This window comes from Pelagicoccus sp. SDUM812005, assembly GCF_031127875.1.
Lineage (GTDB): Bacteria > Verrucomicrobiota > Verrucomicrobiia > Opitutales > Opitutaceae > Pelagicoccus.
In genome coordinates this window covers 1-57,671 of the sequence record NZ_JARXIA010000028.1, presented here as the reverse complement: position 1 = coordinate 57,671, position 57,671 = coordinate 1, and the positions used below count along the sequence as shown (strand labels likewise).

Below are 57,671 nucleotides of genomic sequence, written 5' to 3'. Positions count from 1 at the left end.
GCGTCCAGAAGCCGGACTCCAAGTCTTGGCTGTTGCCCACGAGGCTGTGGTCCAATCCGGTTTCGCGCAGTATTGGTACGCCACTTACACTTCCCTCCCCAATGCGAACCTGGCTGGTCGGCTCGGAAACGGTTACGCCTCCGTTGCCTTCCGTCACGATGACGCTTGGCTTTTCGTCGTCCGCAATTTGGAAGTCGATCGGGTCGACGATGTAGGCTTCGCCATTGTCGCCCACGGTGTACTTCAAGGTAACCGGTTCGCGAGCGGGGTTCGCAGAATCGATGACAACGTTCCAAAGTTCGCCCGGAACCACATCGCCGCTGAGGGTCAAGGTGCGGGTTTGGTAGAGCGATACGGTTGCAGCGTCCGTATCCGCCGCGCCACCACTTGGGGTGCGCGTCACTGCAGCGCTGAAGGCAGTCGTCTCGTCGGTGATGCGGAGGGAGGCGCCGAGGTTCTGTACGGTGTAGCGAGCGACCAATTCGATCTTGTCCGCCAAAGCTGAGAGCACGTCGGCCACCGTTTCGTTAGCGCCCGTTACGGTGTATTCAAAAATGTCAGTACCTGCTAGGGTCACCTTCCAAGTATCGCCCTGTACGATCGAATCGGTGAAGAGGAGTTCGACGATGGTCGATTCGCTTGCCGAGCCCACGAAGGCGGAAGTGATCGTACCGGAGTCTGGGTTGGCGATGTCGAAGTCGAAGGCAGGGCCAATTACGGTGACCACTGCGCCGGAGTGGCTAGCGGTATAGCCAGCGTTGGCTCCTGCTATTTGCTGGGCAAGGTCGCGAGCGATGGCTTCGAGGTCGAGGTTGTAATAGCTGGCGGCAGAGGTGGTGATGGTGTGGCTCAAGCGACCGTAGTGCAGCGACTCGGCGTCGGAGTCGTCCACGGCCCGAACCTGCACGATCTGCACGGAGCTCCAGGGGCTCGAACCGGAATCGTTGGTAAAGGTAAGCGTGCCGGTCGCGCCGAAGGAAGTGCCGCCATCGGTCGATACGACGAGGTCTCCGTCTTCGCTGCTGACCGTGATATTCACATTTGCCAGCGGCTCGCGAGTGAGCACCACCGCGTATCGATCAGTCTGATACAGATCCGAATCTTCGGAAACGATGGAGCGGAAGTCCGCCTTGCCGGCGGCATCGACAGGGACGATCACCACGTCGGCCGCATCGTCGTCGTAAACTTCCACCGCGACGCTTGCCATGTCGAAGCCGTCGTAGGCATCGCCATCGCCCGACTCGGCGCCCTGCACCACGGCGTGGTTGATGATGAGGTTGCGGCGACCGGTGGCCACATCGTCGTTCGGGATCAGGGCGGTAACGGTCTGCGGGATAAACCAGTTCTCGGCGGTGAAGAAGAGGACCGTTCCGTTTTCGCTGAAGAGGCTGAGGTCGGTTTCCTCGTCCGCGCCGGAAGCGAGGCTGAGGCTCTTGACGCCGGAATTGCGCTGACGCTCGCTGAGCTGTTGTGGCTTTACGAATACGCGAACCGTTTCGTCCGGAGCCCGGGTGAGCACCACCGAGTAGGTCGCCACCGCGAGGTCGGTGAAGCTGAGGTTTTCGAAGAGGCGGAGCGGCCCCTTGGCTTGGGTGATGACGATGCCGGCTTCGTCGTTGTCGGAAACCTTGGCCGAAAGGTCGCGCAGGAAGATGTCGGCGAAGAGAGCTGGGCCAGCCGCGATGAACTGCTCGATGATGCCGCTATGGCCGCCGAGGCTGTTGCTGACCACCGTGATGGTTTCGCCATCGGTGCCGCCCACGTTGAAGGTATCGCTGCCGAGTCCGCCCACGATTTCGACTTCCACGTTTTCGCTGGTGCCGCCCACGTAGAAGCGGTCGTTGCCTTCGAGGGCGTTGACCACCAGCTTCTCGATGCCGCCGTAGGTAATATAGAGGCCGCCGCCGTAGACGCCGAACTGGTTGACCACGAAGTCGTCGCCGAACTCGGTACCGACTACGGTGAGCGTATCGAATCCGTCGCCGCCTTCGATGCGGACCGGAGCGTTGACGGTGAAGGCGATGAAGTCGGCGCCTTGGCCACCGTTGACGTTGACGAACGGAGCCTTCGGGTCGTTCGGATTGACGCGGACGAAGGAGCGAACGAGGAAGTTGTCGTCGCCTTCGTCACCGTACATGAAGACTTCCGCCTTGCTGCGGTAGACGGTGAAGGAGTCGTTGCCCTCGCCACCGTTGAGGATGGCGACCTCGCTGAGACCGTTGCTGAGGAAGCCGCGGGTGGTTTGGGTGGTTTCGAAATAGTCGATCGGATCGAGCCCACTGGTTGGGTTGAGGTCGTCGCGCGAGGACTCGAAGACTTGGCCGAGCTGGAAGGAGTCGTTGCCTTCCGAGCCGTTGACCGTGATGGAGGACAGGGTGTCGTCGAAGACGAATGTGTCGTCGCCCTCGCGCCCTTCGACCACCAGGTCGCTGATGTCGGCGTCGTAGTAAACGCGCTCGAAGAAGCCGCCTGGAACCGGGACGCCGGCCGCGTCGATTTCGTAGGAAGCGACGATGGCTCGCTTCTGGGCGTGGTTGGCGCGGAAAAGGAAGAGGTCCGCTTCCTTGGTTCCGTAGATACGGAGCAGGTCGATGCCTGCGTCGTCGCTGGGCGACTTGTCGAAAATGTTGATGTAGGAAGTGCCGCTTCCTGCCAGACCGACTTCGTAGCGATCGCTGCCGCCGCGACCGTGCAAGTTCAGCTCGCCGCCGATGCCGGAGTTGAAGGTCTGTTCGCCGAGGGCATCGTAGTTGACGCGGATGACGTCATTGCCGCCCTGGGCGTCGATCGTGGTCGGTCCACGCGTTGTATTGATATTTATGATATCGTTCAGGCTGTCGCCGAGCACGGTTTCGTCACCGGTGTAAACGTAGGTCGCGCCGAGGTGGGTGGAAGCGATGTAGAGCTCGTTGTTGCCGGAACCGAGGTTCAGGTCGAGGCGTTCGAAGGCGCTGTAAGCGATACCCTTGGTCATGCCGAAGCCGAGCAACTGATTCTCGTAGAGGATGCCGTTTTCGTTGTCGGTATCGCCGGAGTCGTAGATGAAGAGACCGTCGGTGCCGCCGTTGGCGAAGAGCGCGAGCTGGCCGCCGAGGATAGCGTCGAGCAGACCGTTGGTGTACTGGTCGGCCGCTTCGCCAGAGGTCGATCCGACGCGCATGGTGTCGTTGCCGGAAGGAACCGCGATCACGTTGCTGCCCACGCTGAGGGACTCGCTGACTGCGTCGCCGTAGATGAAGGTGTTTCCGCCGATGCCTTCGATATTGAAGACGTCGTCGCCGCTGCGGCCTTCGATCGTCGTAGCGGTGGAGCTGCTAGTGCCTTCGATCAACATCGTGTCCACTCCGGAACCGAGGGTGATGTTGAGCACTTCCGTAGTCAAATAGTCGATACTGCCACCCATTTGCAGACCGCTGAGGCGGGTGCTGGTCAGGGTGCCGCTTTGGTTGTCGGTCTCGCCGGACTCGTCGACCATTACGCGGTCGTAACCGGCGCCGCCCTGCATGGTAACCACGCCGGAGATGGCATCGAGGTTGCCGAGAACATTGATGAAGCTCGCATCGGCTGGGTTTGGATCAAGCTGCGGCTTGCTGCCAGCGGCGAAGTCGATGTCCCAGAATCCAGCCTGCGAACCGACCATCAAGGTATCGTCGCCCTGCCCTGCGTCTACGGTGATGTTGCCCTGGGTCGCGCGAACCGCGATGTTGTCGTTGCCCTTGCCCGTGCTGAGCAAGAGGTTGCTGACCGGTGTGGTGTGAACGGTGAAGTAGTCGTCGCCGTCGCCGGTGCGGATCTCGAGGATGTCGCTGGCGTCGGAAACGGGGTTGCCGGAAGCGTCTGGGAACAGTCCGTTGGCGAAGAGCAGCTGGCCGGGGATTCCAAGACCGGTTACGCGGTAGGTTTCCTTGGCGACCACCACTGGGTCGGTGGCGTTGTTGTAGACTTGCTCGCCGCCGAAGTAGATCTTCGGCTCGTTTCCGACGAAGCGACGTGGCGTCAAGGCCGCGGCTTCGGCTGCGTCAATCGTATCCAGAATCCACTCACCGTCGCCGTTGAGGACGTAGACCGGCTCGCCGCGATCGTGCAGCTTCACGCTGCCGTTGGAATTCCTGTAGTAGACCTTGCTGTCGTCGGAGGCAGCGAGCGAGGCATTGTCGGTGTAGGTAACCGCTACGCCATCGCCCGTGGTGAGAACGATTCCACCTTCCACGACTGGCTGGCCGACCTGGATCTGCTCGTCGCCGAAGTAGGTCAAGGCGTCGCCGGCGCGGTAGAAGGCTTGCAGGGCGAAGTTCACCTCGATGCTCACCGTTCCGGAAATCTTGGAGGAATCGATGGCGTCGAGGGTAAGCAGGCCAGTACTGGTGTTGAAGCTGTATTCGTCGGAGGTCAGGGCGAAGATGCCGCGTTCGCTGGAGACCACGATGGATACGAGTCGATCCGGGGCGAGCTGGATGGCGGCGCCGCCCATCGGATCGGCTACGCTACCGCTGCGGTTAAAGTCGAGGGACCAACCGGCGATGCCCTCGTTGCCGTTGAGGCGCAGCTGGCTTTCGTCGCTCAGGTCGATGGTCAGATCCGACGGATCGTAGCTGAACTGCATGTAGTCCGGAGCGAAGACCAGATCGCGACGGTCGTGGATGATGGCTTGGCCAGCGAGGCGACGGAAGATGGAGCCGTCGCCATTGACCACGAGGTTTCCGTTTTCGTCGAAGGCGAACTCGTTGCCGAGGTAGCGTTGGATCTCGCCGCGGCTGTGCAGCACGGGGTTGTTCTTGAAGTACTCGACCGGGTCGCCGTCCTTGCGGGCGAGGATGGCGCCAAACGGATCGAGCAAGATCGCGCCATCGTAGAGGTCGTAAGCGGTTTCGCCACCGGCATAGACGCGACCCTCTTGGCGGAACTTGCCCGCTGGGTCGTAGACCGCGGAGATGAGGTCGGCGCCGGTGAGGCTTTGGCTGCCGGGATTGATCAATTGGTAAACGCGCTCGCCGCCGAAGTAGACCTTGGCCTCGGACGTATTCACGAAATTGATATAGTAAGTGGTGCTGGCCGCAATGGCGTTGGTCAGGGTGATGATGCCCACGGCTCCGTTGTCCGATACAGTGTAGTCGGTGCCTTCCTTGAGCAACTTCGCGGAGCCGGAGCCAGACTCGCTGGCCACGTAGATGGAAGACCCTGCGGCTGGCATGCCGGAGAGCGTGAAGACCTGGCTGCCGCCGGAGCTGCGGGTGAAGGTGTCGGTGATAGCTCCCGGATGAAGCGCCACGGAGCCGCGACCGCTGAGGGCGGTTTCGATTTCCTCGGAACCGATTTCGAAGCGATCCAAGGCTCCCACCAAGTTTCCTTCCTGGCCGCTGCCGTCGACGATCAAGCGGTCCACCGCATTGGCAGCGTCGGATACGCGAACGTCGCGGGTGCGGGTGTAGGTGCTGACCTCGCTGCGGTCGACCTGCATCACGGAAACCGTGCCGCCGCCCGAAGCGCCGAAGGTGACGTAAGTGGAAGAATTGAGGTTAGCGTAGAGACCGTCGCCCGGAATCACCACGGCTGGACGCTGGCTGTTGGAGAGGTTCGTAAGCCCTCCTACGATGGTCGACGGATAACGAGTATCCAATTTGTTGTGATTCGGACCGCCGTGCCCCTTGAGAATTTCCAGACCTTCGAAACGGAAGTTGGTGCCGGAGGCGCCAATGACGCGGATGTAGCGGTAGTAGCCGCCATTGTTGAGGCCGATGTCGTAGTTGGCGGACAGGCTGGAGGCGCTGCTGGTACGGGTCGCTTCCCTCCAAGTGCTGCCGTCGTTGCTCACCAGCAGGCGAACGCTGCTGAAGTCGACGCCGGAGTTGAAGTGGCGGGTCAGCTTGATGTCCGAACCAGCCAGGTCGTGCACGAGGTAGCTGGTATCGATGCCGGTCTTCACGCCGTAGTTGTCGAGGAAGAGCGGTACCGCGGATCCGTTGAGGAAGTCGGTGGTGTAGAGCTCGCGGTTCGGGTAACCGTCGCTATCGGTGGCGACTGCAGTTTCGCGGCCCTTGTTGTCGATGAAGAGCGGTACGGAACCGGACGTGGATTGGTCGACGACCTTGTAGACGATCTGATGGGCAGCGCCGCTGGAGTCGGTCGCGTCGGTGGTCTGCTGGCCGTTCGCGTTGTAGTAAAGGAACTGACCGTCGTCGTTGGTGGCATGCACGCCGTAAGCGCGCACGCCGTAGTCGCGCACGAAGTCGGACTCGATGGTGCCGTCGCCGCGGACCGCTACGGTGCGAATCTTGGCTTCGCCCGTATCTGGATCGATGTAGAGGATCGGCTGCAGATCGACGCCGTAGTAAGTGATGGTATTGCCGCCTGCGTCCTGGAAGGTGCCTTCCGGCGTGTTGCCGGGTCCTGTTTTCGTGAATACAACGGGGTAAGGGCCGGCAGGGATGCTGGTGACCACTTCGGTGACTTCGTCGATGTGAGCGTCGCCGTCGAAGATGAGTCCGCCGCCGATCTGAGCGAGCGATCCGTTTTCGCCCACGGTGACCGTGTCCTCGCCTGCTCCGCCGTAGACGGTGGTTTCGCCGGTGGTCTGGAGAAGGAAGACTTGGTCGTCGCCGGCGCCGAGTACGATCTGGATATTGAGCGACTGGCGATCGTCGTCGCTGACGGTGCCGATCTCGCTCGGGTTGCGGGCATCGGCGCTGCGCAGATCCGTGAGGGCCACGGTGACATGGTCGTTGCGGTTAGCGGTTGGGATGCCAGCCGGGGCTTCGTCGGCGAGGCGCAGATCGAGGTTTTCGATATCGCCCAGCATGACGCCGTAGGTCTTGACGCCGTCCACGCCCACGAAGCCGTTGGTCGGGATGTCCATGCCGAAGCCTTCGATGCTGAGGTAGACGTCGGTGATGGGTCCGTTCTCGTCGGTGGCCCGCTCGAAGATCATGTTGCCGTTGCTGTCGCGGCCGTTCGACTCGAAGCGCGGCAGTTCGCGGTTGGTGATCAAGCCCGGAATGTTGGCTCCCGCAGAATTGTGAACGATCACGGTGTCGCCCCGATCTTCGAACTGCGTTCCGCCCTCGAGGATGACGCGGCCTCGGATGTCGCCCACGTCGAACTTGGCGTCCTGCTTGAAGGCTTGCGGCAGCGGATCGTAGGTGACCGTCGGCGGCTGGACCGTGGTCGTGTTCTGCACGAGGCGACCGCGCTCGTAGCTGGCTTCTAGGCCGGTGAGCGAAACGATGACCTTGCGCGTGGTGACGGAGAAGATCCACCAGCCGCGGGTCGTTTCTTCGATGCGGGCGCTGATGCTGTCGTAGCTGATCTGCTCGTTGCGCATGTTCGGCACGTTGGCGCGCCAGCTTTCGAACCAAGCCTGAACGGTGTTTTCTACGGCGCGGATGGCGCTCTCGACCAAGCTGTCGCGCACGGCGCTGGAGAATTGCGAGAGGAAGCTGAACCACCAGCCGAAGTCGAAGGTGAAGGTGTAGTTGCCGTAGTTGTGGGTGACCGTGTCGTAGACGAGCTCGGAACCGAGGTCGACCTGGATGGCTGGCGGGGTGTAGGAAACTTCGGGCGGATCAAAGACCAGTGGCGGGTGGTCTCCGCCGAGGTGGATGGTATCGTCGCCGGAGCCGCCCACCACGGTGGTGGTGAAGGACTCGTTGGTGCTGAGGATGTAGATTTCGTCCGCGCCGCCGGCTCCATCGACCTCGAGGGCTTCGATGTTGCGGAAGTTAACGAAGCGCCCGGCGCCCGCTACGATGGATTCGGTGATAACGAATGTATCCGCAATTGGGGTACCGACGATGACGAGGGTATCGACACCCGGACCACCGTTGATGGAAACGGCACCGTTTTGCAGGTACTCGTAGCGATTGGATCCGGTGCCGCCGAAGACGTTGGCGAGGTTCGTGACGTCTTCGTTGTTCTCTGGGTTTTCGCGGAGAACGATGAAGGTCTTGAGCAAGAAACGGTCGTCGCCGGCGCCACCATGCAAGTAGAGGCGAGCGCGGTTGAAGTTGACCTCGAAGCGATCGTTTTGGTCGCCGCCAAAGATGAAGAGCGGATTGGAGGCGCCGTTGGTCATGCTGGAGGTGTCCGCTACGGGAACGCCTTCAGGGAACTCAAGGGTACGATTGCCTGGATCCGGGATAAGCGGTACGGTTCCGATGGTGATCGAGTCGTCGCCGGAGCCGGTAGAGATGAAGGTGGTGGCCGCTGTATCATCGGAAAGGATACTGTCGTCGCCGCCGCGGGTGTCGATGGATACAAGCTCGATGCCGCGGAAGTAAACCACGTCCGGGTTCTCGCTGTCGGCAGCGGTGAAGGTCATGACGCCGGTGCGGCCGGAGCCGAAGCCGTAGGCGTTGCTGGTGATGTTGTCCGCCTTTTCGCCGCCAAGGATGACGAGCTCGTCGCGGCCGGAGCCGATGCCGGTGTCGTTGATGTCGACGCGGCCGCCGTTTTCGCCGGCCATGGAGAGCACGTAGAGCTCGGCCAGGTGGGTAGCGTCGCCGGTGGTGAGATTCTTGTTATCGAGAGTGGCGGAACCGGTCCAGATCCCGGCGTTGTAGGTGGTGGAGCCAACCGAGATGACGCCGTCCGCGGCGCCGACCATGAGAATGTTGCGATCGGTGGAACCGCTGATTTCCGCGGACTCGAAGATGCCGCCCAGGTTTTCGACCGTGGCGCCCGTATTGAAGCGGGTGAAGCTGTCCGGGATGCCCACGCTCGGGTTGTTGGCCTTGGAGGTTTCGACCAACTCGGACTCGGACGGGAGACCGCTGATGTAGCCGCCGCCAACCAGGTTGCTGCTGTCGGCAGTGAGCATGAGCACGTTCAGGCCGCGTACGGTGGAGGACTTCAGGAAGGTGACCTTCCAAGTGTAGGGAAGCAGGACGCCTTCGGTATTGCTGAAGAGCTCGACGGAAACGCTACCGATGGCCACGCGGTCGTTGAGGGCTTCGAGGGCGGCGTCTACTTCCGCGGCGGTCGCGTCCCAATCGATAGCGGTGGTGGTAGCAGTGTTAACGCCATCGCTGAAGGTTAGCGTGAACGTACCGCCTGCCCCGCTGTGGGTGACGCGTTGAACTTCTACGACTTCGGTGTCCTCGATCACCTCGCGCGTGATGGTGACGCTGGAGGAGTTGTCGGTGAGCAAGGCCTCGCCCGGCTTCGGAGCGCCGGTCGGTCCGAAGAAAGTGACATCCCAAATGTACGGGCCGCCGGTGCTCTTGGCGGTGACGCGAAGGCTTGTGACGGTGGAGAGAGCGAGCAGCGCTTGCTCGATGGCGTCCGGATCCGCGTTGTATGCGAGTGCGGTGGTGGTCTGGCCACGGTAGGTGAGCGTGAAGGTTCCACTGGTGAGGGTACTGTTGATGCGCTGGACCTCGTTCTTGTCGTAGCCGTCGGTGATGGTAACGATCTGCACCTCGCCGTCGCCGCGCATCTGGCCGTTGATGAAGAAGTCGTCGGTGAGGAAGGAGTCGCCGGTGAGCGATTCGATCAGCGTATCGTGTCCACCTGCGTCGGTGAAGGTATCCATTCCGTAACCACCGGTGACACGGTCGTCGCCGAGGCCGCTGTCGAGGAAGTCGTTGAACGGAGTTCCGATGAGGCGATCGTTTCCTTCTCCGCCCACCAGCTTGACGATGACTTGGTCGGTCGGGGAGATGGTGATGACTTGGGAATCGGTCTGGATGGTATCGCTGCGGCCCACGGCGCTGGCGTCGATCCGGTCGTCCCCACCCTTCGCGTCGACCGTTAAGGCGTCGGACTCGGAGCGGACCGCATTGATGAGGGCCATGCTGTAGACGCCCACGCGGCTGATGGTGATCTCGGTGTAAGAGCGGGAGTCCATATTGGCTCCGGAAGCGGAGAGCATGAACGTATCCACTCCGTCATCACCGAAGATCGTGAGGCTATCCGTAGCGAAGTCCTGAGCGATGCTGACCTTGGCGACTTGCTGGGTAATGGACTCGTCCTCGCCGTCCTCGTTCTCGAAGGTTTCGGTGACGTTCTCAAAGCCGCTGGAAGTGATGCGGCGGCCGAAATCGATTACGAACTGCTGCAAGCCGACCGCGTTCAGATCGTTGACCGTGATGGAATCGGATCCGGCGCCCGCGTCGATGTAGAGGGACTCTACGCTCTGGGTTGTGATGACCACGCCACTGACGTCGATATCCAATTGGTAACTACCGTTGGCCGCCTCGCTGACGGTAATGACGTCGCTGTCGGGACTACCGAAGATGTTCAAGCTGTCCGTGCCACTGCCGGCGATGACGGTGACGTTGCCGCCTTGGCTGTTGGCATCGACATTGATGATGTCGTCGCCCGCGCCCGCGTCGATGGACTTGGCAGGTCCGGTGATCTCGTCGTTGCCGGTGCTGCCGTTGATGACGTCGTTCACGCTGCCGCCGAGCAAGCGGTCGTTGCCGGAGCCGCCATTGATGGTAACGGCGCCCACGCCGCTGTGCTCCATGTAGTCGTTGCCGTCGTTGCCATTCATGGTACCGGTGCCCGAACCGGTCCAGCCGATGTAATCGTCGCCGGTGCCGCCGCTCAGGGTCGCGGTGGAGGAACCGGCGTAGATGATGGCGTCGTTGCCAGAGCCCATGTCAATGGTGACAGGAATGCTTGGCTCGTTGCTGACGGTGCCAGTCGTGTCGTCGTAGCGGCCAAAGGCCACCATGTCGGTGCCGCTGCCGAAGTTCGCATGGATGCTGGTGACGTTCTGGAAGGTATTGCTGCGACCGAAGGCGGTTACCTTGACGGTGCGGCCGACTCCATCGTCGCTCGGACCGAGGTCTTCCACGAGGTAGCTCTCGTCTTCGTCTGCGGTGGCGAGGTTGCGCACGCTCGCCCGGCTGCCGACGTTCAGGTAGAGGGCTCCGCCGGACCAGACGCGACCGTTGCCCGCGTCGCCGCCATGGTAGACCGGCTCGGGCAACTGCAGGGTACCGATCTTGAAGTGGGCGGTCTTGGTGACGCGGACGAAGAGGATCTTGATACGGGCGCGGACCGTGAGAGTGATCGGCGTCTTGCCCTGCCCTTCTGCGGCGAAGGAGAAGTTGAGTCCGAGTCCGGCCAGGGTGATGCCGAAGACCTTGGCCTTGGCGCTGGCGCTGCCGCTCAGTTCGAAGCGGTAGATATTGTTGCCGATGCTGTCCTGGCCGACGACCTTGGAAAGGGCTCGGAAGTGGAAGCTGCCGAAGAGGCCGAAGCCGCCGCCGCCCAGAGTGAGGCGACCGTCGAGCTTGATGTCGAACTGACCTTCAGAGTTCAGCCAGATGCTGGCGCTCAGGCTGGCCAAGCCGAAGAAGTTCATACTGGTGCTGGCGGAGAGCTCCCACTCGCCGTTGGCGACCTTGATCTCGAAGTTGGCATCGAGCTTGAGCACGGCGAGGATTTCCAAGCGGCCTTGCAAAGCCAGGCGGAAGGAGTTCTTGGCCAAGGTGGCGCCGTTGAGAACGCGGGAGGCATTCGACGTATTGATTTCTAGGATACCGGAGGCATCGATATTGAAGACGATGAAGCTGGCGGAGGCGCGGACGTTCAAGCGCAGGGCCATGCCCGGATTCGCGTCGGTGTAGACGGCCGCCCCGCCCGAGGCGCTCAAGGTGAGCGGACCGATATTGAAGGTGACATCGAATTCGAGCGAGAAGCCGTTGGCGCCGACGTAGACGGCCACAGATCCGGAGGCCTTGGCGAAGCCGAGGAATTCCACGCTGCCCTGCAGCTTGAGGCGGATGCCCGGATCGATGCTGGAGGTGCCCAGCACCTGCGTCTCGCGGGAAGTGTTGAGCTCCATGAGGGCGGCGACGTTGAACTTGAGGCCGATGTTTTGACCGAAGGCCGCATCCAGCTCGATGTCGATGCGAGCCACCAAGCCCTTGCTGTCGACGCGGAATCCGCTGTTGCGCAGGGTCAAGGTGCCGAGCCCTTCTAGAGCGAGCGAACCATTGATGATGAGCTCGATGGCAGGATTCGCTCCGGCGAACTCGAGGCGGAACTCGACCACCCCGACGATCTCGAACTTGTCGGCGACCTTCAGGGTACCGGCGAGGTAGAGCTTGAAGCCACCCACCGTGTCGAGGGTGACGGACTCGGTGACGAGGTTATCGTTGGAGTCGCGTTCGAATCCGCCGAAGAACTGCAGTCCGTTGACGGTTTGCGTAGTGGTCTTGAAGGTTTCGACCGTTTGCTGCGTTCCGAACGTGTTGAGCTCGAGGAGCAGGATGCCGCCCAGCTCGACGTCTGGGATGCTGGTGCTAGTCAAGGAGAGCATGACGCGGCCGACGATGCCGGTGTTCTCTCCGATGTAGACGTTGAGGTTGAGGGTGCCGACCAGGGTTCCGAGGAATTCGATTTCGGCGGAAACGGCGCCGGTTACCGATAAGCGAGCCCCGGCTCCACCGCCCGCTGAGGAGGTTCCAGCTGCCACATCGATCTTGATGTAGCCGGTCAAGGTCAGGGCCCCGCCAATGGTCAACTCCGCTTCCACGATGGCGGAAACGTAAACCTCGCCATCCGCCGGCTCGCTGGAGCTACGGCTGCCGTCGATGCCGGGAGCGCCCTTGTAGATAGTAATAGTGGTGGCCTCGCCTTCCTGCATGAGCGGCAGGAACGCATCCGGCACGTTGAAGACCACGTCCTGCCTGGTCGTGTTGAACATGACGGTGACCTTACCGGTCGCGCTGAAGAGCGTGCCCACGTTTGGCAGGCCAACTCCCGCGGAACGGGTCACCTTGAGGTAACCGGCGATACCCAGATTCTCGCCCGCTTCGAGTCCGGTTTGGATAACCACCAAACCGGTGGCCTGAGCGTAGGTGAGCTGAGCGTCGCCTACTCCGAAGGAGAGTTCGGCGGTGGCGAACATCTCGAAGCCGGTTGGGTTGATGTTGAGATAGAACCCGCCTTCCAGACGAACGAGGTCGGTGCCCGTGCCCGGCGGCTGCAAGCGGGCCTGCCCGACCACTTCGAGGCCGAAGGTATGAGGAGCGAGCTCGAAGGTGCGGGTCACGTCCTGGCCGTTGTTGAGGCCCTTGAGGGTAAGGGTTTCCGTCTTGGTGTGCTCGGTGAGGTTGAGCTGCAGGGTACCCTTGGCAAAGAGGAAGACGCCGTACTGCTCGAGGAAGGAGAAGTTGGTCTCCATGGTGGCGACACCCCAAATCTGCGGCGAGTCGCTGAGCGTATTGCTGTTGTCGAGGACGAAGCGTCCGGCGGTGGCGCCGACCGAGCCGAGCTTGTAGAGCTTGAGCTGGCCGTCGAAGTCGAGCTGGAAGACGGAGCGAACCGTGTCGATCTCGAGAGTAACGGCGGCTGCGAGCTCGAGGATTGGCTCGTCGAGGAATCCGCCTGCGTTGAGGATGAGGCCCCCGTCGATATCGATGAAGAAGGAGGAGGCTTGCGTGACCAAACGGACGGAGGAGCTGCCGCCGGTTCCGGCATTGCCAGCGGTGTCGGACCAGCTGCCTGCCTGGAAGATCATTTCCAAGAGTCCAGTGTCGAGCTGGCCTTGGTAGAGGTAACGGAACGTGAGCTCGCCGCGGTCGTTGTCATTGGCGAGCGCATACACGTCTTTGAAGAGAAGGTTTTGAGCCTGAGCTCCGCTGAGCTTAAACTCGTCGCCATCGATGGTGGAGGCATCGACCTGGGCTCCGCCAACGGGGCTGAAGGTGATGTCGAAGTACGGGCCAGCGCGGGTCGGATTGGACGGGTCGGTGAAGGTCGCGGCGACCTTGGCGTCGGCCCGGTCGATCTGGGCTTGGGTGACTACGTTGCCGCTGGTGTCCTGCCATGCGCCTTCGAAGAAGGTGATGGTAACCGAGCTGGCGTCGGCGCCCTTGGAGATGAAGTAACGGAAGACTCCGTTGCCGAGGTTCACCGGCGTCGCTTCGAGCACGAGCGCAGTGCCGTCTCCGTCGAGCAGCTCGAATTCCGGTGCGGCGTCGAGGATGGAATCGATATCGATTTCCACGCTGCTCTCTATTCCACCGACGACCGTGATAATATCGTTGAAAGTGATATCGACGTAACCGCGGCTGTTGAGCTCTTCGCGGTTCTGCACGCTGCCGGACGGTGGGTTGGTCAGCTCGGCGCTCGGCGCTTCCACGCGGAAGCTGGTGGCCTTGGCCAAGTTGCTCATGCCCTCGGAATCTTCCACGCTGCCCGCTACGAACTCGAGCGTGTAAGAGCCTTCGCCCAAGACGGACTCGATGGTGTAGATGTAGGTATCCGTTCCGCTGATACGCATTGGAGCGCCCAGTTCGATCACCGTGCCGTCGGCGGCCTTGAGGATGAACTCGTCTCCGTCGATGGTGCTGTGGTCGATCGCATTGCCATCGCTACCGCGGAAGATGACTTCGAACTGGTTGTCCGCATTGGCCAATTCCTCGTGGCCGATGCCCATGCCGTCGAGGGCGAGGTCTTGACCGTCGCGTTCCCAAGTGGGCTGGGCGGTGGGACCTTCGACCATGAAGTTCAACGTGAAGGCACGGTTGCTGATGCCCGCTTCGTCGGTCCAGCCGTTGGCGGCGAAGCTTACGTCGACCTTGCCGGTGCTGAACTCGCCGTTGAGGAAGAAGCGGAAGACGTTGTTGCCAAGGGCGAGCGGCGCATCGCTGGTGACGGTGACTCCGCTGGCGCCAAGGCCGCCTAGAGTAAAGAGGTTGCTCGCGGCGAGGATATCCGCGGGATCCAGCGAGCTGCCGGAGCTGGCCGCGAATTCGATATCGATGAAACCGCGATCGTTGCCGATCAGGATTTCGCCCGGAGCGGGCGAGCTGAGTACCGCGTTGACCGTATCCCCTGCAGCGGTGCCGCCGGTAGCCGCGCCGTTGTAAGCGAACTTCGAGGAATCGAGCTTGGCCTTCACCTGGAAGGTGTCGGTCGAGAAGGTGACGCCTGCATCGACCTCGATCATCACCGGAACGCGGAAGATATTGGTATCGGTTTCGTTGAAAAGATCGTTGGTGGTGTCGAGCGTGACGGTGACGCCACTGATGACCGAGCCGCCTTGGTAGGCTTGTAGTTGGATTCCGTCTACAGAGGTATCGAGGTCGATGAACTCGACGCCGGAATCGAGCACCGAATCGATATCGAGCGAGAAGCCGTCTGGAATGGTCAATCCATCGAAGGCGATTTCCAAGATTGCAGGTGAGGTACCGCCGGGAGCGGGGCTGGCCGTATCGACCTCGACCTCAACGTTGTTGCCGGCGCTGGCGAAGCTGTAAGCCCACGCGTTGTCGAGATAGGTCAAGGTGACCTCCCCTTCGTCCGCCCACTCGCCTACGAGGAAGTAGCGAACGGTAACCTCCGTGGTATCGTCGCTAAGGATCAGCGGAGCTTGGCCGCCGTCCAAGGTGATGGAGCCCAGTCCGGCGCCGGTGAGGCGGAATTCCGGATCGTAGTCAGTGATGGAGTCGAGATCGATGCTCGCTCCGCTCGGATCGGTCGGCTGGCTGAAGACCACATCCATGTAGTTGCGACCATTGAGCAGGTTGACGTCCACATGAGCGTCGGTGCCGGGATTGAGCAAGACGGCTGTGGCGCCCTCCACGGAGAATGTCTGGGTGAAGGCTTCGTTGCTGCCGCCCGTGATGGCTACGCCGCTTTCGAGGGTGCCGTCCTGGTGCTTGAAGCTGCCTTCGATGAACTCGACGCTGTATCCACCTAGCGTATACTTGAAGGAAGCGTCGGTAACGAGGTAACGGAAGCGGCGGGTCCCGGTCTTGCGGATGGCCGCCACGAGGGCGAAAGCGGAAAGCTCGGCGTTGTCGGTGGGCGCATCGGTGAGATCCGATACGAGCAAGACGTCCTCTTCGGTTCCGTCGGAGAGCACGCGCACCACCTTGGTCGGGGTGTCGCCCGTCTTCTTGACGACGAGGGCTGCGTCTTCCGCGCCCCGTTCGGTGACCACGGTGTCGATGGGAATGGGAGCGCCGTTGAGCTCGATGGAACCGCCGTTGAGCATGAGATTGAACTCGGCCCCATCATCCAAGATCGAGTCGTAGTCGAGCGTGGCATTGCGAGCGGGCTCGTAATTGACGTCGATGTAGCGGTAGTCCGTACCGTCGAGGGTAAAGAGGTTCGACGAGTCGTTGGCCACGCCTACGTCGATCATGCTGCCATCGGGCACGGGAGCCAACATGGCCGCGCCCGGAGCGGTGCCCGCTGCATTGGCGGAACGTGGATCGAATACGTCGAAGGCAATCTCTTCGCCATCCGCGTTGCGGAAGCCCATCTTGATGCGGCCGTGCAGCGTCAAGAGCTCGAGCTGCTCGGGGATGTCGGCGAGGAAGAGGATGGTGACGTCCCCTGCTGCGACGTTGGAAAGGTCGGCGTAGAGCTTGCCGCCGATGCTGAGGTTGTCGGCGAGGAAGTTGAGCTTGCCGCCGATCAGGAACTTACCGTCGGTGCTGATCTTGACGTAGACCTGGCCGTTGAAGAGCTGCTCGGAGGTGTAGGTGGAGTAGATCTTGGCGCTGCCGGTAATGGTCATCGGCGATGAGAAGGCTGCCGAGAATCCGTTCATGCTCGGGTTCTCCGCGATCAGCTTGGCCTGCAGCGCCACTTGGCCGCGTACCGAGTCGAGCCAACTGGCCGCGTCGACCGAAGCCGGAGGTCCGAACTCGTTCGAGCGGAGGGCGAAAGGATCGTCGATGGACGGCAAGGTCTTGAAGAACTCGACGCCAGCGGAGAAGTCGGAAAGCGTGAGGCCGGAATTCGGCTCGATGAGGACCGGGATGTCCGCGGTGATGAGCACTCCCAGCGGCCCGAGTTCGCTGAGGGCGAAGCGGATGCCGAAGCCGGCCATGCCTGCGAGGGAGAAGGTTCCTTCCACGCCCACGAAGAAGACGCGCTGGTGAACGGGCGTTACCGTATCCAGCGGACTGATGATGGCGAAGTTCGAATCCAGTTTTAGGATACCGCCGATCAAGCCAGCCCCGACTTCGCCGCCGAACATTTCGCCCTTTACCGATACGCCGATGGACTCGATGTCGATGATGGGGAACTTGCCCTCGAGCAGGAGCTTCGGAGAAATCTTGATGCCACGGATGGCGCCGGAGAACTCGACCGCGTCCAGACCTTGGATTTCGGTAACTTCGGCCGAAAGGATGAGCACGAAGTCGCCGGGATCGTTTTCAATATCCGCCCACTGGATACCAATTTCCGTGATGCGGATCGGCATGAAGGCGGGCCACTTGAAGGAAGAACCGGTAGCGGATCCAACCGCGATGAAAACGCCGAATCCGGGTTTCGCGTCGAAGCTGCCGTCGCCGAGGAAAGCGAAGTTGCGAGCCTCGCCGGTGAGCTCGAGGGCGCCGATCTTGACGGTGGCGCCGATGGAGATGAAGGAAACGAGCTCTTCCGTATCCGATGCTCCGGTATCGAGCTCGAAGCCAACTGCGCGGAAGGTAACGAAGCTGCTGAACTTGAGCTCAAGCGTGTCGACGGAGAACTTGAAGGCTTCCACGCGGCCATTGTCGTCGAACTCCAGGGTAGCCCGCATCGCTTCGTCGTCCTGGGTGCCGTCGGGGCGGACATCGGTGGCGTCGTTGCGATCGCGGATGGTGCCATTGATGGCCTTGCCCGGGAGGAAGCGGGCTCCGCCGGTGGCGATGTAGATTTCGCCGGTCAGCTTGATGCCAGTGTCAAAGTTAACCGTGAAGTCGCTGAGGCCGATGCGCAGGTCGTCGAACTCGACGATGTTGCCGATCTTGATGGCGGGCTGGTTGGTGGAAGTGGCGCCCGGAGCGGTGGAGGTAGTGTTGGAGGCAATACCGCCGTAGCGCAGTTCCGCGGTGCCGAGAGTAAAGCCGTTGGTGCGGATGACGAGGCCGGGAATGGTGTCGCCGTTTTCGCGGATGAAGGGCTCGATCTTGCCTTGGATATCGATCTTTGGAAACTGCACGATCGCAGTTTCGACCACCAGAAGTTCCTGGACGGGGTTGTCCGGATTGTTGGTCGCGTAGTCGGGATCGTAGTTGAGGGCGATGCCCGAAGCGGTGACCTTGACCACGTCCGGAACCTCGACCTCGAGGGCTCCGATGCGCAGGCCGAACTTGCCGGGAACTTCCACGCGGACGTTTCCACTGAGCAAGCCGAAGGCGTCCACGCCAATATCGAAAGTGCCGAGCACGCCGAGCAATTCCGCCGTCACGCCGCTGCTCTGCTGTTGGGCGCTTTGGCCTGTAGTGTTTCCACCACTACCGCCGAAGGCCATGGTGGCGCGGTTGACGCCGATGCCGACGGTGAGCATGAGCAAGCCGTCCTTGAAGCCGATGTCCTCGATACCGACGGTGGGACCTTCCAGCTGCAGCGGACCGAGGTTGATTACGATCGCGTCCGGAGCCTTGGTGGCGCCGGGAGCAGCTGGGTCGATGGTGAAGCTCTGCTTGAGGCCAGAGATGTTTTGGGCGGCGAGGATGGCAGCTGTGGTATCGGTCGCGGCCGCGCCCTTGGTGCTGAAGGAATTGTCGAGGAAGACCACTTCCACGGTGCCCGCCTTGAAGAGCTTGTTGGTCTGCACCGCGGTTGTAGTGCTGGTGCCAGTACCGGTGGTCGGCGTGGTAGGCGTTGCCGGTTGCGGCTTTTCCTTGAGGAAGTAGCGGTAGGTAACGCTGGTCGCACTATCCTCGAAACCTGCGGTCAGGAGCGGCGAGCCGGAGATAACCGGCGCTCCCGTAGTCGCATCGATGAGGAGCTGGTCGATGCCGGTGCCGACCAACTTGAACTCGGGCGCCGCGTCGGTGATGGAAGCCTTGTTGATAGCCGTGCCGTCCTGGCTGACGTAGGTGATGTCGATGTAACGCTTGGCGTTGATGGAAAGCACGTCCACGGCGCCGCCATTGTTCGGGCCGCTGAGCTGGGCGATCGGACCGGGACTCGTGTTTACGTTGGGAACGATGTTCAGGTACTCCAGCTCGGAGAAGTTGCCGATGCCATTGTTGTCGGAGAAGGAGCCCTTGAGGATCTCGATGGTGACCAGATCGTTGCTGGACGGCAGGGTGCCGCTGATCTGGTAGCGGTAAGTATTGGTCTTGCCAGCCACCGCCACGCCCACGCCGTTGATGGTCAAGCCGGTGATGGGCGCACCGTTCTTGAGGAGGCGGAACTCTTGGGCCGCGTCGGTGATGGAGCTGGTCTTGAGGCCAACACCATTGAGGTCGTTGAACTGGATATCGATGTAGCGGTTCGTCAGCAGGTCATCGATAGTGATGACGCCCCATTGCTCGATGTTGGCGTTAACCGGACCGGCAAAGTCAGCAGTTGGGAAGAAGTCGAAGCCGCTGCCGACCGTATTCGAGGAGCCCGATCCGCTGGAGCCCGAACCGGACGGCAGGCTCACTCCGATCTGGTCCATGATAGAGAAGCCGTTGACCTTGAAGCTCTGCATCTCGAAGCCTTGCGTCTGGCTGATGCTGAAGGCGGCGCTGCCTTGAATGGCGAACATGCTTTCGCCGGAACCGTTGTTGATGGAAACGGAGGCGCCGCCGACCATCACGTCGATGTCGCCGCTTGGCTTGCGATTGAGGAAGATGGTGCCGCCGATGCTGAATACGTTGCCAACGGAGAACTTGGCGTTGCGGGCGATGAAGGAGAAAGTACCCGGAGCAATGGCGGTCGCGTTGGCGCCGCTGCCGACCGTCACGGTCTGCGTGCTGTTGTTCATCAGGAAGGTCACGTCGCCCTCCACCGTCAGGCCATCGAGTCCTACCAGGGCAAGCTTGCCGGAAGCCTTGAAGGCGTAGAGTCCGTCGCTCTTAGTCGCCGGGGTCGGATCGACGAAGTCCATGGTCGCCCCGGAAACGCGCACCCCGATGGCGTCCTCGTTGTTGGATCCGTCTTCCAAGGTGTAGGGACCGCTGCCGATGAAGATGCCTAGATTGCTGCCGCTGAACTTGCCGGCGCTAATGCGGAAGTCGCCCTGCAACTCGAGGATGTTGCCGAAGTTGAAGTCGAGGTCCTGCACCACAAATTGGGCAGGCGTCTTCTTGCCCACGCTCACCGTAATCTGAGCGGTGCCCACGGTGACCACCGTATCGACATCGGAGTTGGACGTATTGAAGAGGAAGCCAACCGAGCCGCCCGCTTCGAAGCCCGGCAGGGTCAGGGCCGCCTTGCCAGTCACGATGCCGGCCACGCCGCTGCGAAGGATCACGATCGCGCCGGAACCGGTGCCAGTGCCGTCCGCGTTTTGCTTCATGCCGGGCTGGTCAGTGCCGCCGGCGATGGAGACTTGGGCGGCTCCAATGAGCATGACCTGCTGGTTGGTGGCGCCGATCTTGACGAGCTTTTGCTCGAAGCTGAAGTTGCCGGACAAGGTGAACTCGCCGATGGAAAGCGCCGCATCCAAAGCTTGGGCACGGAAGAAGGGTCCCTTCTCTAGCTTGAGAATCTTGGTCGTGGTGGTGCCGTCGCTATTGTTGAAGACGAAACGCTCGTCGACCGCGCGATTCAGATTGTTGATCTGGAATACGAGGGTGGCGGTGAGGTTGGCATTGAGAGAGTCGCTGAGGGCGTCGGTCAAACCGGTGGTGCCGCTGAACTCGCCGGCGATGCCTTGCGGGGTCATGATGAGCGAGCCTTGGCCGTCGCGCAGATAAACGCCCTTGTCGTCGTCCGAGCTCGGCAAGGCGCCGGAGTCGCCGAGGAAGATGGAGGTTTCGGTCAAGCCGACGCGTACGACCTTGGTGCCGCTGGCAGTGGTGATCTGCTCGAAGAAGAAGACCGTCTCGAGCGTTTGCCCCATCACCGTGAGGGAAACCGGCGAGCCGGGGAAGCCGGCCTGCACGCGAACGTAAGGTCCAGCCGCTACGTCGAGGGCGATGTCGCCGAAACCGGTAATGGTGAAGACGCGCACCACGCGGGCCTTGGTGGTGTTGATCTGGATGAAGGCTTCGCCCGCGAAGCTGAAGTCATCCTTCAAGGAATCCGAAATGGTCAGACCGGCGCGAAGCTGGGCGGCGATACCGGTGTTGGTGATGAGTATCGCTCCGGTGGATACGGTGGCGGTGACGAAGGTTTCAGTGCCATTGCCGAGCTTCAGCGAAACGTCAGCCAGAACGATAGCGATGGTAGTGCCTTGCTTTTCGAAAGCGAAATTACCGGTGAGGGTTTGGCCTGCGGCGGTGAGGTAAACATCGGTCCCTTCTACGCGAACGCCATTCTTTATGGTGACCTTTGGCGTGGCGGCGTCGCCGTCGTCATCGAGCTGGTACGCGAGGCCTGTAGTGTTGAAGCCGATACGGAAGGTTCCGCCAATGGTGACGCCTGGGATGTCCACGGCTACCGATACGCGGATGAGGCCGACCATGCCGCGTTGCGTTGAGCTGCTTACGATTTCTAGAACGCTCGCTTCGCCCTCCGGGCTTTCCGCCCGAACGAATTCGCGTCCACCGGCGTTGAGCGAGAGAACGACGTTGTCGACGACAATGCGGGTCAGCTGGGTATCGGAGTTGGCTCCGGTGCCGCCGATCTTCTTGTCGGCTCCCAGATTGACGATGCGCTCGAAGCTGAAGTCGCCGCGCAGCTGCTGGCCGGCGATGGTGACGTCGAGGCCTGTGACCGCGACCTTGATGTAAGGACCAGCCGGAACCTCCAGGGTCAGGTCCGTGGATCCGACGCGGAAAGTTTCCTTAACCGCAGCGGCGGTGTTGTTGATGGAAACCGAGACGCTGGCCACTTGCAGGCCTTTGCCCGGCTCGAAGTAGACCGTGGCCCCGGCGCTGAACTGACCCGCCAAGCCGGCAGGAGTGAGCAAGAGGATCGCGGTGCCATCCGTGATGCGCAGGCCGACGTCGTCGCTGGTGTCGGCAGCGGTGCCGCCATTGTCGCCGAGGAAAAGCTCCAGATTGTTGATACCGATGCGGATGATCTTGGTATCGTCGGTGGTACCGAAGAGCTTGTCCGCGCCTGGAGCCTTGACCTGTTCGAAGGCGAAGTCGCCCGCCAAGGTTTGGCCGAAGAGATCGAGGGAGAAGTTTTCGATATCGACGCGGAAGAACGGTCCCGCCTTGAGGTCGAGCGTGAGATCGCCGCTACCGGTCGGAACCGGGAAGGTCGCCTTCACCGCGGTGCTGCGTGTATTAATAGAGACCGTTACATCCGCAGTCGTTTCCACGACATCCGGGATGCGTAGGCTGATGTTTCCGCTGGCCATGCCGGCCACGCCCTCCGGCGCCACCAAGAAGGCTACCGTGCCACCGGTCATGCGGAGACCGGCGTCATCGGAGAAGTCGCTGGCCGTCCCGTTATCGTCGCCGAGGAAGAAGCTGATATCCGTTCCGGCAATACGCAGGAAAGTCTTCGGAGCGGCGGTGCCGACAGGTAGCGTTGTGGAGCGCTCGAAGAAGAAGTTACCGGAAAGGGTTTGACCGGCGATCGAGAGGGAGGCGTTGCCCGCTCCGAAGCGAACGTAGTTGCCCGCGGCCATGGTGAGCGTATCGGTAACGCCGCCAACCTCGAACTCTTGGCTGATGGCCAGGCCGGTGTTGTTGATCTCGAGGGAGAGAGTGCCGCTGAAGGTGATGCCCGGGATATTGAGGGTAACCGTGCCGGAGAGACGACCCGCCAAGCCCTTCTTGGTGATCCCGTTGGAAGTGTAGCTTTCGATGACGAAGCGTCCCTCCCCTTCCGTCAGGGTAACGAAGTTCGTAGTTCCATCGCCCAGAGCGAGTGAGACTTCGGAAGCAGCCAAGGTCAGCTTCGATTGGTCGTCAGCATTGCCGAGGATGCCATCGCTTCCCGCTGTTTTGACCTGTTCGAAGGCGAAGTTTCCGGAAAGGGTTTGCCCAGCAATGGTGAGCGAAGCGTCATTCGCGTAAACCTGCAGGTAAGGACCGGCTGGCATATCGACCACGATCTTCTCGTCGCCAATCGTAACCGACTCCTGGATACGGCTCTGAGTCTGGTTGATGCGCAGACCGAAGGTGCCGCTGAGGTCCACTCCGTCGATCACGCCACCGAGGTCGACGGTGACTTCCACTTGCCCGACGATACCGCCAGTGTTGGCGACAGGCGTTCCGTCCACCACGCGATCCGGCAAGACGAGCAAGACGCCCTGTCCATTGGAAATCTGGATACCGCCGATATCGGCGTTGAGCTTGTTGACGGCCAAGGTGAGTCGGCTCTGCCCTTCCGCAGTCGTACGCTTCTGGATAAAGATGTCGGCGATGATAACGATGTCGCCGATCTGGAAGGAACCACCCAGAGCTTCGAACTGGAAGAAGGGACCGGCAGGGATACGGGTCTTGGCTGCGTCGTCCAAAATGATGGGCGAGAGACCGGTGTTGATCACCAAGGAGATCTTGTCGGCCGAGATGGCGACCGGTCCGAGGTCGAGCGAAGCGCCGAGCGTGAGCTTGCCGGCGATGCCTGCATCGGTGACGAGGAAGGCCCCGTTGATGTCAGTCAATTCGGCGAGGCCGCTTCCCAAATTCAGGGACGCGTCTTCGACGATCAAGCTGAGGTAGCGCTCGCCGTCCGGACGAGCCCCCTTCTCGAAGCTAAAGTTTCCAGTGAGCTTCTGGCCCGCCACGTTGAGGGCGATGTTGCGGCCGCTCAAGCGGATGAACGGATTGCCGATCTTGCCGGCTGGGACCTCTAGGGCAACCTTCTCGCCGTTGGGTAGCGTGATCTCTTCGCCGACCGCGACGGTGCTGGTATTGACGAGGAACTTGATCTCGCCGGTGAACGTTACGCCGGGGATATTGACGCCCACGACGCCGCCGACCGAACCGGCCAAGCCATTGGGCGTAATCTTGAAGGCTCCCTCGCCTTGGCTGATGGTGATGAAGTCTGTCTGGCCGTCGCCCAATCCAAGCTCGATGTTGGCGAGGGCAACGAGGACTGTGGTGCCATCGGAAGTGAAGACGAAGTCGCCAGCGAGACGCTGTCCTGCAATTGCCAATACAGCGTTCGTAGCAGCCAGTTCGAAGTACGTGTTGCGCTGCGGTTTGTTGGGAACGAGCACATCCTTGTCGTTGGTCTTGTCGCCATCGCTGTCGCTGTCGACCTTCATGTCGGTATCGACGTAGTAGCCCGCCTCGGTGGTCGATGCGCCATCCTTGTCCCAATAAAGCGCCTTGCCATCCACATCGCGAACCGGCGATCCGGCATCGAGGTTGAGCTCCAAGGTTTGGTCGCCCACTTCGAAAGTCTCTTCAACCGCGAGCCCGGTAGTATTGAAGCGGACCAGCAAGTCGCCGGACAGCTGAACGTCTGCGCCTGGGACCAGCAACTCGACCGTGCCACCGACAGTGCCGGCGATGCCATCGCTGTTGATAATGAGCAACGCGTTGCCATTGCTGACCTTGATACCCGTGCTCGAAGCGCTGTCGCCGAGGAAGAGGTTCACGTCGGTAGCCCCGATCTTGATGATCTGCGGCGCCTGGATGCGAGCTGCTGCCTTGTCGGCTTCCGTGAGGCTGGTATCCGCGTCGATCTGCCTGTTGATCTCGAGGGCGGCCGGGCTCAGAGCGCCAGTGGCTTGCTCGAAGCTGAAGGTGCCGGAAAGCGTATTGCCGAGAACGTCTACCCCGTCGCTGTCGAGGGTCACCTTCACGTAGGGTCCCGCTTCGATAGTCTTTTCGACGCCGCCTACGGTAAGGGTTTGAGCGCGCTTGGTGGTATTCAAAACCAACTGACCGGCGATGCCGCTTCCAAAGTCCACCGCATCGGTCGGCAAGTTGAAATTGATGGTCGCGTCAATGTAACCCGCGAAGCCTTCACTGGTGTAGAGGAAGCTGGAAGCCGGGCTGCTCAGGCTAACGAAGTCTGTAGCGCCGTTGCCCATACCGACGTAGAGATTTTCTACGCCGAAGGCGATGTGGTCAGCCGTGTATTCAAGATTGAAGTCACCGCTGAGCTTCTGTCCGGCGATGTTCAAGTCGAGGCCGTCGATCTTGATGAAGGTACCAGCGTTGTTCGGTACGTTAACGACGTCAGGATCGGACCCGGCATCCGGACCATCGGGGATCGTAAGCGTGCGCCCGGTTCCGTTGGTCGAAGCGAAAAGGACTTGGGCCGTACCGCTCAACTCGAAGCCGGGTAGGCCGAGCGTTTGTACGGTACCTTCCGCGAAGAACATGGTTCCGTCCGAGGAGCGGGCGAAGCGAGCATCGGAGAGCAGCACGCCTTGGGCGGCTGGGTTGATGATCTTGGAACCATCGTCCGCTAGCTCGTCGAGGTAGGCGGGACCGATTCCCACGAAGACCCAACCGGCTCCGCCGTTGATGCTGCCTTCCGTGATTTCCACCGTAATGAAATCGCCGATGTTGATGAGGGCGGATCCAAACACTTCGAAGCCGTCGGCGATGGGCTTGAGGTCGATGACGAAGGTACGCTGGCCAACCGTGATCGACTGGTTCACATCGCGACCGGTAGTGTTGATGCGAACGCCCACAGACGCTTCCGCGGAGACTCCGCCTCCGCCGGCTTCAACCTTGCCGTTCAAAACACCGGCTACGCCATCCGAGAAAATTACGATGGCTCCTTCTGCCGCCGCGATATCCTCTCCATCCACTTGGAGAGCCGCGCCATCGATCGCGACGCGAGTAACCCTGTTACCCAATTGATCGGTTTCCTGATCGAATACGAAGCTACCTACGATACCGACGCCGGAAACTGCGAGCGTGGCACCTTCAACTTCGATGCGGACATACGGGCCGGCCCGGATCGGACCTTGGCCGCCGCCCAGCTCCATCTCGGTGCCGGTGGTGTTGAGCGTCATGTTCGCATTGGCAACGGAAAGCGTCAGGCCGGCAGGAAGATTGGAAGCGACGCTGGCGCCTTCGACCCTTAGGCCGAGGCCTTGCTCGTTAATCACCATCACCGCGGAAGCCGCGCTCAAGGTGAGCAAGTCGGTGGTTCCATCAGAAAGGGCGAAGGAGAAATTGGTAGCCGACAACGTCACCACCTTGGCGCCGGTGGACAGAGTGCTTTGCTCGATAGAGATGGAGTCGGCCCGTAGTACCTGATCCAATACATTCAGTACCACGTTGGTAGCAACCACTTGGAAGGTACCTGCCTTTGTATCCACATTCACCGCTACGGAGGCGCCGAAGGTCACGCCGGGAACTTGCAGCAGCAAGGTGCCGGAGAAGGATCCGACAACCCCGTTGCGGTCCATCACGAACTCGCCTTCCCCACCGGTCAGCTTGACGAAGTCGGTCGTGCCGTCGCCGAGTCCAAACTCCACATCGGAGAAAGTCACCTTGGTCACCACTTCTCCACCCACGGTCGCTTGCTCGAAAGAGAAGTTGCCTTCCAAGCGCTGGCCAACGATCTCGAGAGCGACGTCTTCGCCCGCGATGCGCACGTAGTTGCCCGCTTCCAGTTCGACGACTTGCGGCAGTCCCTTGAGGGTGAAGCTTTCGTTAACGGCCCTGCCGGTTTGGTTGAGCTCGAGCTTGAGAGTTCCGGAGAGTTCGACGCCCGGCAAGTTGAGAGCGACATCGGCGCTCAAGGTACCGGCGATTCCGCTTTGGCTCGGATCCGTGGAGCTGATCAAGAGGAAGAAGCCCTTGCCGTTGGTGAGCGAGAGGAAGTCTTGCTGGGCGTCGCCGAAGCTGAGCGAAACGTCGGTCGCCGCGATGCGGACCGCCTTCACGTCGTCCGAGGTATTGGCGATGCCGTCTGCTCCCTTGCTGAGAAGCTGTTGCTCGAAGAGGAAGTTACCGGCGAGGCGCTGTCCTGCGATTTCAATGACAATGTCGGTACCGCTCAAACGGAAGTACGGACCGGCCTGCATGCTGAGGGTTTGCTCGCCCGAACCGACGCGGAAGCTTTCTTCGACCGCAAAGCCAGTGGTATTGATCTGCAGCTCTAGGCGGCCTTCGATGCGGAACTGGTCAGCGGGCAAGACTTCGACCTTGATGCCAATGGAGGCCACCAAGCCATTCGCGGTGAGCAGGAAGAATCCGCTGCCTTCGCTCAATTGCAGACCCGCGTTCTCAGCTCCGAAGAAGGCTTCCAAGTTCGCTACGGCAACCTTGATGATCGACTCGCCCAGCTCGTTGGTCACTTGCTCGAAGCTGAAGTCGCCCTGTATGGACTGACCCAATACAGCCACCGTCATGCCGGTGCCGAAAACGCGGATCGTATTGCCCTCGATGCCGAGCACCGTGCTGGCGGTAGTGTTGATCTCCAGATCGAGCTTTCCAGTCAGGGTGAGACCGGGAACATTCAGGATCGGAGTGATCTCGTCGACCTTGGCCACGATGCCAGTGCTGAGGAAACGGAGCTGAGCGGAAGCAACCGTCACTCCGAGAAGCGGAGCGTTCGCCGTTCCGCCGATTCCGAAAGAAAGATCGGTGATATCGACTGCGAGTTCCTTGCTGCCGTCGGAAGCAGTAGCGGAAGTCATCACCACATCGCCGCTCAAGCGCAGCGCTCCACCAATCGCCAGCGTAATATCCGTGCCAGCAACTCGCAGGTAATTACCAGAGTCCAGCTGCAGCTCGAGAGTCTTGCCACCGATGCGGAAGGTTTCGTTGACGGCCGTGCCGGTCGCGTTGATTTCAACTGCGAGCGCGCCTTCCAAAGTCACGCCGGGAACATCGAGCGAAACGCGACCCGAGAAGCGGCCGGCCAATCCGGCCGAAGTCATGATGAAGGCGCCGCTGCCTTCGGAAAGCGTGAGCAGGCCATCCGCAAGGTTCAGGCCAACGTTGTTGAAGGCGATGCGAACGATCGAGGTGTCGGCATTGGCGCCCGTGCCGCCTGGAACGCCGTCCGCCCCGAGCGAAGTAGCCTTCTCAAGAAGGATGTCGCCGGTGAGGCGTTGACCGTAGATGTCGATAGCAACCTCACTCGCTTCGAAGCGGAAGTAAGGACCGGCAGCGATTTCGAAAACGTAGCGTTGGCCCGCGAGGTCGAAAGTCTGGCTGATCGCCGTATTGGTCGTATTGATACGAAGGCTGAGGTTCGCATCGACCGTGACGTCCGGTCCAAGATTGACCGCAATGGTACCCGCCAGTTCGCCGGCGATCCCTGCATCGGTTACCACGAAGGCGCCACTTCCATCGCTCAGAGCAACAATCTCGTCGCCTCCCGCCGTCAGGGCGAAGGCAACATGGGTGGCGCGGATCGTCAGCAAACTACTGCCGTCCGCCTTGGTCGTGGACTCGATGGCGAAGTTTCCTTCCAGCGTCTGACCGAGAACGGTGAGCTTTACGCCTACGCCTTCCAGACGGAAGAAGCGTCCCGCAGGCAAAGTCAGGTCAACGGTCGTGCCTGCCAAGTCGAAGCTGCGGGCCACCGCGCTGGCGCCTGTATTAATAGAGAGCGTGAAGTCGCCTTCGAAGCTGACATTCGGAATGGTGAGCCCCACCGTGCCGCTAATCTTGGCAGCGAGGCCTTCGTTGGTGAAGAGGATGGCGCCTATACCATCCGAGATGGATACACCCGCAGCGGCCGTCCCGAGGGTGAGGCTGACCTCGGTCGCCACGATCGCGATGGATGTAACATCGTCCGCCGTACCCGCCAAACCATCCACGCCGTTGCCCAGCACGACCTGGTTGAATGAGAAGTTGCCGCTCAAGCTCTGGCCGAGCAGCGAGAGTTCTGCATCGGTGGCGATGAAAGTCTTCACGAGGGAAGTGTCAGCGAACACGACTTCAACCCCTGCCCCGGCGCTACCAGAGACGGTCAAGGTTTCGTTCACCGCGTATCCACTATCGTTGACACGAACGGTGGCAGTTCCGGCGATGGTCACGCCATCCACGCCGATCAGCTCAACCGTACCGGTCGCGTAAAGCGCATAGCTCGGAGTGGCGCCGCCAAACTTGATCACGCCTACCGATGCGTTGGTCAGCAAGACGCCTGTCGCCAATGGGTTGATGGACTCGTCGCCCAAACGGATCGGACCGTTGCCGAGGAAGATTTCCAAGCCCTCGCCCGCAAATGCGTCGGCCTCGACTTCGAGGTCGGAGCTGCCGTCGTTCACGGTCAAGGTCTTCTTGCCGAAGGCCAAGTTTCCGGAAATGGATACGAAGTCGCCGATGGTAACGGTGAGATCCGAAATCGAAACGTCGAACGCATTGCCCTCGCTAGCGCTGAAGCTGACCGTCAATTCGGTGCCGCCCAAGGTCACGGTTTCTTCGACCGCTCCGCCTGTATTGTTGATGCGGATGGCTAGCTTGCCACCTGCGTCAACAGGACCGAGCTTGCCATTGACCTGGCCGCTCAAGTAACCGGCGATGCCACCGTTCGCCAAAACGAATACCCCCTCGCCTTCCACGAATTCCGCGCCGTCGCCGCCAAACTTGATTTGAGCGCTTACGTTGGCCGCGGCCAGACGCGTCACCGTGGAAGTCGTTCCGTCCGGAGCGGAGCGATTGAATTGCTCGAGGAAGAAGTCGCCAGCCAACGAGACGCCGCTGCCGTCTTCCATCTCGATGCCGGCAAAACCGACCGTGGCATCTGTCGCAGTCACGCGGAGGTAAGGACCGGCCGGCAAGCTGAAGCCTGCAAGTCCTGGCAGGGCTGTCATCTCTTCGGTAACCGCGACCGCGAGCGTGTTGATCTCGATGACCACTTCGCCCACCGAGAAGGTCAGGCCAGGAATGTTGATCGGGTTGCCGCTGACGGAGATACGGGCCGCTACGCCGGTCGGCAAGATCAGCAGCTGGGCAGTCGCGTTTTGTACGTCGACGAAGTTCGTGGCGCCGTCGCCGATCTGCAGCGAAAGATTCGTGATGCCGACCTTCACGAGCTTCGGTCCCACCTCAGGCGTCTTTTGCTCGAAGATGAAGTCACCGCGTAGTTCTAGTCCGGATACATCGAGCGCCACGTTCGAACCGGAGAGACGCATGTAGTTGGCACCGCTGGAGATGCGAGTGTTCATCACCAAGGACAGGGTATCGACGGAGAGCGAAACATCCGGTACGCCAAGGCTAACCGATGCCACCACCTGAGCGACCACGCCGTCTTCGTAGAGTTCGATAATTCCGCTGCTGATGCCAGCGACCACCACTCCGTTCGCGAGGTTCAGCTCTGCATCAGAAATTTCGATACGGCTGACCTTGGCAGTTTGGGTAAAGGCAAAGTTGCCGACCAAGGTCTGGCCCGCGATGTTGAGGGAAACGTTTTCGCCCGCGACGCGAAGGTAAGGACCGGCTTCCAGGTTAAGAACCGAGGAAACGCCACCCAGGGTAAAGGTTTCGTTGATCGCCTCGCCCGTTTGGTTCACCTCGAAGGCGAAGCTTCCGCTAAAGGAAACGCCAGGAACGTTCAGGGCAACCGTGCCGGAGAGGCGTCCAGCGATGCCCTGCTTGGTAGCGCTGGAGCTATCGGTGAACTCGCGCATCAAGAAGACGCCTTCGCCCTCGGTCATGCGAACGTAAGGCGCGGCTGCGGGTCCGATGGAAAGTTCCGCTTCGCTGAGCAGCAGCAGCGTTTGGGTCACACCTTCGACGGTGAGTTGCTCGAAGGCAATATTGGCTGAGATGCGTTGACCGGCGATAACGATCAAAGCGCCTTCCGCAGTCGCCCGCAGGTAAGGACCGGCTGGAAGCTTCAAGCGCAGCGTCTCACCGCCGAGCGCCAAGGTTTCGTCGACCGCCGTAGTGTAAGTGTTGACCGCCAAGGTCAGCTTTTCCACCGAAAGGGTGAAGTCCAAGCTCGGAGCCAAAGCGACCTGAGCGGATAGCTCGCCGGCAACGCCCGCGCTGGTGACAATCAAGAGCCCCTGCCCTTCCGTCACCGTGAGGTAGTCGGTGGTGCCGTCGCCAAAGCCGAGGCTGAGCTTGTTGAATCCGAGAACGAAGACGCTACCGCCGTTAGCTAGGCTCTGCTGCTCGAAATAAACATCGCCGCTCATGGACTGGCCGAGAATCTCGACGCTCACGCCGGTACCGATCAAGCGAACGTACGGACCTGCCACGATTTCTGAAAGGGTCTCGGTCGCATTGCCGGAGCTATTGACCGCAGTCACAAACTCACGCTCTACCGCGACCTGCGTTGTATTCAGGATGATATTAAAGCTTCCGCTGAAGCTGACTCCTGGAATGTCAGTCTGGATGGTTCCACCCAAGGCGCCTGCGATGCCCTCGCTCGAAACGAGAATCTGGCCGAAGCCTTCCGTAAGCGTAATGTAGTCGTTGGAGGAATCGCCCAGCCTGAGGCTGGCATTGCGCAAGGTGAGCAAGAGATCCTTGCGGTCGTCGCTAGTGTCGCCCGCGGTGCCGTTCACATCGGTCAAGACCTGCTCGATAGCGAGGTCCGTGCTGATATGTTGCCCGGCAGCCTCCACCGTGAGACCCAATCCGGCAATCGAGATAAAGGCGCCGGAGGCGTCGGCCACTTCCGTCGATGCGAAGACCACGGGTACCGTGCTGTCCGTTCCAGGCAGAGCAATCTCAGTTTCGATCGCTGTACCGAAAGTATTGATACGAACGCGAATGGTGCCGGAAATCACAATCCCGTCCAAGCCGACGAGCTTGACCGTACCACGGGCATCGATCGCGTACTTGGTGGTGCCGCCTTCGTCGGCCTTGACCAGCCCCACTTGGGCGTCGTCCATCAAGAGGCCGTAGGCGAAAGGATTGAGCGTGCCGTCCGCGAGCGCGATCGGACCTTCCCCGAAGAAGATACGCAATCCGGAACCAGCTGCGATCTGCTTGCCATCGCCACTGTCGGCGAAGGTGAAGGACCCTTCGATGCTCAGCACGTCCGCGATGGTGATGCTGGCGTTCGCTAGGGAAACTTGCAGGAAGTTGCCTTCCGCAGCCGTGAAGCGGATCGCGAGCTCGCGGCCTGCGAGAACCAAAGTTTCGTCGACGGCGGCACCCGTGTTGTTCAAGCGAACCACGACCGTGCCGCCCGCTTGCAATCCGCCGAGGCTGGCCGCGAGGTCCGCCTTCATGGTACCGGCCAAGCCTGTATCCGTGATGAGCAGGAAGCCTTCCCCATTCACCACGCCAGCTGATTCGCCATTGAGCTCGATGTTGGCCGATGCGTTGCTGACCGCCAAGCGAACCAAGCCGTCGCGCGTTTCAAAGAAGAAGTTCCCGCTGAGGCTGATCAGCTCCTGGGTCGGATTCGCTGCATCTATAATACCCAGAGTTGCGCCCGTGACCATAACACGGAAGTAAGGCCCAGCTGGCAGCGTCAATGTCTCGGTTCCGCTGCCGAGCGTAAATTCGCCGGTGTACTCCGCCGCGCGGGTGCTGACTTCAACCCGTACCGCTGTAGTGCTCAGATTGATACCGGGTACATTGAAATTAATCGTGCCGACTTCGATAGCTCCCAGTATGCCGCTATCATCTAGAATGAAGTCCGCTGAACCATCCGCGATTTGAATCAAATCCGTGCTGCCGGTTTGGATGGTTAATGCCACGTCGCTCATGGTCAACCGCACGGAGCCGTCGTTTGTGGATACAAACTCGAAATTGCCGGACAAGCTTTGCTCTGCGACTGTGAGCGAAACGTCGGAACCGGCAATTCTCACGAACGGGCCAGCCCGGATCGGATTGTCTGAAAGGTCGATACCGCCCGCTTGGAAGATCGGTTCCACGTTGCGAGTTGTCGTGTTGATCTGGAAATCGAAGTCGCCGGTGAAGGCAACCGATGGCACGTCCACTCGAATCGAGCCGCGCAACGAGGCCGCCACGCCTGTCTCGAAAATCAGGATACTGCCCGCGGCATCTTCCACGCTGACCACTGCCTCGTCGCCATCGCCAAAGGCCGCGCTGGCGTTGGAGAGTTCGAGCTGCAGGATCGACTCGTCATCTGTGTCATCCGTCGGAGTTCCGTTGGCATCGTAGCGGAAGCGGCGAATCGAGATGTCGCCCGCCAAGCTCTGACCGGCCACTTCGAGCGAAATGCCTTCGGCCAAGATTTCCGTGAACACGCCGCCGACCGAGCTGGCCACTTCGCTGCTGCTGAAGTTGACCTCCACCGCGCGCTGGGTTCCGGGAATGGAAATGGTTTCCGCCACCGCTTCCTCGAACATGTTGAGGCGAACCGAAACGGTGCCGGAGAATTCCACGTTGTCGATGCCGAGCACTTGCAGCGTACCGGTGGCAACCAAGGCGTAGAGAGCGCCGTCCGCGCCGTTGACTTTCACCAAGCCGACTTCCGCGTCGTTGATCAACAAACCGCGAGCCTGCGTATTCACGCTGCCATCGGCCAAGACGGGAACCCCGTCTCCAATAAAGAGGGTCAAATCGGTACCACCAAAGATCAGCTTGTCCCCTACCGTGGTAAACTTGAGAGAACCTTCTACGCGGATGACGTCCGCAATGTTTAGGCTGGCGCCGCCCAAGGCGACCGAGAAGAGCGAACCTTCTTCGGCGGTGAAGACGATCTCGATGGTCTCTTCTCCGATCTGGATGGTTTCGTCGACCGCGCCGCCTGTATTATTAATATAAAGGAAAACGGAACCGCCGGCGCTCACGCCTGGCAGATCGACGTCGAGCACACCGCGTACTTGTCCCGCAACACCTGTCGCGTAGATGACCATGGCGCCGCGACCATCTGAGATGGATCCTCCGCTGCCGTTGAAGTCGATGGTGGCGCTCACGTTGGCCATCGCCACGCGGGTCACGCTGCCGGATTGCTCGAAGAAGAAGTCGCCGCTTAGCGATGCCGCTGCGCCGCCTGCGCCGATGCTCAGCCCATCGAGCTGAACGTCAACGCCCAGCAGCGCAATACGAACGTAAGGGCCTGCTGGATACGATACCGCTACCGGTCCATCGCCGAAATCGAGATCGCCGTTGAACTCGGTTGCCAAGGTGCTGAGCTCGATGCGAACTTCGCCCGTCGAGAAAGTCATGCCGGGAACCTCAAGGCTGAGGCCGCGACCCGAGAGCGACAAGCCGCCCACTGCTCCGGCATCTGAAAGAATGAAGTCGCCGGAAGCATTTTCTACGCTCACGTACGGCGTATCCACGGGACCAAGACTGAGCGATACGGAGCTGGCGGTGATTCGTACATCCGAGCCTTCGGTTTGGAACGCGAAGTTTCCGTTCAAGCTTTGACCCGCCACGATCACGCTCACGTCCGTGCCCGCGATGCGCAGGTAGTCGCCCGCGCTCAGGTTAAGATCCACGGAAGAGCCACCCACCGAAATGGTACGGGAAACGGCTGTCGGCTTGGTGTTGAGAGCGAGGGCGAAGGTTCCGCTGGCATCGAGATCATCCGACTTGAAGGAGAGGTCGCCGCCGAAGGTGGCCGCGACGCCATCGTTGGTGAAGAGGAAGGCGCCGCTTCCGTTGTCGAGGCTGAGCAAATCGCCGCCCAGCGAAATGCTGCCGTTGTTCACGGCCGCTACGATCTCGGCCTTGTTGAGACCGGTCGCTGGATCGAGGCTGAAACGGAAGTCCGCGCTCAAGCTGTTACTTAATACAACGGCGCTGGCGCCGGCCGCATCGATATCGAAGTAGGAACCGCCCGCGAAGTCGTAAGTCGTTCCTTGGAATTCATGGCTGACCGCAACCGACTGGGTGTTCAAGGAAACCACCGCGCTGGAAACGCTCAGCGAAATGTCGGCCATGCCCTCGAAGCTCATGCCACCGGCGATGCGAGCCGTGAGACCGCCGCTATCCGCTAGCAGGAATCCGTCGAGGTCGGACAACTTCATAGTCGCCCCGCCGATGCTTTGCAGGATGTCGAGGTCGGACACTTCGAAGAGCAAGCTGGCATCCGCTCCCCCACTCACTCCGGCGTCGAGCACCAAGGTCATGTTGGCCGCGTTGACGAAGCTGCCGAAGAGCTCGAAGTCGAGGTCGTCCATGCTCAGGGCAAAGTAAGGACCGGCCGGCACGTTCACTTGCACGGCGCTGCCGTCCACCATCACGCCGAGGTCGAAGGCTTCGCCGATGGTGTTGAGCGCGATGGATGCCGTGGCGGAGAAATCGAGGTTAGGCAGGTCGAGCGTAACGTCGCCGCTGTTCACGCCTACGAAGCCTTCCGGCAAGATGAAGTTGGTGCCGCTGAAGTTGGAGATGCTGGCGAGGCCAAAGATGTCCATCGACACGTTGTCGAGTTCGAAGCGGAGTCCTTCGAAAGCGGTGAAGCCGGTGGAGGGAACGTCGAAGGCGGCAGCGTTGATGGAATCCATCAACGAGAAACTCATGTCTCCGAGCAGGCTGAAGTCTCCGAAGTCGAAGCTCAGGTCTCCGCCGAGCTCGAAGACGCCCGCGGCGATGCCGTTCCAATCGACGCCGGTTGTATTGAAAGAGAAGTCCGGCGTGCCGCCGAGGTTCAGGTCGCCGCCGCCGATCTCGAGATTTGGCAAGTTGCCGAGCAAGCCGTCCGGGGTGACGAGGAATTGGCCGGCGTCGAGGTGGAGATTGAGCAGCGGATCGCGCAGGTTGCCGCCAAACTTGAGGTCGATGTCCTGCAGGTCGAACTGCCAGCTGGCCGAGCCGTCGAAGTCGACTACCGAAAGCGCGAAGCCGCCAGTCAAGTAAGCTGCTTGCAGGTCCGCATGGAAGTCGTTGGCGAAAATCGAGAAGCTGGGTCCGGCCGCGAGCGTGACGCTGCCCTTACCGCTGGCGGCGGCGAGCGTGACTGCGGCTGCGTGGGTGTTGATCTGCATGCCGACTTCCCCGCCGATGGAGACATTCACGGAGCTGAAGTCCACCTCGAAGCTGCCCAGCAAATCGGCGGCGAGCCAGTTGTTGGAAATCACGGCGCTACCGGCCAGGCTCATGTCGCCGATGTCCAAGCCATCTGTATTAAGAGAGACGTTCCAAGCGGAGAGCAGGAAGACATCGGTTTCGCCAGCGGCTGCGGCACCGCGATGGGTCGCGCCGGTGCCGGCGTTGTAGGCGCCGTTTTCGAAGAGGAAGTCGCCGAGCAAGGTTTCGCCTTCCACGGTGAGGCGAACGTTGTTGCCGCGAATTCCGAAGTACGGGCCAGCGGGCAAATTTTTGCCGCCTTCTATTATAGTTGCATCGCCAGTGTTGAACTCGATGGCGAAACCGCCGCTCAGGCTGAAGAAGTCGAAGCCGTCGAAGATCAGGTCCCCATTCAAAGTTCCGTAGGCCTGGTCATCGCCGAGCACGATCTTGCCGGACGCGTCACGCACCCCGATCAAGGAAGTGCCGAGCAGCAGGGTCGCGTTGACCGAGCTCATGGTGACTTCGAGGCGATTGGCCTCGACCGTGATCAGCGCCGCTCCGGTCAGATCCTGGCCGACCACTTGCAGGGCAAAATCGGCAACTGCGATTTGGATGGCCGCCGAACTGGAGAAGAGCATGCGAACGCCTTCGTTCGACGAACCGGGGGTCGGCAAGGTGATGTCGAAGGCCAAGCCGGTTTGGTTGAACTTGAGGGTGCCGGTGCCGCCCAAGGTCAGGTCGCCGAGCTCGGTCGCTTGGAAGCTGCCCTTGGCCTGGACGACGTAGCGGCTGCCTTCCGCGAAATCGGAAAACTCGATGATCTGCAGATTCGCGTTTTCCAGAACGAGGCCGGAAGCGCCGACGTCCATCGCCCAAACGCCTGGAGTCAATTCGCTGGCGCCGACGAAGACGTCGAGGTTGGTGGCGTTCAAGGTCCGGACCGAATATTCGGTGCCGCCGATTTCCAGAACGCTTTGCTGCCAAGCGAGGCTGCCGCGGATTTGCAGGTGGTCGCCGAACTGCACGAAAGCATCGATGATGGCGATCTCGTAAAAGTCTGTCGCCGTTTCGCTCGCGTTGAAAACGAGGTTCACGCTTCCGCTGAGGAAGTCGATGCGGCGGTTGATTTCCAGGCCGGTCGTATTGGCGCGGTACTGAAGGCGGGCTCCGGCGGTGAAACCGGGGGCATCGGCTTGGGCCGTGCCGTAAATTGCCAGGGCCACGCCATCGACGGTCGCGAGCAATGCTCCGCTGGCGTCTGCGATTTTTACGTCAGGCGTGGTTAAAGTAAGGTCTGTGAAGGAAAAGAAGTACTCGGGGAGGCTGTTTCCGGCCGGTGGACCGCGGGCTTCGAGGTTGAAAGAGGCAGTTGCGGACAGGTTCGCGATGCTGAGGGCGACCGGGGCTTGAGCCTTGATCGCGACCGCGGTGGCTGCTCCGGGAGCGCCGGAATAGCTGACTTGAACCTGTGTCGCAGAGATATTCAGACCCGAGAAGGTGGCGCTGAAAGTGGCTGTAAGAGCGACGTCCATCGCCCCGTCCGCATCGACCTCAACTGTGCCGGATACGTTCTCCACCTTCACGTCCGCACGCGGAGTCGTAGGAAATTCGAGGGCTCCATCGCTCACCGCTAGGGCGAATCCGGAGCTGCCGTCAGCGGCCATGGCCACCGAAAAATCTGCCTTCAAAGCGCTCGAAGCGAAGCTCACGATGGCGTCTTGACCGCTCAAAGTTGCCGCTCCGTTGGCCACCGTCAGGGTCTGGCTGAGGGTGCTGGTGGCGTAGGTGGCGCTGCTCAAATCGCGCCCGAGAGCATTCCATGAGAGGGCGAAATCTCCGCCCATTTCGAGGTTGGAACCGAGCAATTGGGCCGAGCCAGAACCGACAAACGCGAAGGTTTTGGCACTGGAATCGAAGATGATGGCGAGGTCCATATCGACCAATCGGAAGGCCGTTTCGTCGCCGTCGAAGCCGTCCGCCGCGCCAGATGCGTCTACTACTAGTGTAGCATCGGCTGCCAGGAAGAAGATGTCCGAACCGGATTTCCCGATCTCGAAAGTGCCGGAAATGTCCAGCGGGCCGTAGTTCCAAGCAAGGTCAAACGTGGTCTTGGAGAGCTCGGTCAGCTCGTTGATCGCTCCGTCGAGCAAGCCCTTGATCTGGTTGTCGAGGACCTCGATTCCCGTAGTGAAAGTCATCAATCCGTCGAGCAACCCGACCGGTTGGGCAGCATCCATGGCCACCAAGTCGTAACCGGTTTCGGTCACGATCGGCATCAGCGTCAAGCCGCCGCCGAGGTCCAAACCTTCGAATTCCGCGAAGTCGCCGCTGCGCTGTCCGGCTCCCCACTCGAGGATGGTAAAGCGGTCTCCGCTCTGCGGCGTGAATCCGTCGAGCAAGCTCACCTTCAGCGCGCCGCCCAAGTCAGCCGCCCCGGAAATCAGGACCCGGTCAAATTCGGAGTCAGCCGTTCCAGCCAGCTCGATCTCGAGCGTACCCTCGTTGGAAAAGTCATCGACTTCCAGCACGCCCGGACTGTTGCCCGGCGCCACCGTACCCAAATTCTGGAGATCGCCGCCGAGGTCGCCGCTACCCTCAAGGGTACCGCCCTCAGTAACGATTCGCTCCTCATCCGCTCCGTCCGACCAATCAAAAACCTCGCCTTCGGAGTGAAATGCGAGGTTGTTCTCGGCCTGCAGGTCCGCGATTTGGGTCGCGGAGAGAATGATCTCTTCGGCTGCTTGGGCGCTGGCGACGGGAGCCTGTTCCGGCTGGGCGATCTGGTTGAGATCCGCTCCCGCGAATTGCGGGACGTCGATCGGCGCGGCCGATAGCAACACCTTCGGTTCCAGTTGTTCGACCACGAAACGAGAGCGTTCGCGACTCTGGGCGAACACGTCTTTCAGACGCTTGGCTGTGGAGGAAAGAAACAAGTGGGAATCGAGGAGATAAGCCTCGATCTAACGAAACCCATTAGAGGTATGGCGAGAACTTATTTCATGTATTCACAAAATTGTTCACATATTCACAAAGACCCTAGCTTATTGAGCGCTTTCGCCCCGCGAGAACCCTAGGGAAGACCTAAGTTCGTTCTCGTTCTTCATCACTGCCTTACGTGCAATCTTCGCGAGCTTCTCCGCTCGTCGCTGGGCGAAGAGAAGGCCCAGTCGCGAAAGTTTGGATACCAAGGGGAGGTGGCAACTTGCCGCTAGAGCCTTTACCACCCAGGCCGGCAATTGCTTCACCAGCAATTCGTCCTCAAAAGAGTAATACGCGCTGGTCGAACCTCGGGCGCCTTGGCGAGCGGCACGGCCGAATAGCTGGCGATGCACGCGGCGGCTGCTGGCGGGTTCGGTAGCGATCACATGCAAGCCGCCTAGCGCTTCCACCCCGGCTTTGAGCTTAATGTCGGTTCCGCGACCTGCCATGTTGGTGGCGATGGTCACGTGTCCGAGCTGTCCGGCCTGCTCGATGACCTTCGCCTCGTCCTCGATGCGTACCGCATTCAAGAGCTCGCAACGCACTCCGCTTATATTTAACCGATGAGCTAATCGTTCACTCGCAGTAACGCTCTGCGTCCCTACCAAGACGGGCTGTCTCTTCGCTTGGCACTGCTTAATGGACTCGATGATGGCATCCTCCTTCTCCTCGATCGTAGGAAAGAAGCGCACGCCCTGGTCGATCACCCGCTTGGGCTTGTTGCAAGGAATCCGCACCGTTGCCAAGTCGTAGGTCTGCCAGACCTCAGCGGCGATTTCCTTAGCCGTGCCCGTCGCCCCCGAGAGGTGACCGTAGCGGCGGAAGAAAGTTTGGAAGCTGATCTGAGCAATCGTCTGGGTGGGCGGCGTCATGGGCAGGCCTTCCTTGGCCTCCACCATTTGATGCATCCCCAGTTTCCAACTACGGTTGGGCATAGGACGTCCCGTGCTCTCGTCGACGATGACGATCGGGCTGGTCGAAGTGCCGAGGTACTTCTTCTCTATAATATAGTGCGTGCCCTTGAGGAAAAACTCACGCGCCTCCAATCCGAGCTGCACCAGCTGGCTGCGGCGAGTGGGGCATTCCCAAAGGGCCGCGGCCGGATAGGCTCCCGACTCTCGGGCGCGCTGGCGTCCCTGCGGGGTAAATTCCAAGCGACGCTGCTGGGCCCACACCCGAAAGTCCCTGCCCTCCTCCATCTCGGAAGCCACGAACCAAGCTGCTCGGCAGGCCTCCTCCAAGTCATCCATGTCCTGCTGGCGGCTGATAATCAGCGGCGTGGTCGCCTCGTCGATCAAACCGTTATCCGCCTCGTCGATGAACGCCCGAAACAGCCCGCGCTGCACCATGCCCACATAGTTGCGGCCCCGTCCGGAAAGGCGCTTTGCGCTGTAGCGACGCCCCGAGCAATTCGCTTCGCCCAAGTAGATGCGATCCCGCAAGTAGTCCGCCGCCACTTCCTTAGCCGTAGTATATACCACCTGCTTCGCGTAGCCGTAGGAGCGCTCGATCGGCTCCGATTGGCTGGTTACCGATCCAACCTCCAAGCCCATCCGCTCGTATAAGCGCGACATGATCTTGGCGTCGCGATCCGCCAAGTAGTCGTTGGCCGTCACGATATGACAATAGCCTCCGCCCATGCAGGCCAGCGAAGCGGCCATGGCCAAAGACAAAGTCTTGCCCTCTCCCGTATCGATCTCAGCCAAGTACCCTTGGCACAAGGCCAAGGCGGCTAGCATCTGCACCGGATACGGAGTCAACCCGAGGCTGCGACGCGATACTTCGCAAACCAAAGCAAGGCTCTCGGCAGTCGGCTTGAGGCAAAGCGGACCCTCCAATCGAGCCGCCGCGCCGCATCGCTGCAGCTCAGAATCCAAGGCCGCATCGCTCAATCCGCTCAAATCCGCCAGCAAGCCAAGCGCGGTATCCACTTTTTCCTGCCATTTTTTTCGGACAGAAGACCGACGGGACCAGCGGCCGGCTACCCCTTTCGCCCAAACGTCCATGCCCTTCAAAGGCACCGGTACCGCCTTCTCGTAGAAACGGTACTGGAACTCGCTGGGAGCCTGGAGCTGGAAGGGATTACTCATGCAACTATTTTAGAGTTGGTACTCCTTCTGGAAAGCCTGGCGCACTCGCAAGTACCACTGGCGCCCCAGCGGCAGGTCCGGCAAACGCAAACGGGCCACGCCGCGTTGCCCGTGATTGGCAATCTGCCCGTCTGGTACATGCAAGGTCGAGCGGATCTCGAAAAAAGGCTCGGAGCTGGTGGAACCGGAGCGTTCGTTGGTATTCACCCCAACATTACCGCCCCCCATCACGCCCAACGAGGCCGATGGCAACTGGCTTTGCTCCGCCGGAATCGGCGTCACCTTGCTCAGCTGCATGGTCACGTTTTCCTGACCGAAAAGTTTCACCTCGGCTGTGTCGCCGATCTCCGTAAACAAACGGTCTACGTCCTTCTGGCGCACCACCGCGGAAAAGCGAAACTCCCGCTCGCCACGCACAAATCCCAAGGGCGAGCCGCGGGCCACCATGCCATCGGCGTACTCGTGCAAGCTGGGAGCGATCCAACGTCCGGATACCGGCGCCTTCACCTGCAGCTCGGCGAGGCGACGCTTCGCTTCCTCGCGACGCACCAGAAGCGCCTCCTTCTTGGCCTGCAGGCCTTCCAGCTGAGCGCCATCGACGCTCTGGTCGGAGCGAATCAAAAGCAGCAAGCGTTCGTACTCCAGCTCCACCAAGTGGGCCTCTTCCTCCAGTTCGGGATTCGACAGGCTCACCAAGAGCTGCCCGGCTTCCACCATGGATCCGGAAGGGGTATCGATCGAAACGAGCTCGCCCGCGGTCCCTGCGTACACGTTGACGAAGGGGTTGGACTGCACGATGCCGTCGGTACGGAAGTAGTGCGGCAAAGGAACCCAGATAAGAAATGCGGCGACGGCCAATATACTGCCTGCTGAAACCAAGACTGCTCTACTTCGATTATTCATGAGTTCTGTCCCCGAAATTACATAGTGGGCGCCCTTCGCAATCGGCACCACCAGCCACATCACCGCAAACACGATCGCGATGATCACGCCTGCGATTAACCATTGTTTGGATACGAAAAAGAGAATGCTCACCAAAAGGAACATTCGATAAATCCAACTCGCAAAGAAGAAGCTCGTGAGCCCAAGCACCTCGCCCAGGCTGTTGGCTGGTACCGGTTGCCCACGCAGTCCGAAACCATAACGGTTCACCGCGAACTTGATCAACTGCTGGGCCCGCATCTGCAGGTTCGGCGTCTCGCTCAGGTCCGTCAGAATGTGATAACCATCGAAGCGAAGCAGCGGATTCAAATTGAAAAGGATGGTGGATACGGAAGCCGTGATCGCCATGTTGTAAGCCAAGCGCGACATCGTCCCGTCGCCCGCGTTGGCCCAATACAAGAGCGCCACGCCAGCCACAAAGATCTCTACATACATGCCAGCCGCTCCCACCAGCACCCGACGATGTTTGTGCGTGTAAGCGTAGCTCGCCGACGCGTCCATGTAAGGCAACGGATTGAATACCAGCAGCATCACGCCCATCTCCGGCACCTCGCGTCCGTAGCGACGACAGGCATAGGCGTGCCCGAACTCGTGCAAAGTCTTGGTGATGATCATCGCCAAATACAGCAGCGGCAGATTCGAAAGTCCCAGCAGGCCTTCCGAAACGTCCTTAAACTCGCCCCAATTCAAAGCCAACGCCTGTATCCCAAATCCAAGTACAAGCAGCCAGACGATGAATCCCAGCGGAGCGAAACACCAACTGAAAAGCCCCAAGGTCTTTTTCAGGAACGGATCGGGATTGAAGAGAGGAATCTTCAAGAAAAGAAAGCTCGCCCATTGCTGCTTGGTCTTGGTGGCCTTCTCGGTTTTGCGCACCTCCGCTAGGGCTTCGATATCCGCCATGCGATCGCCCCTCAGCAAACCGGAGCGATAAAGCTGGGAGAGCAGCTGCACCACGTCGCCCTGGCTCGGCGAATTCTCCGGATCGACGCGCAAAGCCTCGTTCCAAGCGTCTTCCACGCAGTTCTCGTTTTCGAGGTGGCAAATGAACTTGTAGGCTTCCGGACGGATACGAAAGTATTGGTGACCCAGCTTGTCGCAGACCACGTACCACGGTTCCCCCTTGAAGCGTTGACGCACCAGCTCGATACCGGGCAACAGTCGCAAGCGACAGTCCTTCACCCGGTACCAGGATTCGTCAAAAACGCCGTTCGCCGTACTCATGAGCTCGCTCGAGAACTAGAACCAGAAAAGCATGCGGAAGAATTCGACGGTGCGGTGCATGAGAATCCATGCCAGCGAACGCTCACCGGCGTTCACCTTGCACACGCCACTCATACCCGGACGCCACCAATCGTCAGGCGCATCCTCCAAATGGATACGCACCCGAAAATAGGTTCCCGCCTCTTCGATGATCGCCACCGGTTCGAACTGCTCCAGTCGCACGTCGTAGCGGTCGTAAGGGCGGCTTGCGAACGCCATCTGCCCCACTTGGTCAGGAGAAAGGTAATTGATGTCGCGCTCGTCTACCCGCAGCTCCCCGTAAAGCCCTTCCAGCTTCACGATGCGGTAAAGCGTTTCACCCGCTTGCACCGGTGAAGCGAGCCGCTCGCGCAAATCCCCTTCCACGATGATTCCGTCAAAGGGGGCACGCACCTGCGTCTTGGAAAGGCGATACTCCAGCACGTCAATCTTGGCATCCACTTGCTTGGCAGCCAACTGGGCCAGGCGCATTTCCGTCAGCTCGCCTTCGCCTTCCAAGCGTCGGGCATCGGTCAAATTACGATCGCGATTGGCGACCAACTCCGCGAGCTGCACTTCAAGCTCGCGGCGATCCAAGTCGAGCAGCAGGTCTCCCGCCTCGACGATGTCTCCCACATCGTGATGCACTTGATCGATGTATCCAGGAAATGGAGCCGTCAAAAAGGCCGACGCCTCTGACTTCAATATAAAGGTCGACTTCACCTTGTGCTCCATGCGTACCACCAAGGAGACGAGCATGAAGGCCAGGATCAACAGGCCGGTAACCTTCCAGCCGGTGTGGCGGTAGCCGATGAAGCCAGCGCAAAAGCGTCGCGTGCGGCGCCACAGACGCGCCCCGAACCAACCCGTTTTGCGATGCATCTCTTCCAAGCGTGGAGCAACCAAGTCGAGGATCACCCGCAAGGTCTCGATGTCCTCTTGGCCAACTGGATTGTCTTCCTGCGGATGCTCTACGGTCAGGACACCCACGCATCCGTCTTCGAAACGTATCGGCAAGGAAAGCACCCGACAGTTGGCGTTGCTTTCCGAATACAAGCGATGTTGCAGGTTCAAGGCATCGCCATCCAGCGGCGGATGAGCGACCTCGCTGGATTGGTCCGCTGCCTCTTCCATCAGACGCAGCAAGGAACCAGCAGCTTCGGTGTCGTTTCGAACGCGACCGCCGTGGCTGGTGGCCACCAGCTTGAACTTGTCACCAGATTTCCACGACAAGGTAACTCGCATGGCCTTGAGGTGATGAGCCAACTCACTGCAAAGCGTCATGGCCGCCGGATCGAAATTGACCGACTCGCCCAGGAGCAGACCGAGGTCGACGATTTTGGAAAATTGGTCCAGCGAGCGACTCGATCGCATCGCCGCCTGCTTCGCCTCCGAGCCGGATACCAAAGCCTGCGCCAAGGAGACCACCTTGGAAGCATCTTGCTCCAAGCCCGCGCGGCCTTGGGCCAACAGCACCAGAGAAACGCCATCGGCCCGCTCCAGTCCAGCGATCAGCCAGCGTTCCGCGCCTTCTTCGATTACCTGGGCCCCATCCGGCTTCTCGCCCACCACCGCGCGACGCACGCTTTGCGGCAATTCCGACATGCCTCCTTGACCGTGTTGGCCAAGCAAGCGCACTTCCGAAGCGGAAGCCACATGTAGCACCAGCGTCCGCTTCAGCTCCCACTGCTGGGATAGATAACGAGCCAGCGCATTCCAAAAGCTTACCGGATCCACCGCGTCTCCGAGCAGCTTCTCGAAGCTGGCCGCATCAAATCTGTCTTCCGATTCCATGGCGCTCTATTGGTCCCCCAGCTCGAGTTTCACCTGCACGCGAGCGCCGGGCTTCACGCCGGCTTGCGTATTGTCGAAAACGTAACGCACGCGGAAAAGTCCGCTGCGGGAGTCGATCTGCGGATCGACGAAATCAAGCCGCGCCGAGAAGCTTTCGCCGGGCTTGGCGATAGGAAACTGCACTTCCGCTTCACCGCCGACTTGCAAGGCCGGCAGGTCGGTTGCCGACATAAAAAACTGCAGCTTTAGCTGGTCCGACTTGATCACCTCGAAGAGCGGCTCCACCCGCCCGATCGCTTCGCCCGGATCCTTCAAGCGGAAAACCACCACGCCCGCGATGGGCGAACGGATGATGCGCTCCTCCACATCGTTGAGCGCGATTTCGCGCTCGATCTTAAGGCTCTGCAAAGTGGTGCGGGCTTCCACCAGCTTGTCCTCGCTTTCGATGCGTTCCGCTACGAGGTCAGCCGTCGCCTTGAAATCGACTTCCGCCTTCTCGATCAGCACTTCCAAGCGCTCGACTTCCAGACGTTCCTGCGAGGAAAGCAGCTCAGCCAAAACCTGCCCCGCTTCCACTTCGTCGCCCTCCGTGACCGATACGGTCTTTACGATTTCCTCCACCGGGGAGCTCACCGTGATACGCTCCATCGGCTGGCTGATGCCCTCCACCCAGCGCGTTTCCGCGAGCAGGGTCGAGCTAACGAGGAGGCCAAAGCTCGCAGCGAGCAAAGGCCGCAAACGCACGAATCGAGAAAGTGGATACATAAATGATTTGGGGTAATTCAGATTGTTAAGGAACTTGCCGTGTGAGCGTAGGGCTGGCGCTCGCGCCATGCCGCGTTGCAGGATATCGGTTCGAAGGCTCCCCGCACGTCGCAAGCGATGGCCCTACAAAATCGAAACCACGAGCAACAAGCACCACTTCAATATCAGTTAATTCTAAGATAATCCTATTTTTCTTCGCTCTTTTCCGCGAAGCTTAAGTTGTAGCCGAGCACCTCTGAAAGTTCGCCCTGCAAGAGCAGCAACTGGATCCAAGCCTTTTGCACTTCGACTTCGGCCGCTAGACCTTGGGTACGGGAAACGCTGAGCTCGCGCTGTTGGTTGAGCACTTCGTAGTTGGTGGCCTTTCCGTTCTCCAGGCGACGCTCCTCTGCGTTCAAGGCTTCGCGCGCCAGCTCCACGGATTGCTCGATCAAGTCGCGACGCTTGATGCCCGCCTCCAGTTGGTAAATCGCATTGTCCAAGGCCCCCAACAACTGGATCTCGGATTGCTTCACCTTCAAGAGAGCTTGCTGCTCGCGCTTTTTGGAAGCTCGGTAACGGGACTTGGCTGCCCGATTGTCCAATGCCATGTTGAAGGCAAGGCCTACGCTCCAATCCACGTCCTCGCGATTTTCGAAGTCGTCCACGGAGTCGCTCCAGTTGTCGTTCAAGCCACTGGTGCCGACCGACATCAGCAAATTGATTTCTGGATACTTCTGGTTCTTGCTGTAAACGACACGGATCCCTTCGTTCTCCGCCGCCTTCATGGCCGCCAGGTAGTCGGGATTTTTCTCCAGCATCACCTGGGCAAAAGCGTCGTGGTCCACCCCGCGCGGCACATTCGGCAACGCGCCCTCGACATCGGCCAAAACGTAGTCCGCCGCATCCAGGACGTAGTTTTCCTGAGAGAGCTCCTGCAGCTGATTTTGCCGTTGCTTGAAAAAGGCAGTCGCCTCGATCAGCTCCGCTTCGGCTTCCGCCACGCGGGCCTCGGCTTGCGTCACGTTGATGGGAGACATGCGGCCGGCTTCCACGCGCTTCTTGTTCTCCTCCAGCAGGGCCTTGGCAAGATCGATCGACTCTTGCTTCACCTCGAGGTTGCGGATCGAAAAATGCGTCTCGTAAGTCGCCAGCAACACTCTCGCGATCACCGTCTCGATCGCGGAACGCGTTTCAAAGCGGGCCACTTCCAGCTCCGCCTTGGCCAAGCGGATCGGCGCCAGATTCACCTTCAAGCCGAAATTGCGCAGCAAGGGTTGGGTCACCGTCAGCTTCACGTTAGACGTGTATTCAGGATCGTAGTACGCGCTTGCACGCCGCGTGTAGGTGCTCTCCAAACGTCCGGATCCTCCCGAAAGCTCGTAGGTGCTGCCAAACGGCAGGCGTCCGCCCAGCTTGCCGCGAGCGTAGTAGTTCTCGTGGTTGTACTCGGGATCCAGCGGATTGAAGGCCGAGGAGCTGCTGAGGTCCTGGGCGTTCAGCTGCTTGAACAAACGGTCCGTTCCGATCTCCACGCCGATGCTCGGAGCGAAGCGTCCCCACTCCCCCCGGAGGTTATCCTCCTTGATCGCCGCGTCCAAGCGGCTGACTTCGAGCCCCAAGTTGTTTTCGAGGGCGCGGGAGATCAGGTCTTGAGGCGTCAAAGCCTCCTGAGCTGAAGAAATTGAAAACGGAAAGAGGGCAATGCACGCGAAACGCGCGGCCCTGTAGGCACTGCGAGGTAGGGATTGGTTCACGATAAGGATAGGACGCCCGTAACCTGCCTATTCCACATTCGGAGTCGAGACCTAATCCGAGACCCTGCGATTAGCGGCGCACCCCCCCCAACGGATAGCCCCCTAGACCTATCTGTCGTTGTACCGTAAACCTCCTACAAGGTCCGCCCTGCAGCCGCCCCGATCGACTTTGCCCGCCTATTGCCCGCCTATCTTGTTGACCCCTTCGCGATTCCGCATACGCAAGAACTCCCCTCTATTTGATTGCAGGGGAAACAATACGAGGTCTCGACAAACATGAGCACAGAAAAATCCACCATCATCTACACCAAGACTGACGAAGCGCCCGCGCTCGCCACTTACTCCTTCCTGCCCATGGTGCAGGCCTTCGCCAAGTCCGCAGGCGTTTCCGTAGAGACGCGCGACATCTCTCTCGCCGGCCGCATCCTCGCTCACTTCCCAGAAAAGCTTACCGATGAGCAACGCATAGGCGACTACCTCGCCGAACTCGGCGAACTGGCCAAGACCCCCGAGGCCAACATCATCAAGCTCCCAAACATCTCCGCCTCCATCCCGCAGCTCACCGCCGCCATCAAGGAGCTCCAAGAGCACGGCTACGACATTCCCGACTTTCCGGCCGACCCTAAGACCGACGCCGAAAAGGAAACCAAGGCCCGCTACGCCAAGGTCCTCGGCTCCGCCGTCAACCCCGTCCTGCGCGAAGGCAACTCCGACCGCCGCGCCCCCAACGCCGTAAAGAACTACGCCAAGAAGAACCCGCACTCCATGGGCAAGTGGTCTGCCGAGTCCAAGACCCGCGTCGCTACCATGGGCGAGAACGACTTCGCCTCCAACGAGAAGTCCGTCACCCTACCCGCCGCCACCACCGCCGAGATCGTCTTCACCTCCGCCTCCGGCGAAAAGCAAGTCCTCAAGTCCGGCCTCGCCCTCCTGGAAGGCGAAGTGCTCGACGGCACCTTCATGTCCGCCAAGGCCCTCGACGCTTTCCTCGCCGAGCAAGTCGAAGCCGCCAAGAAGGAAGACGTACTCTTCTCCCTCCACATGAAGGCCACCATGATGAAGGTCTCCGACCCCATCATCTTCGGCCACGGCGTCCAAGCTTACTTCAAGGACCTGCTCGCCAAGCACGCCGACACCATCGCCGAACTCGGCGTCGACTTTAAGAACGGATTCGGCGACCTCGTATCCAAGATCCAATCACTCCCCGCCGACAAGAAGGCGGAAATCGAGGCCGACATCCAAGCCGCCTACGACAACGGACCCGACCTCGCCATGGTCAACTCCGACAAGGGCATCACCAACCTGCACGTGCCCTCCGACGTCATCATCGACGCCTCCATGCCTGCCATGATCCGCAGCGGCGGCATCATGTGGGACAAGGACGGCAAGAAGGCCGACACCCTCGCCGTCATCCCCGACAGCAGCTACGCCGGCGTCTACCAAGCCGTCATCGACTTCTGTAAGAAAAACGGCGCCCTCGACCCACGCACCATGGGCACCGTGCCAAACGTCGGCCTCATGGCCCAAAAGGCCGAAGAGTACGGCTCCCACGACAAGACCTTCGAAATCGCCGAAGCCGGTACCGTATCCATCGTCGACGCCGACGGCAACGTCCTCATCTCCCACGAAGTGGAAGCCGGCGACATCTGGCGCGCCTGCCAAGCCAAGGACGCCCCTATCCGCGATTGGGTAAAGCTCGCCGTCACCCGGGCCCGCGCCTCCAACACCCCCGCCGTCTTCTGGCTCGACGGCGACCGCGCCCACGACGCCCAGCTCATCGAGAAGGTCAACACCTACCTCAAGGACCACGACACCGACGGCCTCGATATCCAGATCCTGCCGCCCGCAGCCGCCTGCAAGTTCTCCGTAGAGCGCATGGCCAAGGGAGTCGACACCATCTCCGTCACCGGCAACGTCCTGCGTGACTACAACACCGACCTCTTCCCCATCCTCGAGCTCGGCACCTCCGCCAAGATGCTCTCCATCGTTCCCCTCATGAACGGCGGCGGCCTCTTCGAAACCGGAGCCGGCGGATCCGCTCCCAAGCACGTGCAGCAGTTCCTCCAAGAGAACTACCTGCGCTGGGACTCCCTCGGCGAATTCCTCGCCCTCGCGGTTTCCTTCGAGCACCTCGGCGAAACCACCGGCAACGCCAAGGCCAAGGTCCTCGCCAAGACCCTCGACGCCGCCACCGGCAAATTCCTCGATAACGACAAGTCCCCGACGCGTCGTCTCGGAGGCATCGACAACCGTGGCTCGCACTTCTACCTCTGCCTCTACTGGGCCCAGGAAGTCGCCGCCCAAACCGAAGACGCCGAACTCGCCGCTGCCTTCCAACCGGTCGCCGACGCCCTCTCCAAGAACGAGGACAAGATCGTGGAAGAGCTCATCGCCGTGCAAGGCAAGCCCGTCGACGCCGGCGGCTACTACCACTTCGACGACGAGAAGGTCTCCGCAGCCATGCGACCGAGCGCCACGCTCAACAGCATCCTCGCCGTGATCTAAACCGGTCGGGCACGACCGCCGGTCACGCCGCGACACCAAAATTACCTCCCCTAGGGCAGCCCTCGCCGGCTGCCCTTTTTCGTGCCCGTGCAAGGTGTCGCAAAGCGAGTCCTCGCCATTGCATTTCGCTCCGACTACGCCCCGTCGGCGACCATCGGCCTCAAACAAGCGAAACCCCTTTATCCTCTCTACAACAACAACTTAACAAATAAAACACCGTCCTTCACCCGCACTTGGCGCGAACTGTGCGAAAAGGACAGGCAAGCATGAGAACAACACGGATCCCCGAAAAAGCGGTCCGCAACACCCAACCCAAAAAATTATGAAACCATCGAAGGAAGACAAAGCCGAAGGAAACGTTCAAAAAGCCAAAGGCAGCGTGAAAGACGCTGTCGGCGAAGCGACCGACAACAAAGAGCTCCGCAAGGAAGGCAAGAAGGACAAGGTCCAAGGCGAAGCTAAAAAGGCGCTTGGAAAAGCCAAGGAAGCCGTCGGCAAATAGACCGCGGCCCTTCCCGCCCGCAGCAACCTGAACCCCCAAAAAAATGAGCAGCGAAGACATCGACAAAGCAATCTACGACAAAGCTCGCTACGAGTCCCTCCGCGAACGAGGCATCTCCGAAGACCGAGCGAAACGGGTCGCCACCGTCCCTCTCGACCGAGTTCCCGACAGGAAAACGCGAGAGAGAACCAGCGCCAGCAGCGTGCCGGTCGGAAACGTACCCAGAAACCAACCACGGACCTCCACCCCGAAAGCAAAGGTAGCTCCCCACGAGCTCTCCCCAAAACTTTCCTAGGAATCCGGGAATCCGAAACCTAAACCTTTTGCGAGCGCTCAACCACGACTTCTAAAATCAAAGCAAAATTATACTAACCGTGAAAAGAATTTCGTGTTGATCCACTCGCCAACCAACCTGGAACGATCGGCGAACCATTGAACCTAAAGAACGGTCGACCTACCGCAGGCCCGTCCAAACGAAATAAATACAAGGCCAGCCCATCGCAACACGGTCAGTGTGAACAAGAGAGCGTCCCCCTAAGCAGGGACGCTCTTTTTTGGGCCCGAATTTCCGCCCCGTTGCAAAACGCTCCACCCGCCCTCCCTCCGACTATCCGCATTGCAGATCGCACACCTGCAGAATCTCCCCCTACCGCCTGCAAAGTAACGCCAAAGGGTATTCCCTGCATGTAGTCTTTTTGCAACTACGTGTATAGCCGCAGGCCGCTGAATTTTACCATTTTAAGCGAGACAACTCCCACGATTATAACAACAAAGCAGCGTCCTTTCAACCTAGGCGCCACGCCCGGACTTCGCTGCTATGTCTCATCGAATCGCACTCTCAGTCATTCTTCTTTTAGTTTCCTTCTGCTCCGCCGCGAACGCTGCAAAAAGCTCCGGCATATCGCTTCGCTGGCAGGACAACTCCGACAACGAGGACGGCTTCTGCATCGAGCGTTCCAAAGACGGGAAAGAGTTTCAAGAAATAGCCCGCGTCGGAAGAGACACCACTGTCTACACCGACCTGCGCCTCCTCAAAGGCTACAAAAAGTACTACTACCGCATCCGAGCGTATAACCAATTCGGATACTCCGGTTACACCAACGTCAGCCTCGGAACCATTCCCGAGATCGAGGAGGTCGCAAAGTCCGTCACCGGTTTTCTCGGCACCGTCGTCAACCACGTAGCCTCTGCCGCAAGCGATACCTTCTACCAACTCGAGTCCGCCACCAACAAGCAGCTGGTGCAGATCGACACGCAAGCCCGCGGCTTCGGCTCCACCGAAGACGAACTCGATTTCGCCTACCTGACCGCGGACGGCGATTGCAGCATCATCGTGCGGCTCAGCTCGCTCGATACGCGCTCGAACGCAGCCCAAGCGGGCCTCATGGTTCGCCAAAGCCACTCCCCCCAATCCGCCCGAGCCGCGATCACGCTCACCCGAAAGCGCGACATCGAGCTCAACTGGAGAACCCACGACGGAGGAAGCGACCTAAGCCAAAGCATTCCCGCTCCCTCCAACACCGAGTACCTCGCCGCCTTCAAGATGGGCCCCTTCCTCGCCTTGGCCTACTCCTCGGACGGCAGGCGCTGGTCCTTCGCCAAATTTTCCTACTTCCCGCTAAGCGGAGAATTCCTCGTCGGCATGGCCGCCTCCTCCGGTTCCCCAAAAACGAGCTCCACCGCCCGCTTCGAGATCGTCTCCATGCAGAATCTCGAACTGCAGAAGACAACCGCTCCCGCAGACGAAACCGAACTGCCGAGCAAAATGATCGGAAGCCCCAAGCATCCCGGATTCTACGAAGTCGATGCGACCTCGGGCTTCCACTCCCTCGCGGCCTCCGGCAACGGAATCGATACCGGTGCCCAGGACGAAATTCGCTACAGCTACTTCCCTTGCCAAGGAGACAGCCACCTCGTGCTCCGCGTGCTCGACCTGCAAGCCGCCTCCAAGAACTCCCAGATCGGCTTCATGTACCGCGACTCGCTCGACGCCGGCTCCAAGTTCGCCGCGATCTCCCTGGACGGGCAAAGCCGCGCCTCCGCCCTCTGGCGAAGCCAAACCGGCAAGCGCAGCTACCAACGCTCCCTCGCCCAACACAAACCCTCCCAGGAAATATTCCTGAAGCTCAGCAAGCAGGGCAACAATTGCTACTTCTCCACCTCCGCCGATGGCTTCAAATGGAGCTCCCCCAGCAAGGTATCCATCGACCTCGGAAACGAATACCTCGCCGGCATCTACCTCGGATCCGCATCCTCGCAACTCTCGACCGCCACCGTCGAAATCGTCGAAAGCTCCGAACCCCTGCTCGCCCCCTCCCGCTCCTACTATCGCGACACCCGGCAGCACGCCTCCATAGGCCTCCGCGACAGCCAGACGAAAAGCGAGTTCGAAGACGACGTACAACTCTTCAAGCTCGAATCCCAAGGCAAAGGCTTCGAATACTACGAAGACGAGCTCGGCTTCACTTATTGGAACGGCCTCGAAGACTACCGCATCGCCGTGAAAGTCCATAGCTTCAATCCCGACGGCAACTACGCCCGAGTCGGGATCGGCGTCCGGACCTCCCTCGCGCCCGACTCCGCTTCCGCCGCTATCGCGATCAACGGATACGGCCAAGTCTCCACCCTCACCCGCAGCAAGGACGGCTCCAAGCTCCAAGTGGACCATGGCCCCAAGCTGCCAAGCGGCTCTTTCCTCGCCATCGAACGCCGCGGCGACACCCTTGAATTCTTCTGGTCAACCGACGGAGTCCAATGGAACGACTTCGGCACCGAAAAGCTAAAGGCAAAGGGAACCCACCACTTCGGCCTCATGATCGGATCGCAAAACGGGAAAAGCTCCGCCCTGCTCGAGCTCACGGGACTATACTAAAAATCCCAGACATTGGCCATCCTCCCAGAAGGAGCTCTTCCCAGAGCTCCTTCATCCAGGACAACCGCAAGCGCCCCCGCCGCGCTCGCTTCGAATTCATATCGAAGTGTAGAACCTCCCTAGACATCCCCCTCCTTCCTACCCCATAAGAACGGCATGCCCCTCATGCCCCACCCCCTTCGCAGCGCCCTCCTCGTAGCCGCAACCCTCGCTGCAGCAGCTCTAGCCGCCGCAGAAACGCCCGCACTCCCCGCCCCGCCGACCCCCGCTGGTATCACCGCTCCCGGCCCTCAAACCGCCGCCCCCTACCAGCCCACTCCGATCGTGCCCGGCGGCATCGTCATCCCCCTCTACCCTCCCGATTCACCTCACCTCGACGCCAACCGTATCCACGAAGCGGAGACCTACGGTAGCTACAGCCCGCCCCATCTCGGCTACATCGTAAATATCCACAACCCCTCCATCGAATTCCACCCCGCCAACGGAGCCCTCAACACCGGAGCCACCGTGATCCTCGCCGCCGGAGGCGGACACAACAAACTCAACATCGTAGGCGAAGGAGCCCTTCTGGTCCCCTTCTTTACCCAAAACGGCATCAACGCCGTCCTCCTCCGAAACCGCCTTCGCTCCGACGGCTACGAACCCACCACCCACGGTGTGCGCGACGCCCAACAAGCCATCAAGCTCGTTCGAGCGCACGCTCAGCATTGGAATCTGGATACAAACAAGATCGGCATCATTGGATTCTCCGCCGGAGCCGAACTCGCCGCCCGAGCGGGCCTAGATTACGCCGCCTTCGACGCAGCTGAAAACACGCCCGAAAATCCCCTCGCCCCAATCTCCTCCCGCCCCGACTTCATCGGCAGCGTCTACCCCGGCCCCTCCCCCTTCGCCTTCGGAAACGAGACCGAAATCCCTCGCGACGCTCCGCCCGTCTTCTTTGCTTCGCCCGGCTGGGGCGACTGGATACACGCCATCTGGGCCACCGAACACTTCACAGCCCTCCTCGAAGTCGGCGTACCCAATTGCGAACTACACATCTACGCCCGCGGCGTACATCCCGGCGACAACTCCCAAGCCAGCCAAGCGCCCGCCACTGCCGGCATCAGCAGCCGCGGCGGAGTCGCCTTCGGCAAATGGCAAGAAAGCTGCCTTCACTGGCTCGACGACCTTGGCTTCCTCGAGAAGCCCGGAGTCGAAACCCAAGCCGCCCGCGACACCGCAGCCAACCTCGACCGCCCCGACCGCATCACCAAATACCGCACGGTCAAACGCTAGCGGGCTTTCACCCAAAACGTTCCCTCAACAACGCAAGATTTGGCTTTCCTCCGCCGCGCCTACACCCCTAGGGTTTCCGCGCCCCATGCCAAAAGATCCCTCCTCCCTCCAAGCCCGCTCCCAAAAGTACGCCCGCATCGACTACGCGCTTGTCGCCCTCTGCCTTGCCGCCAACGCCATCCTCGCGTACCTCGTCATCCGCGAAAGCTCGCTCTACAGCGTATTCGTTTCCTGCATACTCTTCGGCCTATCCTACAGCATCCACCTCAGTTTCGCCCACGGACTCTTCAAGCTCCCCAAAGCCCAGATCGTCGAGTTCGGCTCCAACCAAAAGATCGGACGCTACCGGGCCGGCGAAATCTACCTCATGATGCGCGAGCTGCTGGCTCCCCACCGCCGGAAAGAGCAGCCCCGCACCTACATCACCTTCCAAAAGTACGACGGCGCCTTCGTGCTCAACAGCCTGCTCTTCAACTTCGTCAAGCCCCTCAACGCCATCTACATCTCCCAGCACCTTTTCCAAATCCTCAAGCCCGGCGAAATCAAAGCCATTCTCGCCCACGAGCTCGCCCACTTCTACGAATACATCCGTCCCCTCAACCGCGTCCGCTTCGCCCTCATGGGCTTCAACGCCCTCCTCCCCCTCTACCTCAGCCTAAGCGACGGCGAAATCTCCCTTTGGAAAGCCTTCCTCATCTGGCTCGGCTTCTCCTTGCTATTCAATTTCTGCGTCAACACCTGGATCCAGCGCACCTCCCGCGACCACGAGCACCTCTGCGACCTCTCCGCCGCCCGCCGCTACGGCATCCTCAATATCGCCAACGGGCTCTTCGGAGTCTGCAAAACCGTCGAAATCCAAGCCCAACTCTACAAGGCCCTCCTCCAACGTATTCGCTCCGACAATACGCTATCCATCGAAAAGCTCGACCAGCTCATCGCCCACTGCGAACAACAACTCCCCGCTAAAGCCATCGGCGAAAAGGACCTGCAACGCCTCGTCGGGCAAATCCTTTCCAGCGACGACGCCCAACAAATCCGCAAACGTCTCACCCCCGAACAACAAGCCAAGGAAGAGCGCGAGATCCAGAAAGCCGTCGACCGCCTCATGCTCGACCGCGACTTCAAGGTCATCGACTGGAAACGCTTCGACTACGTCATCCCGGACGGACGGCTCAACACCGCCGAATACGAACGCCTCGTACGCACCCTCCAAGCCAGCCCAGAACACCAGCTCTTCAAAGTCGCCACCGACAACGCCGCCGCGAGCAAAAGCAGCTCCCACCCCACCGTCGCCCAACGCATCCTCTTCCTCGAAAACGCCCGCCAACTCGACCCCTCCATCCCCATCTAGCAAAAACGCAGCCGCCCTAACGTCCCTCCAACTATCCGTTCATTCAGTCCGGCCCCACCCTCTCGCCTTCGCCCATGACCCCCCTCGAGACCCCCTGCACCCTCCGAAGCGAGATACTCGGCAACGAGCGAAGCATCTGGATACGCGACCCCGCCCCCGACTCCCCAGCCCTAGACCTGCTCGTCCTCCTCGATGCCGAACTCTACCGCAACCGCGTCCAAGCTCCGCAAATCATAGAAACCCTCTTCGAATCCGGACACCTCAAAAACCTGCTAGTCGTCTACGTCTCCTGTGTCGATATGGACACCCGCTGGACCGAGTGCCCCTGCCACCCGCCCTTCGCCGAATTCGTATCCAAAGAACTCATACCCTGGATACACGCACGCCACCCGCGAACCCGCAAGGCCAAGGAACGCGTCATCGCCGGACTCAGCTACACCGGACTCGCCGCCTCCTTCACAGCCCTCACCCACGACGGCCTCTTCAGCAAAGTCATCTCCCAATCCGGCTCCTACTGGTCGAACGACTGCTGGCTCACCAAAGAATTCGACGGCAAAAAGCAAAAACACCCGCCCGCCTTCTTCCTAGATGTCGGCGACCGAGAAACCCAAGAATACGTCTGGCACAAGGAAGGCGTCATCCAAACCCTCTCCCAAATCGAAGGCGTGCGCCGCTTCCACGACATGTTGTCGAAAAACGGATACAGCGTTCGCTACGATACCTACTCCGGCGGCCACTCCGCCGAAGCCTGGGCCACCTCCCTGCCCAACGCCCTCAAGTGGGCCTTCTCCACCTAGGCCCCAATCGCCCTCACGCAAAATATCCCCCGCATCGCTCTTTCCTTTTGCAGCCGCAGGGCCCGCCCCCTTTCCTTCTCGATAACAAAACATGAAGGACCAATCGCGCCATTGCCTCGTCCTCCCGGACATCCATCAAAACACCGCTTGGGCCGAAGCCATCCTGCAAAAGGAAGCCTTCCGCGCCGACCGCATCGTAATTCTCGGCGACTACTTCGACCCAAAAGTCGAAAGCGCCGCAGACGTAGCCGAGACCTGCCACTACCTCTCCCAACTTGAAGAGCGCTACCCAGCCGCCAGCTTCGCCTTCCTCGTCGGCAACCACGACCTCCCCTACCTCTACGACCTCCAGCAAAACCTCTCCCCTCAGGACGCCGCCCTGAACCCCTACTTCAACGGAGCCTACAACGCCTACCTCTCCGAAAGCATCCGCAGCCACCTTTCCCCCCAGTTCCTCAAGCAGCTCCAGCCCTTCGCCTTCGCCCAGGGCTGGATCCTCTCCCACGCCGGCCTCCACCCGCGCCACTTCGGCAGCCTCGACCCCAGCGCCCCACAGGCCCTCGACACCCTTCACGCCCAGCTCACAGCCCACGTCCATCAACTTCCCGGCGAAAAGCCCGACGCCCTCGCCGCCATCGGCACCGCGCGCGGCGGACGCGACCCGCACGGCGGCATCGCCTGGCAAGATTGGTTCCAAGAGTTCGAAGACAGCCTCGAATGGCCGCAAATCGTCGGCCACACCCTCATTCCCGAGCCGAATCAAAAAGGCCGCAGTTGGAACCTGGATACCAAGAACGGCAGCTACGGAATCCTCCAAGCCGGCCGACTCGAAATCCGCCGCCACCCCAAAGAATAAAAATCGCTTCCCCAACGCCTCCGGATTTGGCGTCCCGTAAAGGATTCGAACCTCTGTCTCTTGGATGAAATCCAAGTGTCCTAAACCTGGCTAGACGAACGGGACCCTAGCGAGAAGCCGCAATAACTAGAAACTATCCCCCTCCGCGCAAGGGCAATCTATAGCGAGGATAAGACACATTCACGCCAAAGGCTCCTCCCAAGAAGATCTTCCACCAAGCTCCCCTTTTCCCAGCAAATACCACCACCGATACTGCCCAACGCCCCATCCAGTCCAACGATCTGCTCGTGAAAAGCAGTCCCGCCCCACCCGCCCAACAAAAAACCGCCACTCGCGAAGAGTGACGGTTTTAAGAAAATGGTACCCCGTAGGGGATTCGAACCCCTGTCGCATGGATGAAAACCATG

Annotated in this window: 14 protein-coding genes and 1 tRNA gene (1 of these 15 running past the window's edge); 8 read left to right on the top strand and 7 right to left on the bottom strand. The window is 60.4% G+C overall.

The features are described from left to right. The 6 genes from QEH57_RS22890 to QEH57_RS22865 all read right to left on the bottom strand — a co-directional run. Positions 1–38,452 carry the 5' portion of a pre-peptidase C-terminal domain-containing protein gene (locus QEH57_RS22890; protein WP_309009128.1) on the bottom strand. Its footprint begins 11,369 nt before the window's first position, so only the first 38,452 of its 49,821 coding nucleotides appear in the window; it begins with the start codon at positions 38,450–38,452; its stop codon lies off the left edge, out of view. Positions 38,453–38,596: 144 nt separating this feature from the next. Then, the gene (locus QEH57_RS22885; RefSeq protein WP_309009127.1) at positions 38,597–40,624 is read right to left on the bottom strand and encodes a prepilin peptidase; all 2,028 of its coding nucleotides are present in this window, start codon (positions 40,622–40,624) and stop codon (positions 38,597–38,599) included. 9 nt (positions 40,625–40,633) lie between these two features. Beyond that, the gene (locus QEH57_RS22880; protein WP_309009126.1) at positions 40,634–42,790 is read right to left on the bottom strand and encodes a peptidase M50; all 2,157 of its coding nucleotides are present in this window, start codon (positions 42,788–42,790) and stop codon (positions 40,634–40,636) included. A gap of 15 nt (positions 42,791–42,805) precedes the next feature. Then, the gene (locus QEH57_RS22875; protein WP_309009125.1) at positions 42,806–44,602 is read right to left on the bottom strand and encodes an HlyD family efflux transporter periplasmic adaptor subunit; all 1,797 of its coding nucleotides are present in this window, start codon (positions 44,600–44,602) and stop codon (positions 42,806–42,808) included. 6 nt (positions 44,603–44,608) lie between these two features. Continuing rightward, a complete protein-coding gene (locus QEH57_RS22870) occupies positions 44,609–45,367 on the bottom strand; it encodes an efflux RND transporter periplasmic adaptor subunit (protein ID WP_309009124.1) in 759 nt (252 codons plus the stop codon). Between the two features lie 185 nt (positions 45,368–45,552). Next, complete coding sequence (locus QEH57_RS22865) at positions 45,553–47,010, bottom strand: TolC family protein (RefSeq protein WP_309009123.1); 1,458 nt, start codon at positions 47,008–47,010, stop codon at positions 45,553–45,555. Between the two features lie 369 nt (positions 47,011–47,379). Between QEH57_RS22865 and QEH57_RS22860 the strand changes: the two genes are divergently transcribed. The 8 genes from QEH57_RS22860 to QEH57_RS22825 all read left to right on the top strand — a co-directional run bounded on the left by QEH57_RS22860 (position 47,380) and on the right by QEH57_RS22825 (position 57,264). Next, complete coding sequence (locus QEH57_RS22860; RefSeq protein WP_309009122.1) at positions 47,380–49,608, top strand: NADP-dependent isocitrate dehydrogenase; 2,229 nt, start codon at positions 47,380–47,382, stop codon at positions 49,606–49,608. A gap of 322 nt (positions 49,609–49,930) precedes the next feature. After that, positions 49,931–50,110, top strand: a complete 180-nt coding sequence (locus tag QEH57_RS22855; RefSeq protein WP_309009121.1) for a CsbD family protein — start codon at positions 49,931–49,933, stop codon at positions 50,108–50,110. Between the two features lie 43 nt (positions 50,111–50,153). After that, a complete protein-coding gene (locus QEH57_RS22850) occupies positions 50,154–50,405 on the top strand; it encodes a hypothetical protein (protein WP_309009120.1) in 252 nt (83 codons plus the stop codon). A 522-nt stretch (positions 50,406–50,927) separates the two neighbouring features. After that, on the top strand, positions 50,928–52,982 hold the full coding sequence (locus QEH57_RS22845) for a hypothetical protein (RefSeq protein WP_309009119.1): 2,055 nt from the start codon (positions 50,928–50,930) through the stop codon (positions 52,980–52,982). A gap of 165 nt (positions 52,983–53,147) precedes the next feature. Next, complete coding sequence (locus QEH57_RS22840) at positions 53,148–54,260, top strand: alpha/beta hydrolase (protein WP_309009118.1); 1,113 nt, start codon at positions 53,148–53,150, stop codon at positions 54,258–54,260. 85 nt (positions 54,261–54,345) lie between these two features. Beyond that, the gene (locus tag QEH57_RS22835; RefSeq protein ID WP_309009117.1) at positions 54,346–55,611 is read left to right on the top strand and encodes a M48 family metalloprotease; all 1,266 of its coding nucleotides are present in this window, start codon (positions 54,346–54,348) and stop codon (positions 55,609–55,611) included. A gap of 74 nt (positions 55,612–55,685) precedes the next feature. Beyond that, a complete protein-coding gene (locus QEH57_RS22830; RefSeq protein ID WP_309009116.1) occupies positions 55,686–56,408 on the top strand; it encodes an alpha/beta hydrolase-fold protein in 723 nt (240 codons plus the stop codon). A gap of 91 nt (positions 56,409–56,499) precedes the next feature. After that, entirely contained in the window at positions 56,500–57,264 is a 765-nt protein-coding gene (locus tag QEH57_RS22825) for a metallophosphoesterase (RefSeq protein WP_309009115.1), read from the top strand. Positions 57,265–57,291: 27 nt separating this feature from the next. Here the strand turns inward: QEH57_RS22825 and QEH57_RS22820 are convergent. Further along, positions 57,292–57,369: transfer RNA gene (locus QEH57_RS22820), tRNA-Glu, on the bottom strand. Between the last annotated feature and the right edge of the window lie 302 nt (positions 57,370–57,671).

Excerpts from the sequence above, each read along its gene's own strand:
- QEH57_RS22885 (WP_309009127.1), bottom strand. The coding sequence starts at position 40,624 with ATGAGTAATCCCTTCCAGCTCCAGGCTCCCAGCGAGTTCCAGTACCGT.
- QEH57_RS22880 (WP_309009126.1), bottom strand. The coding sequence starts at position 42,790 with ATGAGTACGGCGAACGGCGTTTTTGACGAATCCTGGTACCGGGTGAAG.
- QEH57_RS22875 (WP_309009125.1), bottom strand. The coding sequence starts at position 44,602 with ATGGAATCGGAAGACAGATTTGATGCGGCCAGCTTCGAGAAGCTGCTC.
- QEH57_RS22870 (WP_309009124.1), bottom strand. The coding sequence starts at position 45,367 with ATGTATCCACTTTCTCGATTCGTGCGTTTGCGGCCTTTGCTCGCTGCG.
- QEH57_RS22860 (WP_309009122.1), top strand. The coding sequence starts at position 47,380 with ATGAGCACAGAAAAATCCACCATCATCTACACCAAGACTGACGAAGCG.
- QEH57_RS22855 (WP_309009121.1), top strand. The coding sequence starts at position 49,931 with ATGAAACCATCGAAGGAAGACAAAGCCGAAGGAAACGTTCAAAAAGCC.
- QEH57_RS22850 (WP_309009120.1), top strand. The coding sequence starts at position 50,154 with ATGAGCAGCGAAGACATCGACAAAGCAATCTACGACAAAGCTCGCTAC.
- QEH57_RS22845 (WP_309009119.1), top strand. The coding sequence starts at position 50,928 with ATGTCTCATCGAATCGCACTCTCAGTCATTCTTCTTTTAGTTTCCTTC.
- QEH57_RS22840 (WP_309009118.1), top strand. The coding sequence starts at position 53,148 with ATGCCCCACCCCCTTCGCAGCGCCCTCCTCGTAGCCGCAACCCTCGCT.
- QEH57_RS22835 (WP_309009117.1), top strand. The coding sequence starts at position 54,346 with ATGCCAAAAGATCCCTCCTCCCTCCAAGCCCGCTCCCAAAAGTACGCC.
- QEH57_RS22830 (WP_309009116.1), top strand. The coding sequence starts at position 55,686 with ATGACCCCCCTCGAGACCCCCTGCACCCTCCGAAGCGAGATACTCGGC.
- QEH57_RS22825 (WP_309009115.1), top strand. The coding sequence starts at position 56,500 with ATGAAGGACCAATCGCGCCATTGCCTCGTCCTCCCGGACATCCATCAA.